At 40.0% G+C, this 40,457-nt stretch carries 37 protein-coding genes (1 of these 37 running past the window's edge); 21 read left to right on the top strand and 16 right to left on the bottom strand.

The window, feature by feature from the left end:
- The 3 genes in view from HMPREF9009_RS17015 to HMPREF9009_RS17025 are tightly spaced (at most 27 nt apart) and all read left to right on the top strand, a layout consistent with a single transcriptional unit that may run on beyond the window.
- Positions 1-186 carry the final stretch of an ABC transporter ATP-binding protein gene (locus HMPREF9009_RS17015; RefSeq protein WP_049702811.1) on the top strand. 489 nt of this gene lie to the left of the window's left edge, so only the last 186 of its 675 coding nucleotides appear in the window; the start codon falls outside the window, past its left edge; its stop codon occupies positions 184-186.
- A 27-nt stretch (positions 187-213) separates the two neighbouring features.
- Positions 214-2,559, top strand: a complete 2,346-nt coding sequence (locus tag HMPREF9009_RS17020) for an ABC transporter permease (RefSeq protein WP_008022400.1) — start codon at positions 214-216, stop codon at positions 2,557-2,559.
- A 15-nt stretch (positions 2,560-2,574) separates the two neighbouring features.
- The gene (locus HMPREF9009_RS17025; RefSeq protein WP_049702812.1) at positions 2,575-4,896 is read left to right on the top strand and encodes an ABC transporter permease; all 2,322 of its coding nucleotides are present in this window, start codon (positions 2,575-2,577) and stop codon (positions 4,894-4,896) included.
- A gap of 81 nt (positions 4,897-4,977) precedes the next feature.
- Here HMPREF9009_RS17025 and spt read toward each other — a convergent pair whose 3' ends face one another.
- Positions 4,978-6,162 (bottom strand): serine palmitoyltransferase, encoded by a 1,185-nt coding sequence (gene spt / locus HMPREF9009_RS17030; RefSeq protein WP_004312889.1) that lies wholly within the window; start codon positions 6,160-6,162, stop codon positions 4,978-4,980.
- A 219-nt stretch (positions 6,163-6,381) separates the two neighbouring features.
- On the opposite strand from spt, the gene HMPREF9009_RS17035 reads away from it, so the two are divergent.
- The 3 genes from HMPREF9009_RS17035 to HMPREF9009_RS17045 all read left to right on the top strand — a co-directional run bounded on the left by HMPREF9009_RS17035 (position 6,382) and on the right by HMPREF9009_RS17045 (position 9,665).
- Positions 6,382-7,407, top strand: a complete 1,026-nt coding sequence (locus HMPREF9009_RS17035; protein WP_004312888.1) for a diacylglycerol/lipid kinase family protein — start codon at positions 6,382-6,384, stop codon at positions 7,405-7,407.
- Between the two features lie 108 nt (positions 7,408-7,515).
- A complete protein-coding gene (gene aspS / locus HMPREF9009_RS17040) occupies positions 7,516-9,279 on the top strand; it encodes an aspartate--tRNA ligase (RefSeq protein WP_049702813.1) in 1,764 nt (587 codons plus the stop codon).
- Positions 9,276-9,665, top strand: a complete 390-nt coding sequence (locus HMPREF9009_RS17045) for a GtrA family protein (RefSeq protein WP_004312886.1) — start codon at positions 9,276-9,278, stop codon at positions 9,663-9,665. Before aspS ends, HMPREF9009_RS17045 begins: the two co-directional genes overlap by 4 nt.
- A 297-nt stretch (positions 9,666-9,962) precedes the next feature.
- On the opposite strand, the gene HMPREF9009_RS17050 is transcribed toward HMPREF9009_RS17045, so the two are convergent.
- The 9 genes from HMPREF9009_RS17050 to HMPREF9009_RS17095 all read right to left on the bottom strand — a co-directional run bounded on the left by HMPREF9009_RS17050 (position 9,963) and on the right by HMPREF9009_RS17095 (position 17,511).
- On the bottom strand, positions 9,963-10,847 hold the full coding sequence (locus HMPREF9009_RS17050; RefSeq protein ID WP_015531126.1) for a carbon-nitrogen hydrolase: 885 nt from the start codon (positions 10,845-10,847) through the stop codon (positions 9,963-9,965).
- Positions 10,848-10,876: 29 nt separating this feature from the next.
- On the bottom strand, positions 10,877-11,992 hold the full coding sequence (locus HMPREF9009_RS17055) for an agmatine deiminase family protein (RefSeq protein ID WP_049702814.1): 1,116 nt from the start codon (positions 11,990-11,992) through the stop codon (positions 10,877-10,879).
- 87 nt (positions 11,993-12,079) lie between these two features.
- Entirely contained in the window at positions 12,080-12,622 is a 543-nt protein-coding gene (locus tag HMPREF9009_RS17060; protein ID WP_008022389.1) for a ferredoxin domain-containing protein, read from the bottom strand.
- Positions 12,623-12,854: 232 nt separating this feature from the next.
- Positions 12,855-13,607 (bottom strand): restriction endonuclease, encoded by a 753-nt coding sequence (locus tag HMPREF9009_RS17065; RefSeq protein ID WP_004312882.1) that lies wholly within the window; start codon positions 13,605-13,607, stop codon positions 12,855-12,857.
- Between the two features lie 135 nt (positions 13,608-13,742).
- Complete coding sequence (locus HMPREF9009_RS17070; RefSeq protein ID WP_049702815.1) at positions 13,743-14,408, bottom strand: hypothetical protein; 666 nt, start codon at positions 14,406-14,408, stop codon at positions 13,743-13,745.
- Between the two features lie 33 nt (positions 14,409-14,441).
- Complete coding sequence (locus HMPREF9009_RS17075) at positions 14,442-15,293, bottom strand: hypothetical protein (protein WP_004312880.1); 852 nt, start codon at positions 15,291-15,293, stop codon at positions 14,442-14,444.
- Positions 15,294-15,794: 501 nt separating this feature from the next.
- Complete coding sequence (locus tag HMPREF9009_RS26020) at positions 15,795-15,968, bottom strand: hypothetical protein (protein ID WP_008022387.1); 174 nt, start codon at positions 15,966-15,968, stop codon at positions 15,795-15,797.
- A gap of 369 nt (positions 15,969-16,337) precedes the next feature.
- Positions 16,338-16,577 (bottom strand): hypothetical protein, encoded by a 240-nt coding sequence (locus tag HMPREF9009_RS17090; protein ID WP_008022386.1) that lies wholly within the window; start codon positions 16,575-16,577, stop codon positions 16,338-16,340.
- A gap of 22 nt (positions 16,578-16,599) precedes the next feature.
- On the bottom strand, positions 16,600-17,511 hold the full coding sequence (locus HMPREF9009_RS17095) for a helix-turn-helix transcriptional regulator (RefSeq protein WP_008022385.1): 912 nt from the start codon (positions 17,509-17,511) through the stop codon (positions 16,600-16,602).
- Positions 17,512-17,666: 155 nt separating this feature from the next.
- Here HMPREF9009_RS17095 and HMPREF9009_RS17100 point away from each other — a divergent pair, with 155 nt between their 5' ends.
- Genes HMPREF9009_RS17100 through HMPREF9009_RS17110 form a run of 3 tightly spaced genes read left to right on the top strand, consistent with a single transcriptional unit; the run spans position 17,667 to position 19,408 of the window.
- Positions 17,667-18,287 (top strand): ABC transporter ATP-binding protein, encoded by a 621-nt coding sequence (locus tag HMPREF9009_RS17100; RefSeq protein ID WP_004312876.1) that lies wholly within the window; start codon positions 17,667-17,669, stop codon positions 18,285-18,287.
- A 51-nt stretch (positions 18,288-18,338) separates the two neighbouring features.
- Positions 18,339-19,133 (top strand): ABC transporter permease, encoded by a 795-nt coding sequence (locus HMPREF9009_RS17105; RefSeq protein WP_009041047.1) that lies wholly within the window; start codon positions 18,339-18,341, stop codon positions 19,131-19,133.
- Positions 19,130-19,408, top strand: coding sequence for a hypothetical protein (locus HMPREF9009_RS17110; protein ID WP_049702816.1), 279 nt, complete (start codon positions 19,130-19,132; stop codon positions 19,406-19,408). The genes HMPREF9009_RS17105 and HMPREF9009_RS17110 overlap by 4 nt, the downstream gene beginning before the upstream one ends.
- A 53-nt stretch (positions 19,409-19,461) precedes the next feature.
- On the opposite strand, the gene HMPREF9009_RS17115 is transcribed toward HMPREF9009_RS17110, so the two are convergent.
- The gene (locus HMPREF9009_RS17115) at positions 19,462-19,875 is read right to left on the bottom strand and encodes a DUF4891 domain-containing protein (protein ID WP_049702817.1); all 414 of its coding nucleotides are present in this window, start codon (positions 19,873-19,875) and stop codon (positions 19,462-19,464) included.
- A gap of 232 nt (positions 19,876-20,107) precedes the next feature.
- A complete protein-coding gene (locus HMPREF9009_RS17120) occupies positions 20,108-20,611 on the bottom strand; it encodes an RNA polymerase sigma factor (protein ID WP_004312907.1) in 504 nt (167 codons plus the stop codon).
- A gap of 280 nt (positions 20,612-20,891) precedes the next feature.
- On the opposite strand from HMPREF9009_RS17120, the gene HMPREF9009_RS17125 reads away from it, so the two are divergent.
- The 5 genes from HMPREF9009_RS17125 to HMPREF9009_RS17145 all read left to right on the top strand — a co-directional run bounded on the left by HMPREF9009_RS17125 (position 20,892) and on the right by HMPREF9009_RS17145 (position 28,901).
- Entirely contained in the window at positions 20,892-21,986 is a 1,095-nt protein-coding gene (locus tag HMPREF9009_RS17125; protein WP_049702818.1) for a Nif3-like dinuclear metal center hexameric protein, read from the top strand.
- Between the two features lie 5 nt (positions 21,987-21,991).
- Entirely contained in the window at positions 21,992-22,822 is an 831-nt protein-coding gene (locus HMPREF9009_RS17130) for a zinc ribbon domain-containing protein (protein ID WP_004312909.1), read from the top strand.
- A 220-nt stretch (positions 22,823-23,042) separates the two neighbouring features.
- Positions 23,043-24,440 (top strand): efflux transporter outer membrane subunit, encoded by a 1,398-nt coding sequence (locus HMPREF9009_RS17135; protein WP_049702819.1) that lies wholly within the window; start codon positions 23,043-23,045, stop codon positions 24,438-24,440.
- A gap of 34 nt (positions 24,441-24,474) precedes the next feature.
- Positions 24,475-25,608 (top strand): efflux RND transporter periplasmic adaptor subunit, encoded by a 1,134-nt coding sequence (locus HMPREF9009_RS17140; RefSeq protein WP_049702820.1) that lies wholly within the window; start codon positions 24,475-24,477, stop codon positions 25,606-25,608.
- 140 nt (positions 25,609-25,748) lie between these two features.
- A complete protein-coding gene (locus HMPREF9009_RS17145; RefSeq protein WP_049702821.1) occupies positions 25,749-28,901 on the top strand; it encodes an efflux RND transporter permease subunit in 3,153 nt (1,050 codons plus the stop codon).
- 169 nt (positions 28,902-29,070) lie between these two features.
- Here the strand turns inward: HMPREF9009_RS17145 and HMPREF9009_RS17150 are convergent, their stop codons facing one another.
- A complete protein-coding gene (locus HMPREF9009_RS17150) occupies positions 29,071-29,520 on the bottom strand; it encodes a type I restriction enzyme HsdR N-terminal domain-containing protein (RefSeq protein ID WP_008022371.1) in 450 nt (149 codons plus the stop codon).
- A 63-nt stretch (positions 29,521-29,583) separates the two neighbouring features.
- Here HMPREF9009_RS17150 and HMPREF9009_RS17155 point away from each other — a divergent pair, with 63 nt between their 5' ends.
- The 5 genes from HMPREF9009_RS17155 to HMPREF9009_RS17175 all read left to right on the top strand — a co-directional run bounded on the left by HMPREF9009_RS17155 (position 29,584) and on the right by HMPREF9009_RS17175 (position 34,840).
- Complete coding sequence (locus tag HMPREF9009_RS17155; protein WP_004312914.1) at positions 29,584-30,360, top strand: AMP nucleosidase; 777 nt, start codon at positions 29,584-29,586, stop codon at positions 30,358-30,360.
- Positions 30,361-30,384: 24 nt separating this feature from the next.
- On the top strand, positions 30,385-31,404 hold the full coding sequence (gene holA, locus HMPREF9009_RS17160; RefSeq protein WP_004312915.1) for a DNA polymerase III subunit delta: 1,020 nt from the start codon (positions 30,385-30,387) through the stop codon (positions 31,402-31,404).
- A gap of 1,213 nt (positions 31,405-32,617) precedes the next feature.
- A complete protein-coding gene (locus tag HMPREF9009_RS17165) occupies positions 32,618-33,088 on the top strand; it encodes a helix-turn-helix domain-containing protein (RefSeq protein ID WP_049702822.1) in 471 nt (156 codons plus the stop codon).
- A 76-nt stretch (positions 33,089-33,164) separates the two neighbouring features.
- Positions 33,165-33,941, top strand: a complete 777-nt coding sequence (locus HMPREF9009_RS17170; RefSeq protein ID WP_049702823.1) for a dihydroorotate dehydrogenase electron transfer subunit — start codon at positions 33,165-33,167, stop codon at positions 33,939-33,941.
- The gene (locus HMPREF9009_RS17175) at positions 33,929-34,840 is read left to right on the top strand and encodes a dihydroorotate dehydrogenase (RefSeq protein ID WP_049702824.1); all 912 of its coding nucleotides are present in this window, start codon (positions 33,929-33,931) and stop codon (positions 34,838-34,840) included. The genes HMPREF9009_RS17170 and HMPREF9009_RS17175 overlap by 13 nt, the downstream gene beginning before the upstream one ends.
- Before the next feature lie 216 nt (positions 34,841-35,056).
- Here the strand turns inward: HMPREF9009_RS17175 and trmD are convergent, their stop codons facing one another.
- Positions 35,057-35,734, bottom strand: a complete 678-nt coding sequence (gene trmD, locus HMPREF9009_RS17180; protein ID WP_004312919.1) for a tRNA (guanosine(37)-N1)-methyltransferase TrmD — start codon at positions 35,732-35,734, stop codon at positions 35,057-35,059.
- Between the two features lie 75 nt (positions 35,735-35,809).
- On the opposite strand from trmD, the gene ligA reads away from it, so the two are divergent.
- Positions 35,810-37,810 carry an NAD-dependent DNA ligase LigA gene (ligA, locus tag HMPREF9009_RS17185; RefSeq protein WP_049702825.1) on the top strand — a complete coding sequence of 667 codons (2,001 nt, stop codon included), beginning with the start codon at positions 35,810-35,812 and terminating at the stop codon, positions 37,808-37,810.
- A gap of 59 nt (positions 37,811-37,869) precedes the next feature.
- Positions 37,870-38,763, top strand: a complete 894-nt coding sequence (gene dapA / locus HMPREF9009_RS17190; RefSeq protein WP_004312921.1) for a 4-hydroxy-tetrahydrodipicolinate synthase — start codon at positions 37,870-37,872, stop codon at positions 38,761-38,763.
- Between the two features lie 371 nt (positions 38,764-39,134).
- Here dapA and HMPREF9009_RS17195 read toward each other — a convergent pair whose 3' ends face one another.
- Both HMPREF9009_RS17195 and HMPREF9009_RS17200 read right to left on the bottom strand, forming a co-directional pair.
- Positions 39,135-40,070: an ISAon1 family transposase gene (locus HMPREF9009_RS17195; RefSeq protein ID WP_049702826.1), complete on the bottom strand. Its 936-nt coding sequence runs from the start codon at positions 40,068-40,070 to the stop codon at positions 39,135-39,137.
- Between the two features lie 40 nt (positions 40,071-40,110).
- Positions 40,111-40,457, bottom strand: a 347-nt coding sequence (locus HMPREF9009_RS17200) for an ISAon1 family transposase N-terminal region protein (RefSeq protein ID WP_032851717.1), incomplete at its 5' end; no start/stop codon positions are given.

The raw sequence follows: 40,457 nt of genomic DNA on the forward strand, positions 1-40,457 counted from the left end.
CTGGCTGATGAACCGACCGGTAATCTGGACTCCAAAAACGGTAAAGAAGTGATGGGACTGTTGAGCGAACTGAATAATGAGGGAACCACCATCGTCATGGTGACCCATTCACAACATGATGCCGGTTATGCCGACCGTATCATAAACCTGTTTGACGGACAGGTGGTGACTGAAGTTAGTATGTAAACACAAGCTATCAATAAAGAATATATCATGATAAAACACTATCTGAAAGTAGCCTTTCGCAATCTGATGAAATACAAGACACAAAGCCTTGTCAGTATCATTGGACTGGCAGTCGGCTTCACCTGTTTTGCGCTATCGGTATTATGGATTCGTTATGAGATGACTTATGATACTTTCCATAAAGGGGCTGAACGTATTTATATGGTACGTGCACATTATACTGATATTCCGGAACATATATCCAATTCAACTCCTTACCCTTTGGCAGCCTATCTTCAGGAAAAAATGCCGGAAATAGAAGCAAAGGCTACTACTTCTATACATCAGAATGTGAAAATCCGCATGGAAAATGATGAGTATGAAGTAGTAATGGCTGCGGCAGATTCTGCTTTTATGAACTTCTTTCATATACAGTTACTGAAAGGAACTGTCAACTTCTTGAAAGAAAATAATCCTGAAATTGCAGTAACGGAAGAGTTTGCTAAAAAGCTTTTTGGTAGTGAGGATGATGCTTTGGGAAAAGAAATGGAGGTAAACGGACGTTCCCGTCAAATAGGGGCAATTGTGAGTGGATGGTCCCGCCATTCCAATATTCCGTATAGTGTATTAGTCGCAGCCAGGCACAGTCCTCGATGGAAAAGTGGTCCTGAACAATTATTTATTCGTGTTCGTGCAGGGATGGATATGGATACATTCTGGAAAAAAATAAGTACCATGGATCTTTCAGATATTCAAAAAGAGAGTGAACTTTCGGATCTTCTGATAACCCGGATTTCAGCTTTGCGTTATTCTGATTATGTTTCCAAAATCGATGTTGTCATTTCCTTCAGCTATATTTTCTATTTTTCCTTAGCTGGTGGATTAGTTATCATCTGTTCACTATTCAATTACCTGACTCTTTATATCAGCCGGCTTTATATGCGCAGTCATGAAATGGCACTTCGTAAAGTGAATGGTGCCAGTAATAACGCTTTGTCCGTTCAATTTGCCATTGAACTGTTGATGATTTTGTGCATAGCTTTGGCGGGTGGATTATTGATGATAGAGATAAGCATGCCTTATTTCTTGAATTTCACTCAAATAGAAGCTGATTCGTATTATGGGGAAATCATTCTATATCTTCTGATTGTAATCATTCTGTCTTTCCTGTTTGCACAAATACCATTGTCTTACTTTCGTCGCCGGACATTGCAGGAAGCAATAAAAGGAAAGGGGGGATCTGCGAGACCTTACTTGTTTCGTAAGACAGGCATTGTGATACAGTTAATAGTCAGCCTTGTTTTTATCTTTTGCACAGTAATGATTATGAAGCAACTTTACTTCCTGAAGAATACTGATTTAGGTATGGAGCGTCATAATATAGGTAACGTTGCCTTATGGAATGGAGACATCAAACAATGGGAAGAGAAAATAAAAGCTTTACCCATGGTAACAGAAACGTTGCCTCCCTCATATTTCCCGATTATTCCTACAGGTCCGATGATGTATATCGAAATAAATAATTGGGATGATCTTCTCAAAATATCGGAGGAATCTCTCACTATCGGTATGATGCCTGCCAAAGAAGATTTTTTTGAATTTTACGGCTTGAAGTTATTGGAAGGTGAGTTTATATCAGATAAGAATCAAGGGAATGATGTCGTGATAGATGAAAATACATGCCGGAGATTTGGTTGGAAACAGGCCTTGGGAAAAAGTTTCTATTATGAGTGGAACGGTCAGCGTAGTGCCTATAAAGTTGTCGGAGTGGTAAAGAACTTTAGTTATCGCTCTCCTACAAGTAAACCGGGGCTTATTGCATTTCAACATCCCAAGGCACAGGAGTATCTGCTGAATCGAGCCAGTATCCTTTTTAAATTTAGAGAAGGTGCCTGGAATGAATGCCGTGAAGCAATAGAGAAACTGTATAAAGACGAATTTCCAAATGCTTATATGCGATTGTTTAATGAAGAAAAGGAATATGATAAGTATCTCCGCTCCGAAGATGCATTGATGAAATTATTGAGTATCGTATCATTGACATGTGTTATCATCTCCATATTCGGAGTCTTTTCATTGGTTACTTTATCGTGTGAACAACGTCAAAAGGAAATTGCTATACGTAAAGTGAACGGAGCACAGGTCTGTCATATCCTGCGTATGTTTTTCCAAGAGTATTTGTTGTTGATGACCATATCTGCCGTTGTTGCATTTCCGATAGGATATGTGGTGATGAGTCATTGGATCGAGAGTTATGTAAGACGGACAACAATGGATGGTTGGATATATATAAGTATTTTTGTTGTCGTAGCAGTCATCATTTTACTTTGTATCATTGGACGAGTGTGGAAAGCGGCGCGACAGAATCCGGCAGAAGTAATCAAAAACGAATAATAAAATAACAATATCATGATAAAACACTATCTAAAAGTAGCCTTTCGCAATCTGATGAAGTATAAGCCACAAAGTTTTGTTAGTATTATCGGATTAGCAGTTGGCTTTACTTGTTTTGCGCTATCGGTATTATGGATTCATTATGAAATGACTTATGATAATTTTCATGAAGGAGCTGATCGCATTTATTTGGCAGGCAGTAGCTTTCATCTTTATGGAGACGGATTTACCTATAATTCATCTAGTTTTTTAGCTGATTATTTGGCAAAGAATTGTCCGGAGATAGAGAAAGTATGTCGCATTTATTATGATTGGGATGAAAAAAAAATTAAGAATGAGGATGCCGAGTTTGTGGTACGACGTATAGAGGTAGATTCAAACTTTATTTCAATGTTCAATATTAAAGTATTGGATGGAGATAACCATCTACAGCTAAAAAAGGATGAAATTGCTATAACAGAAAATATGGCAAAGCGAATATTTGGGAAAGAATCTCCGATAGGTAAACACTTGATTTTAGAGGAAAGTAACGAAGAAAAAATAATCGTTGCAGTTGTAAAGTCATGGGAAGGACACTCTTTGTTTTCATTTGATATATTATTGCCATTTCATGATACAAACCCCAATTGGGGGAACCAACGATGCCAAACGCTTTTTCGTATTTATCCCAACTGTGATATAGAAGCATTGAAACAGAGGTTGTCAGAATATGAAGTACAACAAGATGGCCATAAATATCCAAATTCTACGCTTATTGCTCCATTATCCACACTGCGGAGTAGTCATCCGAGGGAAGATGTGAATGTGAAGTTGAATCATATTTGTCTTTTTGTATGTATTAGCGGTTTGGTTATAATTTGTGGAATATGTAATTATTTAACAATGTTGATAACTCGTATCCGGATGCGTAAACGTGAGTTAGCGTTGAGGAAAGTCAATGGTTCATCAAATGGTGGGTTACTCACTTTACTTCTTACAGAACTTGTCTTATTACTAATTTTATCTTCAGGAATAGGGTTGGTATTGATAGAGCTTATCCTACCCACTTTTAAACGTTTGTCACAAATTGATGAGGGTACTTCATTTTTTTATATTGAAGTATTTGTTTATATACTATCATTGATTGCCGTGACAGTTGGTTTTGCATCTCTGCTTATACGATACATCAGCAGGCGAACTCTACTTAGTAATATAAACAAGAAATCCAATCTTCATCTCTCCGGCTGGTTTTATAAGAGTAGCATTTTATTTCAGCTGTTTATCGGTATAGGCTTTGTTTTTTGTACTCTGGTAATGATGATGCAACTTCATTTTTTACTAAATACTAGAGAACTTGGAATAGAACGGCATAATGTAGGAGCAGTTGTTTATTGCTCTGAAAATATCCCTTTCAAAGAAATTGTAAGTCAGATACCAGAGGTATCAGAATGTTTGAATGGTTTTCATACACCTATTCCTAAGATGTTTTATTCAATATATAGGGTAAAGGAATGGGATGGAAAGGTCGCTGATAGTGAACAATATATTGAATTGGAAGATGAAACGATTAATCAGGACTATGCCGATTTCTTTGGAGTAGAGGTGTTGAATGGAAGTATGCTGGATGAAAAGGATGGAAAAGATATGGTTGTTATAAATGAAGCTGCTATGAAAGCTTTCGGATGGACACAACCGATTGGAAAGAAAATGGGAAAATTAGGAAAGCAATGTATAGTGAAAGGTGTTATTAAAAATATTTCATATAATGCTCCAATACATCCGGTAGCTCCTGCTATGTTTCATTTACCAGATAGTAGAGACAGAGGAGGTATTATATTCAAAGTGAAAGAGGGAACTTGGAATATTGTTTCTGAAAAGATAAAAGCGGAAGTGAATAAAGTTAATCCAAATGCAGAATTGATGTTGTCTAATATTGAAAAAGTTTACGACGCTTACATGAAATCAGAGAGAACATTGTGCAAACTGTTGAGTGTGGTTTCTGCTATTTGTATATTAATTGCGGTATTTGGTATATTCTCGTTAGTGACTTTATCCTGTCAGCAACGTCGTAAAGAAATAGCTATACGCAAGGTAAATGGAGCAAATATAGGAATAATCTTGAATCTATTCTTTAAAGAATATTTATTTTTACTTGTACTTTCATCGTTCTTTGCTTTTCCGCTAGGATATGCTATGATGAAGCATTGGCTTGAAAATTATATAAAGCAAACACCGATGGAATGGTGGTTATATGCAGTTATATTTATAGGAATGGGCCTTGTCATTTTCTTAAGCATCATCTGGCGCGTGTGGAAAGCCGCCCAGCAAAATCCAGCAGAAGTACTCAAGAGTGAATAAGATAAAATAAAAGTCTGGCACATTGATTTGTGTCAGACTTCATTTTATTCACCCAATAATGAGTGATATATTTCTCGTAGATTATAAAAGATCCAATGCTTTAAATGCCTTAACTAGCTTTTCTACAGCACGGTCTATTTGATCTTTTGTATGAGTAGCCATTAATGCTACGCGCACCAAAGTGTCTTGCGGTGCACATGCCGGCGGAATAACCGGATTGATGAATACACCTTCATCAAAAGCTAATTTGGTAACCATAAACGTTTTTTCCGTGTCGCGTACGTAAAGAGGGATGATAGGTGATTCTGTTGCACCGATTTCAAAGCCAGCTTCACGGAAACGTTTCAATGCATAGTTGGTAGCTTCCCACAATGCTTCAAGTCTTTCCGGTTCATTTTGGATGATGTGGAGAGCTTCGAGAGCAGATGCAGTAGCAGCCGGAGTGTTGGATGCACTGAAAATATAAGTGCGTGCGTTGTGACGTAACCAGTTGATGATAGAAGAATCAGCAGCGATAAATCCGCCGATAGAAGCCAGTGACTTGCTGAAAGTACCCATAATCAAATCAACCTCGTGAGTCAGACCGAAATGGTCGCAGACGCCACGTCCTTGTTTTCCGAATACGCCCAAGCCGTGAGCTTCGTCTACCATGATAGTAGCGTTGTATTTATGTTTCAAGCGTACGATTTCGGGCAAGTTTGCCAAGTCGCCTTCCATAGAGAACACACCGTCCACTATGATTAGTTTCACTGAATCCGGATTGCACTTTTGAAGTTGCTTTTCCAGATCCGCCATATCGTTATGCTTATATTTTAATTGTTGAGAGAAGGAGAGACGACGGCCATCTACGATAGATGCGTGGTCGCGGTCATCGCAAATGATATAATCATTGCGGTCTGTCAAAGCAGGAATAACTCCGGAATTCACCGTAAAACCGGTTGAGAAGCAGAGTGCTTCGTCTTTGCCTACAAAGGCAGCCAGTTCTTTTTCCAACTGAACGTGCAGGTCAAGCGTACCATTCAAGAAGCGCGAGCCTGCGCAACCGGAACCATATTTATGCATGGCGTTGATACCTGCTTCAATCACTCTTTCATCTCCCGTAAGGCCAGTGTATGCATTGGAACCGAACATCAACACTTCGTGTCCGCCCATTTCTACCTCTGTACCCTGCTTTCCTTCTATCTCACGGAAATATGGGTAAACGCCCTGTGCCATAAACTTTTGTGGCAGGTCGTACTTAGCTAACTTCTCTTGTAATAATCCCATGAATTATAATTTTTATACTCATACTCAGATCGTTCGCTGACGATCTTACATCCTTTTATCTTAACAAGTGTTTAAAAACAGGGGGCAAAGATAACAAAATTTGCTTTTATCTGTTCTTTTTAAGAGAAAAAAGTTGCTCTCGTATGATTAGAAACCTCTAATAGATTAAAATTTAAGATATTTATATTACTTTTGTCGTCTACAATCGACAAGAATAGCATGAACGAAAGAATGAAAAAAATAAAATTCGTCGTCAATCCTATTTCGGGAACACAAAGTAAAGAATTGATTCTTAACTTGCTGGACGAAAAAATAGACAAGGCGAGATACTCTTGGGAAGTAGTGTATACGGAAAGAGCCGGTCATGCAGTAGAAATAGCTGCCAAAGCTGCCGAAGAGAAAACAGATATAGTAGTGGCTATCGGTGGGGACGGAACGATCAATGAAATAGCTCGTTCGTTGGTGCATACTGATACCGCACTGGGAATTATTCCCTGCGGATCGGGCAATGGACTGGCGAGGCATCTGCATATACCGATGGAACCGAAGAGAGCATTGGAAGTGCTGAACGAAGGTTGCATGGATGTGATAGATTATGGTAAGATCAACGGTACAGATTTTTTCTGCACTTGCGGAGTGGGATTCGACGCGTTTGTCAGTCTGAAGTTTGCGCATGCCGGTAAACGGGGGCTATTGACTTATCTGGAGAAAACCCTGCAGGAAAGTCTTAAATATGAGCCGGAAACGTATGAACTGGAAACGGAAAACGGAGTCTCCAAGTATAAAGCCTTCCTGATTGCCTGCGGAAACGCGTCGCAATATGGAAACAATGCTTATATCGCACCACAAGCCACTCTGACAGATGGTTTGCTGGATGTGACCATTCTCGAACCGTTCACCGTATTGGACGTTCCTTCATTGGCCTTTCAATTATTCAATAAAACAATCGATCAGAATAGCCGTATCAAGACTTTCCGCTGCAAACAGTTGTGCATCCGCCGGACTACTCCGGGCGTCGTGCATTTTGATGGTGACCCCATGGAAACGGATGCCAATGTAAATATTCAACTGATTCAAAGAGGATTGCGCGTGGTAGTGCCACGAGCATCGGAAAAGGACGCAGCCAATGTGCTCCAAAGAGCGCAGGAATATATGAATGGCATCAAATTGATGAATGAAGCCATCGTCGACAATATAACAGATAGAAACAAGAAAATATTGAAAAAGCTGACAAAGAAAGTCTGATAAAATAACGGATTACTGACACCGAATTACAAATTATTGCGTACTTTTGCGCAGTTTTGGTTCGATCAAAATAAAAACGCGAGTGATAATCGTTTAAATAAAAAATATATGTTTAGAACGCACACATGTGGAGAACTTAGAATCTCTGATGTAAACAAGCAAGTCACGCTGTCCGGATGGGTACAGCGCAGCCGTAAGATGGGAGGGATGACTTTCATTGACCTTCGCGACCGTTACGGAATTACCCAATTGGTTTTTAATGAAGAAATTAATGCTGAACTCTGTGAACGTGCTAATAAATTGGGACGTGAGTTCGTCATTCAAGTGACAGGAACGGTTAATGAACGTTTCAGCAAGAATGCAAACATTCCTACCGGAGACATTGAAATCATTGTTTCCGAACTGAACGTACTAAATACTGCCATGACTCCTCCGTTCACTATCGAAGATAACACGGATGGGGGGGATGATATCCGCATGAAATACCGTTATCTGGATTTACGCCGTAACGCTGTACGTTCCAATTTGGAACTGCGTCATAAAATGACAATTGAAGTTCGCAAATATCTGGATAGTCTGGGTTTCATCGAAGTGGAAACGCCCGTTTTGATCGGTTCTACTCCTGAAGGCGCACGCGACTTCGTGGTGCCGTCACGTATGAATCCGGGACAGTTCTACGCACTTCCGCAGTCTCCGCAGACCTTAAAACAGTTGTTGATGGTTTCCGGTTTCGACCGTTATTTCCAGATTGCGAAATGTTTCCGCGACGAGGACTTACGTGCCGATCGTCAGCCGGAATTTACACAGATCGACTGTGAAATGAGTTTCGTTGAGCAAGAAGATATTATCACTACTTTCGAAGGAATGGCTAAACATTTGTTTAAGACTCTTCGTGGTGTGGAACTGAATGAACCATTCCAACGTATGTCTTGGGCGGACGCCATGAAATATTATGGTAGCGATAAACCGGATTTGCGTTTCGGCATGAAATTCGTGGAACTGATGGATATCATGAAAGGTCACGGATTCTCTGTATTCGATAATGCGGCTTATGTGGGTGGTATCTGTGCCGAAGGTGCTGCGACTTATACCCGTAAGCAACTGGATGCATTGACCGAATTTGTAAAGAAACCGCAGATTGGTGCGAAAGGAATGGTTTATGCCCGTGTGGAAGCCGACGGAACGGTGAAATCGAGTGTAGATAAATTCTATACGCAGGAGGTGCTCCAGCAAATGAAAGAAGCATTCGGAGCTAAACCGGGTGATTTGATTCTGATTCTGTCTGGCGACGATGTAATGAAAACACGTAAACAACTTTGCGAGCTTCGTCTGGAAATGGGTGCTCAACTGGGATTGCGTGATAAGAATAAGTTTGTTTGTCTTTGGGTGATTGACTTCCCGATGTTCGAATGGAGCGAGGAGGAAGGCCGCCTGATGGCTATGCATCATCCGTTTACTCATCCGAAAGAGGAAGATATTCCGATGTTGGACACTGATCCGGCAGCTGTACGTGCAGATGCATACGATATGGTAATCAACGGTGTGGAAGTTGGCGGCGGATCTATCCGTATCCACGATGCGAAATTGCAGGCGAAGATGTTCGAGATTCTTGGATTCACTCCGGAGAAGGCAGAGGCACAGTTTGGCTTCCTGATGAATGCCTTTAAGTATGGTGCGCCTCCTCACGGTGGTTTGGCATACGGACTCGACCGTTGGGTGTCTTTGTTTGCAGGATTGGATTCTATACGCGACTGTATTGCGTTCCCGAAAAATAATTCCGGACGTGATGTAATGTTGGACGCACCCTCTGCAATCGACCAGAGCCAGCTTGATGAACTGAATTTGATCATAGATTTGAAAGAGGGCGAGTGAAAGAATCTGTACGCATATTCCGTTTTATAGTCATCGGTACAATGAACGCTTTGATTATGGCGTTGGTTGTATGGTTAATGATGAAAGAAATGTCATTTGACGGCGACTATATGGTGGCTAATATAACAGCGTATCTGATAGCTCAAATCCATAACTTTCTCTGGTGCAAATACTGGATATTTCCCGTAGAAAATAAAAAAAATAGTATCTGGAAACAGATACTGCTCTTTTGTTCTGCTTTTGCCGTGGCTTACACCGCACAGTTTTTATTTCTTATCTTATTGGTAGAAGGACTGGACATGAATGAATATCTGGCTCAATTTCTGGGATTGTTTATTTATGGAGGAGCTAATTTCCTAGCCAACAAGAAAATAACTTTTCAATGAAATAGTTATTAAATATAATATATAGAAAGGGCACAGAGTTTTAAATTTAGATTTAGACTTTGTGCCCTTCTTATTTCCTTATTGTAGCAGGGACATTTCCCACATAATAAATATAATAGGGACTGTCTGACAAGTCCCTCATTAATAATTTCACCCACGCTATAACTATCTGTAGCGTGGGTGATTTTCAATATTTAGAATTCGTTAGGCAGTTCCTTTTTGGTGTTGTGATATTTATAAATATCCTCTCTTATTTATTGGGGAGTGAACTTTATTAGAGAATTTCAGCATTAAACTTTAATCGAGGAAGCGTTTGGTAAGCCCTTCGTATTCGTCAATCCGGCGATCACGGAGGAAAGGCCACCAGCGGCGGACGTTTTCCGAGCGTTCCATATCTATTTCCACTACCATGTTTTCCGGATGATCGTTTCCGGCTTGTGCCAGGAATTCTCCTTGCGGTCCTGCTACGAAACTGTTTCCCCAAAATAGGATGCCGTTTGTCTGTCCGGAAGGATCGGGCTCGTGTCCTACACGGTTGACGGAGATAACAGGAAGACCATTGGCGACGGCATGAGCACGCTGCGAAATAATCCAGGCGTTGAGTTGGCGGGCTTTTTCGTCGTCCGTGTCACTGCTTTCCCAGCCGATGGCAGTAGGATAAATTAAAAGTTCCGCACCTTTCAGTGCCATCAGGCGGGCAGCTTCCGGATACCATTGATCCCAGCATACCAGTACGCCCAGCTTTCCTAAAGAGGTTTGAATAGGTTCAAAACCGATGTCTCCGGGAGTGAAATAGAATTTTTCGTAGTAAGCCGGATCATCGGGAATATGCATTTTCCGGTATTTACCCGCAATGCTTCCGTCGCGGTCGAACACAACAGCGGTGTTATGATATAGTCCGGGGGCACGTTTCTCAAAAAGAGAGGTGACAAGGACTACTTTATTGGCGGCTGCCAACTCGGAATAAAAGCCTGTGGATGGTCCGGGAATGGGTTCGGCGAGATCAAACAGGTTGGTGTTTTCTGTCTGGCAGAAATAAAGTGAGTTGTGTAACTCTTGAAGCACAATCAGTTGCGCACCGTGAGCAGCGCAAGCCTCGATACTCTTTGCGAGGTTCATCAGGTTGACCCGAATATCTGCGGTATTGGATTGTTGGATGATTCCGACTTTTATCTTTTTCATGATGAATAATTTCTTAGTTGATTCATTTGTTATTTTATAACTCCCAATGGGTATTGCATGGTGACACAATGCAGGGAACCGTGTTGCTTAATCAAGGCACGGCAGTCTATTCCGATTATTTGATGGTCTGGGAATGCTTGTTGTAACACTTCTCTTGCTTTTTGGTCATTCGCTGGCTGATGGTATGTCGGGTAGAGAATAACTTCGTTCATAATCAGGAAGTTGGCGTAAGTTGCGGGCAGGCGTTCGCCGTCTTCTTCGATCTTGTTCGCCATCGGTAAGGCTAACAGGCGATAGGGTTCTCCTGCTAGGGTGCGGAATGTTTTCAGCTGTTCCTCCATTGCGAGTAATGCTTGGTAGTGTTCGTCTTCTTTGTCGTCGCATTTTACGTAAGCAATGGTGTCGGTAGAACAGAAACGTGCCAAAGTGTCGATGTGGCTGTCAGTGTCGTCGCCGGCAAGATAGCCGTGGTCTAACCAAAGAACCTTTTGCAGGTGGAAGGTTGATTTCAGGTATTCTTCTATCTCTACCTGGTTCAGTCGCCCGTTCCGCTGGGGAGAAAGCAGACATTCGGAGGTAGTGAGCAGTGTGCCCATTCCGTCGCTTTCGATGGAGCCTCCTTCGAGAACGAAATCAAGGCGGTCTATATACTGGCCTTTCAAGGCTCCGGCTTCTACCGCTTGTTTGGTGATTTGATTATCCAGTTCGGAAGCAAATTTCAGTCCCCAGCCGTTGAATGTAAAGTCGAGCAGGGAAGGGGTGCCGGTGTCTATCATGGTGATGGCTCCGTGGTCGCGTGCCCATGTGTCATTGGTGGCACATTCCAGAAAGCGGACGTTGTTCATGTTGACGGTAGCGGCTATCTGTTTTTTCACTTCTTCCGGTTCGGGGGTGACAATCAATAGTAACTCTCGCTTCGCTATTTCCCGGGCTATGTTTATAAAACACTCTTGCACTTCTGCCAGCATGTATGCCCAGTCTGTACCGGCGTGTGGCCATGTCAACTGTATACCACTCTGCATATGCCATTCGGCGGGCAAATGAGGAACTCTCATTTCTACCTGCACGGTCATGTTTTTGCCGAAATTCAGCTGCAAATCTTTCTCCGAGCCACTTGGGCTGGGAAGTCCAACCATGATTCCCATTAGACTATTATCTATTTAGTTATTTATAAAATCAGTTTATTGTCTGCGTCAGTCGTCAGTGTGCCTGTTACGCATCATTACGCATTATTATGAATTCGCTTCCTGCTTTGGCTTCCGGTCAAAGAACGGATTCTTGGAGGATGCACTTACAGGGATGGCCATTACCATCTTGCAGTCTTTCAGCCAGTTCAGACGTTGTGCTGCTAGTCCGGCAGAGAACATCACACGTGTGTCTACACGCAAATCGGCTGCCGTAGCGCAGGCGGAACCTATGGCGATACCTACATCTATGCTGTTCAATGCGCAGGGAACTCCTTCTGTACGTCCGTCGCAGGTGGTGAAGCCGCAATGACCGCAGTTTAAGCCTTGTGTCTGCTCGCGTGTTCCTATCAATACAACACATTCGGCACTTAAGATGTTGTCGGCATCACGAAGGAAAAATTTCATTCCGTGTTCTTCTACCATAGCTATCATAGTGTCCGACAGTTGTTTAATCTCTTCATCCGTGATTAGGGCCACTTCGATAATATCGATTCCTTTTCCTTTCGGAGCAGTACGCGCAGCCGTCATCATCTGGCGGGCTACTTGTAATACATGCTCATGACGGGCATCTCTTTCGTTCAGTATCATAACTTTTCTTGAATTAATTAGTGAGGCAAAGATAAATCAAAATTGGAAAACTTTACATTAAACGATGAAAGAAAAAAGGGAAAATCGCTTCTTTACACTTTCGTAGTTTACACTTTCACTGTCCGTAACCTTCGCATCGAATATCTCATTTTATCAAAGAGGAAACAGGCTGAGTGCTTACGCTTAAAGTTCATTTTTCAAGGTATGATACTGTCATTTTTGAAAGTAAAACTTATTCTTTCAACTTAAAAGTAAGTCTTAAGGGGTTTTCATCCAACTTAAAGAATGGTACTTGTGACAAGATTAATACAATACCGGAAGAAGCTCGTTTTACGCAATTCTGGTTGATATAATCCCGAGTGATTTCTCCTTTTTTTAATAGTATTTTAATGGCATTTTTGAAATGTTCTATTTCAATTTTACCTGGGTTTCCTTGTGAGGTTATTCTTGTTATTCCTGCCCAATCTACGTTTGTGATTATATTTTCTTTTCCTCGGTTATTATACAAAGTTTTCCCTTTGAGTGGCATAATGTATGTTTCCCAAATGGAATCGAACGTGTATTCCTCATTGGTAAAAAAAATGTTTGAGCTCTTAGATTCTATATCTTGTACTTTTTTGGGGGAGGCTGATGAATAAAGGGTACCTTCTGCTGTTTTGGTTGTTTTGTCAGGATAATCAATTATTTGCAAATCTATTTGTAGACGGTTGGCTACTTCTATAGCATCAGGCATGATTTCTCCATTGGTAACTAAAATAGCTTTATTGCATCCAAAATAATCTTTTGCACCATGTAACTCCATTATCATGCTTCTATTTACTTTTCTAGAGTTTCCGTACATTTTTACTTGAATCGCTATCTTTTCCCTTCCTTTTGTGGCAAAAATATCAATTCCATAATCTCCGCTTTGTGGAGTTAATTCAGTGGTATATCCTTGTTTATTGAATAATTCTCGGATATACTCTTCATATTCTCTTGGTTTCATATAAATAAAATTAGTTTAATGATGAAAGTTATGTTTTCGTTCTTCTATGTGATGTGTCATGTAGTTCTCCAATTCTTTACGTAGCATAAGTGTTAAGGAAATGTTTAACGAACTATTGATTGAATAGAAATAAATCTAATTTCTTTTTCTCATAAATTTTTGAGCAAAATAGATAATTTCAAGAGGTGTCAATCGGTAAATAATTTTATTATCATTTTCTAATACCCAGTTTTGAGTATCAGATTGAAATTTCCATTCCAACTTTAATATATCCTTACCTAAGTTTTCAGCTAATAGTTGCTTTGTCTTATCAAGCACTAGCATTGTCGTCATTTGGCGTATTGCCATAGGTCTAACATAGTCCTTGATTTCCAATACCTTTCCTTTATTATCAAGAACGAATGTAATTTCACCTGATTCTACTTTTAAACCTGTACGTTTGGATTTTATATTATGAACCAATGATACAGCTATAAATGCATCAGGGGCTTCTGATATTTCAAAATATTGGTCAAACACTCCTCTGCTATCAAGAAGTTTTATACAACCGCGAAGTGTTTCTGTTTTTTGCTCCTCCATTTTCAATTTTATGGGATAACGTGCGTCTTGCACAATTAAGATCCATTCAATAGGTTCATGAATGAGAGTATCCGATAATGATACTGCATTGAAAAACTCCTTGATACAGTTTTTTGACCATTCAACTAATTGATGTTGTTCCGTTTGAGAACTTTCCGTATTTTGTCCTAAAACATTTGTTGTAAAACATAAAAGCAGGAATAAAAAAATATACTTTCTCATAAACAATAATATTAAAGCATGACAAATTCTATATCAATAAAAATTGGTAAATAATAGCTTGTACTGTTCCTCTGCACTTTTACTAATAGAGAAATATCCGTAGGAAACTTCTTTAACTTTTCCTTTGGGAGATATTATGAATACGCTGTGCTTTGTTTGCTTATATCCATCTCTTCCTTCTATTATATATTTATGCTCAATACATAATGCTGCGTGTATCCAGTTAGGATGAAAATCAGCAACTTGTTTAATAGAAGAAAATGTAAAATCCAACGCATCAAAGACTTTTCGTTCTAAAGTTAATTTTGTATATAGTGTCCATTCTATAGGAATATATTTTTGTGAGTTATTCAGATTTTCTGAAATATGTTTTCTTACTATATCCTCTCCCCATATTATAAGCTCCTCGTTATTACTATTTCTTAATGGACCTTGTATCATACCTGTAATTTGTTCTATCCCTGTATAATCTTCTCCATCAATACGATTGACAAAATTTGTAATATTCCCTTTTTTGTCAAATTCAATATGTTTACAATAATGAGATTCACAACCTTTTTTATTGATTATTTTGAATGTATGTGAAAGGCGCAATGTATTCCATTCAACGGAAGGTATATGAAAAGTGCTATACGTAGTTGTATGACCTAAATCATCAGTATAACCACTTCCTTCCCATTTTAATGCTATATATTCTTCATTATTGTACAAATTGTTTTTAATATATTCTTTTGTTTTTGCCTTAATCCAGTTTGTCTTTTGTTCTTCACTTGCATTGGGATTGAATTCAGGGAGATAATCTTTCTGAAAAGAAACACCCCAGATGATTAGTAATCCTATTATAACTATGATACTAAATAAAATGAACTTATCAGAATTATTCATGAGAATGAATATGTTTAGATAATAGAATAAAGTATTGCTGTAAATATGATTCCGACTAATGTACCTATCAAAGCAGATTTTGTTTTTCCTTCATGGCGATTCCATGAAGTAAAGCACAAAATCAGACCAATCAGTGGTATTAAGAAGCTGACGAACAGATAACTTAGACTAATTTCGTTATTATTAGATGGGATGTTATTTTGTGAACAACCACAGAATGGACAGTTTGAAGCACTATCTGATATTTGCTTCCCGCAATCTTTACAATAAATTAAGGACATATTTTTACAATTGAGAGTTGTGGAATTTTGTGAATAATTTAGTGTAGGCTCATTACTTTTATCATAAGTAATAAGCTCCTTATAACATTTGGGACATTTGAATATAACGTCCGGTTTAGAAGGAGCTTCTATCACATTCTTACAAAAGGGACATTCAACCATTGAAGAATCAATCTTTTTTATTTCATTATTGTTTTCCATATAATCAAAGTTTATATTATTAAACATCTATTCCTATAAAATTTAAAAACGCAAATATCCAACATAACATGAATAAACAGAATAGCACTGTTAGAATTAAAAAGTCTTCATCATGTTTTTTTACACCAATTTTTCGAGAAAGAAGAATTCTAACTCCAATTTCAGGTTTGGGAATTGCCGAAATTTTTTCCATAAACATCCTATTTATAATATCATTTCGACTCCCTAAAATGAGGTTATACATAAAAAAGAAAGTGTGGAGTCGTCTGTTTATCTATCGGGAGGTTCTGGTAAACCTAAGGAACAAATAAACAATACCCCACACTTGTATAGATATGCGCATAGGAACACATACGAAAATACAAGTGATGAGTGTTATTGTTATCCCTGTTCCTTTTGAAATTTACCAGATTTCCCGAATAAGGATAAAAGCAAAACACTTTCATCTAATAAAATGTAATGTCATGTAATTGCTTATGATGACAGTGCAAATATAGATATATTTTGCAATATAACACTCTAGGGTATTGTTTTTTTTAGGTTTAAGTATAGTCTTCGTTTCTTATTCTATCAAATCTATCTCATCATCCATTTCTCCATTCTCATCGTCATATAAATAAGATTCAGGTATATAGTCAGACAAAAACAGTTTTTCATTCTGTATTTCATCTTCAATCTCTTCTGCAAAATCAATGTTTACGTCAATATCATCGCAGCAGGCGTAGTTGTCGCGATACTGTTGATTACGTTTCATTTCTTGCTGAAAAAAACTGCTACCAAATAATGCTTTAAATAGATTCATAGTTTTAATGTTAAACGTTATGTTATAAATGTCTTTTTATTGCTTCCTCATAAATTTTCCGTATCCGTTCCCGAAGATGTAACGGCTCAATTACTGTAAGTGAACTACTACGTGAGAGCAATGCCATTACAAAATCATTAGTAATACGAAGGCGTAATCTGATTCGAAATTCCATCTCATTGTCCATAATGATTTCTTGTGAATGATGCAAAGGAATCGATTTCAAGAAACTGCCATCTAATGCACTATAGCTTAGTTCAATATTTTCTACTGGAATATCTGTCTGATTCCAGATGCCGTAGCTGTCTTTAAATAAGTTGTTTGCATCAATATTCATATTCCTTTTGAAGGTTTCCTCATAAAGGATTTGGAGATTGCGGATACAGTCTATATTGAAAGTTTTTAATATGTTGTTGTCATAGGCGAGGAGATACCATCTTTGCTGGTCTTCTTTCAGATAATAAGGTAAGACTTTCTTTTTGCGTACTTTGTCTCCTTCACGTACATAAATATAACTGAATTCTACCGGGTGAAAGAATTTAATGGCTTTTATCAATGCCGGAAGACATTCACTGTCGTTTGGTCGATGATGTTCGGCAAGAACATAGGTGTGTAGGTTGGAAGTTTTGTCCAAAGCATTCAATAGGTCGAAGTTTAGCAGAAGCCGTTCGTACTGCTCCTTTTTCAAATCGTCTTCCTCATTGATATAATAACCGTTTTGTTTCTTATCAAAACAGATGCGGATACCAAATAGATCTTCTATATCTTTGAAGTCTCGCTGCAAAGTTCTTATGTCTACAGGTGTTCCATCTCGTTCTTCCATGCGATGTGTCACGTAGTTCTCCAATTCTTTACGTGGCACATACTGTTGCGGTCCTTTTAATTTATTGATAATGACCAGCATTCGTTGCATTCCTTCCCGTTTCTTGCCCATATTTGGTATTAATTTTAATTATCAAGAGCAAAGATAATGTCACGTGACGACAAAACATGTCGTTCTAAGAAAATTTCTAAGAAAACAAAGGGATTTTGATACGTATGCCCTTGTTTTTTTATACTTTTGGTGAAATTTTCAAAAGGTACGATTAAATGCTACATATTGAGAACATTTGTATTGCTTTTGGGACAGAGGTTCTTGTTTCCGGTTTTAATATGAAATTGGAAAGGGGAGAAACTGCCTGTATTGTAGGACAATCTGGTTGTGGAAAGACTTCGTTACTGAATGCGATAATGGGTTTTGTTCCGTTGAAAGAAGGGATAATCAGGATAGGAGGAATGGTACTGGATAAATCGACTATTGATACAGTCAGGCGGCAGATTGCATGGATTCCCCAGGAATTGGCATTGCCTTTCGAATGGGTGAAAGAGATGGTAGCTCTCCCGTTCGGACTGAAAGTGAACCGTTCTGTCCCTTTTTCGGAAGAAAGGCTTTTTGCCTGTTTTGATGAATTGGGACTGGAACATGAATTATATACCAAGAGAGTGAATGAAGTGTCGGGCGGTCAGCGTCAACGCATCATGCTCGCCGTAGCCGCTATGCTCAATAAACCTCTGATTATTATAGACGAACCTACTTCTGCTTTGGATGCCGATTCGACCGGTAGGGTCTTGTCTTTCTTCCGGCGACAGGCGGAAAGGGGAACAGCAGTGCTGGCCGTATCGCATGATAAGGATTTTGCTTCGGGTTGTCATTATTTAATAGAGTTGTAACGATTGGAGAGAACTCTAATACGAATCGGATAGAATTGTTAAGAATACACTGTGGGAACGATTGATATATCATATTATAATCTTTTTATAGGCTTGCTTCTGCTTGCCATCCCGTTCTTTTATCTTTGGAAGTTTAAAACGGGACTACTGAAACCTGCCCTGATTGGTACAGTACGGATGATTATCCAACTGTTCTTTATCGGCATGTATCTGAAATATCTCTTTTTATGGAACAATCCCTGGATTAACTTCCTTTGGGTGATAATTATGATATTCGTAGCCGGACAGACAGCACTGGTGCGTACCCAGTTGAAACATCGTATCTTATTAATCCCTATTACGGTAGGATTTCTTTGTAGTGTTGTACTGGTAGGCTTGTACTTTATCGGTGTTGTTCTTCAATTGGACAATATATTTAGCGCCCAATACTTTATTCCGATATTCGGTATCCTGATGGGTAATATGCTTTCGAGCAATGTGATAGCTTTGAATACGTATTATAGCGGATTGAAACGTGAGCAACAGTTGTATCGTTATTTATTAGGGAACGGAGCAACAAGGCAGGAAGCACAGGCTCCATTTATCCGACAGGCCATTATTAAATCCTTCAGTCCGCTGATTGCGAACATTTCCGTGATGGGATTGGTTGCTCTTCCCGGCACAATGATCGGACAAATCTTGGGAGGAAGCAGTCCGAATGTTGCCATCAAGTATCAGATGATGATTATGGTGATTACTTTTACGGCATCTATGCTGTCGCTGATGATAACTATTTCATTGGCTTCACGCCGATCTTTTGACGCATACGGGAAATTATTAGAGGTAACCAAAGAACCCAGAAAATGACAGTTACCGATCAGATATTCCGTAAAGTGGCTGAAACTTCTATTCCGCATTTTTTTATAACAGTGGAGTTTTCGGCATCCGGTACTGAAATGCCGGAACACATCGAATCGTTCCTGTGGGAAAAGCACAAAGCAATTCTTCGTGGAGCCAGCGGGCGTAAATTTATCTATAAAGAAGGAGAGTGGCGGCTTATTTTTACTTTCTTTCCTACCGACAGGGTGGTAGACGAACGGTATGCGCTGAAAAACAAGGTACAGATGAAAAGCAAAAACTAGACGCTAAGACAACGGGTTATCTTTGCTTTTAGCTCCGGTTGTGAGCACATTGATTACTTGCCTTTCAACATTCCCCATAAGCAGCGAAGTTGCACGAATTGTTCTCCGGGTTGCACATATCCGCTTTCAAACATCTTTTCCGACACTTTAAATTTGGAAAGATGATGGCGTATGTACGTCTCTACAGCCGGGGATTGTTTTTTGACGAATGACATCAAATCGACCTTTCCATCTTCACGAATGAGAACATGGGCTTTGATGGTACGAAAGCCGTACTCTTTGCAGTGTTTGGTTTCTGCTTTATCAATCCAGAAGATAGCAGTAGCTTTGACCGTATCTGCCGTGCAATCTTCGGCATTGTCAATTTCTGTAGACTCGGTTACAGCCGTTTCCGTATTATCACTCTTTTTGAGTTGACAGGAGGTCGTCACAACTATCAGCAACAGTAGAGTCAGAATTGTTTTCATCGTATTTATTATTTAGTGGAAGTAAAAATACAGATTTTCAATAAATAACGGAAGTTTTACGCAGAATTTTATAATTAGTTTTTATTCCGGCACTGATTTTTATCCATATTTGTCCGATGAAAACAGGCAAAAGGCAAAAAGAATATACACTCTCTTTGCCTTTTGCCTATTGATAAAACTGAAAAATGAAATCAATTGTTTAATCTGAAACTGATGTAGATATAGTTAGGGTTTAGCGGAAGTCTTTCAGTTCTTCCTGTAATTTCTGGCGCGTGAAGAAGATACGGCTCTTTACAGTGCCCAACGGAAGATTCAGTTTTTCTGCAATTTCGCGGTATTTGAATCCGGAAACGTGCATGGCGAACGGAACTCTGTATTCTTTCGGAAGAGCATTGACTACGCGGTGCATCTCTTTCAGGTCGTATGTCTTTTCCGTACTTTCAAACCCTGCATCTTGCGGTAAATTAAGATGGTAGAGATTGTCCGTATGGTCAATAAATGTCTGGTCACGAACTACCTTGCGATAGTTATTGATAAAGATGTTGCGCATGATGGTATACATCCATCCTTTGAAATTTGTATCAGGTGTATATTTTTCTTCGTTATCTAATGCTTTTAATGAGGTTTCCTGCAGCAAATCGTTTGCTTCTTCGCGGTCTGTTGTCAGTTTGTATGCGAAACGTAGTAGTTCTTCCTGAACGCCTACCAAGTCTTTTCTGAAGCTTAAACTTTTCATATGTGTTGTTTTTAAAATGTGAGTATTCGTTGTTAAAATTTTGATGTTGCAAGTTTAAGGTATTTTGTCGATCCCGCTGGGGGAGAATCCGACGGAATTTAGGGGAATTTCTATCATCGGATAGTTTTTAGGTCTTATTTGATAGTTTTCGGGTGGTGTTTGATATCTTTTACGGTGGTCTCAAGAAAACGGATAACGATAAATTCTCTAAAAAACGACCGTTTAGTATGATTATTCCTTTTTTATTTATTATATTTGCAACCAAATTTTCTACCAAATAATGAAAATTAAGCAAATAGTAAGCGCCCTTGAACGATTCGCGCCTCTGCCATTGCAAGACGGCTTTGATAATGCCGGCCTGCAAATCGGATTGACAGAAGCGGAAGCAACAGGGGCTTTGTTGTGTCTTGACGTTACTGAAGCTGTGTTAGATGAAGCGATCGCGTTGGGTTACAATCTCGTCATATCTCATCATCCGCTGATTTTTAAAGGGTATAAATCCATTACGGGCAAGGATTATGTGGAACGCTGTATATTGAAAGCAATAAAGAATGATATTGTGATTTATTCGGCGCATACCAATCTGGATAATGCACAAGGTGGAGTCAATTATAAGATAGCCGAAAAAATCGGATTGAAGAATTTGAAAGTGCTTGAGCCGAAAGAGAATAACTTGGTTAAGTTGGTGACGTTTGTCCCTTACGCACAAGCTGACGCGGTACGCGAAGCACTGTTTGCTGCCGGATGCGGAAATATAGGCGACTATGATTCATGCAGTTATAATCTGAAAGGAGAGGGAACTTTCCGGGCAAAAGAGGGAACGCATCCTTTCTGTGGAACAATTGGAGAACTGCACCACGAAGAGGAGGTGAGGATTGAAACGATTCTTCCTTCCTTTAAAAAGGCGGAAACCATCAAGGCTTTATTGGCTGCCCATCCATATGAGGAACCGGCATTCGACATTTATCCGTTATTGAACGACTGGCTGCAGGCGGGATCGGGAATTGTCGGTGAATTGGATGAATCGGAGACAGAGCTCGAATTTTTGAAACGCATCAAAAAGACATTCGAAGTGGGATGTTTGCGTCACAACAAGCTGAAGGGAAGAGAGATACAGAGGGTGGCATTGTGCGGCGGTGCAGGTGCATTTTTGCTTCCACAGGCAATCCGGTCGGGAGCGGATGTTTTTATTACCGGCGAAATTAAATATCATGATTATTTCGGTCATGAAGAAGATATTCTGATGGCAGAGATTGGTCATTACGAAAGCGAACAATATACAAAAGAAATTTTTTATTCCATAATCCGGGATTTATTTCCTAATTTTGCACTCCAATTGAGTAAAATAAATACGAATCCCATAAAATATTTATAAGTAAAATGGCTAGAGAAGCAAAAAAAGATCCGAATGAGTTGACGGTAGAACAGAAACTGAAGACACTGTTCCAACTGCAAACGATGTTGTCTAAGATTGATGAAATCAAGACATTGAGAGGTGAACTTCCGTTGGAAGTGCAAGACCTTGAAGATGAAATTGCCGGTTTGAGTACCCGTATCGACAAGATCAAAGCTGAAGTGGATGAACTGAAATCTGCTATTGCCGGCAAGAGAGTAGAAATTGAAACAGCAAAGGCTTCAGTAGAAAAATATAAGTCACAACAAGACAATGTTCGCAACAACCGTGAATATGACTTCTTGACGAAGGAAATCGAATTCCAGACATTGGAGATCGAACTTTGCGAAAAGAGAATCAAAGAATATTCTGCTGATAAAGAAGAAAAAGAGGCTGAAGTGACCAAGAACGATCAGATTCTTAACGAAAGAATGAAAGACCTGGAGCAGAAAAAGAGCGAACTGGATGAAATTATCTCTGAAACCAAACAGGAAGAAGAGAAATTGAGAGACAAAGCTAAAGACTTGGAAACTAAGATTGAACCACGTCTGTTGCAGTCTTTCAAACGTATCCGCAAGAACTCTCGTAACGGATTGGGTATTGTGTATGTGCAACGTGACGCATGTGGTGGTTGCTTTAACAAGATTCCGCCCCAGAGACAGCTGGATATCCGCTCTCGTAAGAAAGTAATCGTTTGCGAATACTGCGGACGTATTATGATTGACCCGGAATTGGCTGGTGTACAAATCGAACACAAGGTGGAAGAAGCTCCGGCAACTACTACCAAAAGAGCTATCAGAAGAAAAACTGCTGAATAAAGAAAGCAGTGAAGTAGTAAGTAAAGTTACTATTTTGAGATATAAAGTAAGCCCTGCAGCAATGTGGGGCTTTTTTTGTTTTAGTAAGTGCCCGTATAAAGGGGAATCGAATACTTCAAAATAATATTGCGTCGCGTGGGAGTTTTACTCCAATTTTACTCCGGTAAACAAACTTACCCTTTAGTTGTTATCTTTTCATTTCATAAAAACCTGAACTGATATGAGTATACGAGTGTGGGGCACATCGCTCCTTATGTTTCTTTCAACTGTAACTGCGGTTGGACAGACTGCAAACCGTTATTTGAAAGCTCCGCTCCCTAACGATTGGGAAGAGAGCGGGGAAGTGTTTCAACAGATACTTCCGGTGGATGACCATTGGTGGAAGTCATTTCAAGACGCCAAACTGGACTCTTTGATAGCTCTGGCAGTAGATCGTAATTATTCCGTTGCGATGGCAATTAACCGTATAGCCGCCGCTCGTGCCAATCTTTGGATAGAACGTAGTAATTTCTTTCCTTCCATCGGACTGAATGCAGGGTGGACTCGTCAGGAAACAAGTGGAAATACCAGTTCGCTACCTCAAACAACGGATCATTATTATGATGCTTCGTTGAGTATGAGTTGGGAGTTGGATATCTTTGGCAGTATCCGCAAGCGGGTAAAAGCACAGAAAGAGAATTTTGCCGCCAGTAAGGAAGAGTACACAGGTGTTATGGTTTCGTTGGCTGCGGAGGTAGCCTCGGCCTATATCAATCTAAGGGAATTGCAACAAGAACTTGAAGTGGTGAAGAAAAACAGTGCTTCGCAGGAGGAAGTTTTGAAAATCACGGAAGTACGCTATAATACCGGACTTGTTGCCAAGCTCGATGTGGCACAGGCTAAGTCTGTGTTGTATAATACGAAAGCCTCCATTCCTCAACTGGAAGCGGGTATCAATCAGTATATAACGACATTGGCCGTTTTATTGGGAATGTATCCGCAGGACATTCGTCCGGTTCTCGAATCCGGCGGAACACTGCCCGATTACATGGAACCGATCGGAGTGGGGCTACCTGTCGATTTGTTATTGAGACGGCCTGATGTACGAGGTGCGGAATTGAGCGTGAATGCACAAGCGGCATTGCTCGGAGCCTCGAAAGCGGATTGGTTGCCGAAAGTTTTCTTGAAAGGATCATTTGGGTATGCCGCCCGTGATTTGAAGGATCTCACCAAAAGTAAAAGTATGACTTATGAAATCGCTCCGTCATTGAGCTGGACTATTTTCAACGGAGGACAGTTGGTGAACGCAACCCGACTGGCAAAAGCGCAACTGGATGAAGCGATTAATCAGTTTAACCAGACGGTTTTGACTGCCGTACAGGAGACTGACAACGCTATGAATGGCTACCGGAATTCAATCAAACAGATTGTCGCCCTGCGGGAAGTGCGTAATCAAGGGATTGAGACATTGAAACTTTCACTGGAATTGTACAAGCAGGGACTCTCGCCTTTCCAAAACGTACTCGATGCGCAACGTTCTCTGTTATCTTACGAGAATCAGCTGGTACAGGCACAAGGGAGTTCACTTTTGCAACTGATAGCCCTCTACAAGGCTTTGGGAGGCGGTTGGAGAGAATAAAAAAATCAATCAAAAAATATATAACCTAACAGATATGAAAAAACTGATGTATATCTTTCTTGCACTGCCTATATTGACAGGTTGTAAGGAGAAGAAAAGTACAGGAGCGATGGGAGGTATGCCAACTCCGGAAATTAGCGTGACCAAACCCATAGTGGAGGATATTACTTTGACGAAAGATTACCCGGGCTATCTGACAACTGAAAAAACGGTGAATCTTGTGGCACGAGTGAACGGAACCTTGCAGTCTACCTCGTATGTCCCCGGCGGACGGGTGAAACAAGGACAATTGTTGTTTATCATTGAACCTACCTTATATAAAGACAAGGTGGAGCAGGCAGAAGCAGAGCTGAAAACCGCCCAGGCTCAACTGGAATATGCCCGTAATAATTATAGTCGTATGAAAGAGGCTGTAAAGAGTGATGCTGTCAGTCAGATACAGGTACTTCAGGCGGAATCGTCTGTGGCAGAAGGGGTTGCAGCTGTCAGCAATGCGGAAGCTGCTTTGAGCACCGCCCGTACAAACTTGGGATATTGTTATGTTCGTGCGCCGTTTGATGGCACTATCAGTAAGGCGACGGTAGATGTAGGAAGTTATGTAGGCGGCTCGTTGCAGCCGGTTACATTGGCTACTATTTATAAGGATAATCAGATGTATGCTTACTTCAATGTAGCTGATAATCAATGGTTGACGATGGCTATGGATAACCAACAATTACCTGCCAATCTTCCGCAGAAAATAATGGTTCAACTGGGAAAGGAGGGAACTGAAACTTATCCGGCTGCCCTCGACTATCTTTCACCCAATGTAGATTTGAATACAGGAACGCTGACGGTTCGTGCCAATTTTGATAATCCGAAAGGGATATTGAAGAGTGGGTTGTATGTAAGCATTACTTTACCTTATGGAGAAGCTAAAAATGCGGTGTTGGTGAAGGAAGGTTCTATCGGGACCGATCAGTTGGGCAAATATTTATATGTTGTAAATGATTCGAATATAGTTCATTACCGGCATATTGAAATAGGGCAGTTGGTCGACGGCACTTTACGGCAGATAGTGGGAGGACTTTCTCCGCAAGAACAGTATGTCACAGAGGCTTTGATGAAAGTCAGAGACGGAATGAAGATAAAGCCTCTCCCTGATTCTCTCCCCAAGAGAGGAAAGTAAAGTCCTTTGCTAACTGATTGATTAACAAATGAAATCAATAAAGGTGATGTACTTAAAACCGATTAATTAACAAAAGTAACTTTCTTGCTCCTTCTCTTTGGGAGAAGGCTGTGGAGAGGCTGCTTTTAAACCTATATATTATGTTTTCTAAGTTTTTTATCAACCGACCGATATTTGCTACTGTCCTTGCCCTGCTTATTGTAGTAGCCGGTCTGGTCACACTCAATATATTGCCTGTGGCGCAATTTCCGGAGATCACGCCGCCAACGGTGCAGGTCTCTGCCGTTTATCCCGGGGCAAATGCTGAAACTGTTGCCCAAACAGTGGGTATTCCTATCGAACAGCAGGTGAATGGTGTAGATGGTATGCTTTATATGTCTTCCAATTCTTCCTCTTCGGGAGCGTATTCTCTGACCATTACATTCGCTGTCGGTACGGACATCGATATGGCAACTGTGCAGGTACAAAACAGGGTAAGTATCGCGCAATCATCACTGCCGGAACCGGTAGTAGTGCAAGGAGTCACTGTGCAGAAACAGTCTTCGAACATTGTGATGTTCCTGACAATGACTTCGCAGGATTCTGTATACAACAGCCTGTATCTGACTAATTATGCCAAACTGAATTTAGTAGACCAGCTGACACGTGTGCCCGGAGTGGGTGCTGTGAATGTTATGGGAGCGGGGGACTATTCGATGCGCATCTGGCTCGATCCGGAGGCTATGCGTATACGGAATATTTCACCGCAACAGGTTTATCAGTCCATCCAGTCGCAGAATGTGGAAGTATCTGCCGGATATATCGGTCAACCTATCGGGCAGGATAATAATAATGCTTTTCAGTATACATTGAATGTCCAGGGGCGATTGAAATCTCCAGAACAGTTCGGCGATATTATTATCCGCCGCGAACAGAACGGAGCGATGCTTCGCCTGAAGGATATTGCACGCATCGACTTGGGTTCTGCGTCATATAGCGTAGTGTCACGATTGAATGGAAAACCTACGGCTGCCATTGCTATTTATCAGCAACCGGGTTCCAATTCGCTGGATGTATCCAAAGGAGTGAAGGCTAAAATGGAGGAATTGGCGGCAAGTTTCCCGAAAGGAGTTTCGTATAATGTCACTTTGGATACGACCGATGTGATCCATGCTTCTATTGATGAAGTGATGGTCACATTCTTTGAAACGACTTTGCTGGTGATTCTCGTTATTTTCCTGTTCTTGCAGAATTGGAGGGCTGTGATTATTCCTTGTATTACCATCCCGGTATCGTTGATTGGTACATTTGCCGTGATGGCGGCATTTGGTTTCTCTATCAATACACTGACGTTGTTCGGGCTGATTCTGGCAGTTGCCATTGTGGTGGATGACGCGATAGTGGTGGTGGAGAATGCTTCGAGGTTACTGGAAACCGGGCAGTACTCCCCCCGCGAAGCGGTAACGAAAGCGATGGGAGAGATTACAGGCCCGATTGTCGGGGTAGTGCTTGTATTGCTGGCTGTGTTTATTCCAACGATGATGATTAGTGGAATTTCAGGGCAGTTGTATAAGCAGTTTGCATTGACCATTGCCGCTTCTACCGTGTTGAGCGGTTTCAATTCGTTGACGTTGACTCCTGCGCTCTGTGCGTTGTTTCTTGAAAAGAGCAAACCTTCTAACTTCTTTATATACAAAGGTTTCAATAAAGCATACGACAAGACGCAAGGAGTGTATGACAAGATTGTCAAATGGTTGCTTCAGCGTCCCGGAATGGCTCTTGTTTCCTACGGTGCCTTGACTGTTATTGCTGTATTGCTCTTTATGCATTGGCCGTCTACTTTCATTCCGGACGAGGATGACGGATATTTTATTGCTGTTGTTCAACTTCCGCCTGCAGCCAGCCTTGAACGTACGCAGGCAGTGGGAGATAAGGTTAATGCAATTCTGGATTCTTATCCGGAAGTGAAGAATTATATTGGCATTTCCGGCTTCTCGATAATGGGTGGCGGCGAGCAGAGCAACTCGGCAACTTATTTTGTGGTACTGAAAAACTGGGATGAAAGGAAAGGGAAGGAGCATACGGCTGCTGCCGTAGTCAACCGTTTTAATGGTGAAGCGTATATGACTATTCAGGCTGCGGAAGTATTTGCGATGGTTCCTCCGGCTATTCCGGGACTGGGTGCTTCCGGCGGTTTGCAACTTCAGTTGGAAGACCGGCGTAACCTGGGACCGACGGAAATGCAACAAGCTATCAATGCGTTGCTTGCTTCTTATCATTCTAAGCCAGCTTTAGGATCTGTGTCCAGTCAGTATCAGGCAAATGTTCCGCAGTATTTCTTGAATATTGATCGTGATAAAGTGCAGTTTATGGGGATTGCCTTGAATGATGTTTTCTCTACATTGGGCTATTATATGGGAGCGGCTTATGTGAATGATTTTGTTGAATTCGGCCGTATCTATCAAGTGAAGATTGAGGCACGGGATCAGGCACAGCGCGTGATTGATGATGTCTTGAAACTAAGTGTGCCGAATGCGGCAGGAGAGATGGTACCTTTTTCTTCTTTCACCAAAGTGGAGGAACAGTTAGGACAGGATCAAATAAACCGTTATAATATGTACTCGACTGCTTCTCTGACTTGTAATGTTGCTCCGGGAAGTAGCACCGGGCAGGCCATACAGGAAGTGGAAGCATTATTTAAGGAACAGCTGGGAGATGAGTTTGGATATGAATGGACTTCTGTGGCTTATCAGGAAACACAGGCAGGAAATACAACTACCATTGTACTCGTGATGGCTCTAATTGTTGCTTTCCTGGTACTTGCTGCACAGTATGAGAGTTGGACCAGCCCGGTGGCAGCCGTTATCGGATTGCCGGTTGCATTATTGGGTGCTATGATTGGCTGTCTGATTATGGGAACTCCGGTCAGTATTTATACGCAAATCGGTATCATTCTGCTTGTTGCGCTTTCGGCAAAGAATGGTATTTTGATTGTGGAATTTGCCCGTGATTTCCGTGCCGAAGGTAATTCGATTCGGGAAGCTGCTTTTGAAGCGGGACATGTCCGCTTGCGTCCGATCTTGATGACATCTTTTGCTTTTGTACTAGGAGTGATGCCGTTGTTGTTCGCTACCGGCGCAGGTGCGCAAAGTCGTATAGCATTGGGGGCCGCTGTTGTGTTTGGTATGGCTATGAATACTTTATTGGCTACCATTTATATTCCTAATTTTTACGAATTGATGCAGAAATTGCAAGAGCGGTTCAGTAAAAAGAAAGCAGATGATGGTAGTGGGAAAGATGCTGCAACGCAGTAGTAAAAAGCTGTTTGAAGACTGTCTGAAAGGGTAGTTGGTATAGTGACGCTATCTGTTCGGGATAGCGTCACCATAGTAGGCAAATAGCGTCACTATCCCCTCAGGATAGTGACGCTATTTTATTCTTGTCGGCAAGGCTGTTTTTTAAAGGCGAATACAGCAGATTATTTTATAAAGAATGGTAATCAGGAATATCCTGGAGGAACGTATAACTCTGATGTTCATAATCCATACGGCAGCAATAATGTTGCATTCCGTTGCTGACAATCAGGTAATCTACTTTCAGTACCATATTATACCGGGTGATCTGGTCGAAAACGGCCTGTGTTATTTCAATGTGTGGTGCTTTATATTCTACAATCATCCGGGCTGATAAATCCCTCCGGTAAAGTACTGTATCGCATCGTTTGGTAGTACCGTTCAACTTCACCATTACTTCATTGGCAAGAAGGGTAGTCGGATATCCTTTGTGTGCAATAAGAAAGTGAACAAAGTGTTGCCGTACCCATTCTTCAGGGGTAAGGGCGACATATCGTTTACGAATAACGTCGAAAATTACATTTTTTCCGTTTCGTACGTTTATTTTAGTGTCGAATACTGGTAGGTTTAACGATAACATTTATTATTTTTGTAAGTTAAATAATGGTTCCCATTATTGGGAGCACAAATTTAATAGATAATTATGAAAACAAAAGAAGAAATCGTAGCTAATTGGCTGCCGCGTTACACAAAACGTAACCTGGAGGATTTTGGAGAGTATATTCTGTTGACTAACTTCAACAAGTACGTTGAGATTTTCGCAAATCAGTTTAATGTTCCTATTTTAGGAAGGGACGCAAATATGATTTCTGCTTCTGCCGAAGGTATCACAATGATTAACTTCGGTATGGGAAGTCCCAACGCTGCTATCATCATGGACTTGCTGGGTGCTATTCGCCCCAAAGCATGTTTATTCCTCGGAAAATGTGGTGGTATCGACAAGAAAAACCAGCTTGGTGACTTGATTCTTCCTATTGCGGCTATCCGTGGGGAGGGAACTTCCAATGATTATTTTCCTCCCGAGGTTCCTGCGTTGCCTGCATTTATGTTGCAGCGTGCCGTTTCTTCATCCATTCGTGACAAAGGCCGCGACTATTGGACCGGTACTGTATATACCACTAACCGTCGTATTTGGGAACATGATGATGCGTTCAAAGAATATCTGACAAAGACACGGGCTATGGCAGTCGATATGGAAACTGCAACTCTGTTTAGTTGTGGCTTTGCCAATCATATTCCTACCGGTGCATTATTATTGGTATCCGATCAGCCAATGACTCCCGATGGAGTGAAAACGGATAAAAGCGATAATTTGGTGACCAGAAATTATGTAGAAGAGCATGTTGAAATTGGCATTGCTTCTCTGCGTATGATTATTGATGAAAAGAAAACTGTTAAACACTTGAAATTCGACTGGTAATCCGGTCTTTCTGAAAAAATATATATGGCAAAACAAGAATTGACCTGTGATGACATCCTCAAGGAATTGAGAGCAAAGCAGTATCGCCCTGTCTATTACCTGATGGGAGAAGAGTCGTATTATATCGACTTGATTGCAGATTACATAACGGATAATGTGTTGAGTGAAACGGAAAAAGAATTCAACCTGACTGTTGTGTATGGTGCTGACGTGGATGTGGCAACGATTATAAATGCCGCAAAGCGTTATCCCATGATGTCAGAACATCAAGTAGTAGTCGTTAAGGAAGCACAGGCCGTGCGTAATATGGAGGAGTTGTCATATTATCTTCAAAAGCCTTTACTTTCCACTATCTTAGTGATATGCCATAAGCATGGAACTTTGGATCGTAGAAAGAAGTTAGCTGCCGAGGTGGAAAAAACGGGTGTATTGTTTGAGTCTAAAAAAATCAAAGATGCGCAACTTCCCGGTTTTATCGCTTCATATATGAAACGAAAAGGGGTTGATATGGAACCGAAGGCAACTTCTATGCTTGCTGATTTTGTAGGCTCGGATTTAAGTCGTCTGACCGGAGAACTTGAAAAGCTGATTATCACTTTACCTGCCGGACAAAAACGTGTTACTCCTGAACAGATAGAAAAGAATATCGGCATAAGCAAAGACTATAATAACTTTGAATTGCGCAGTGCTTTAGTGGAAAAGGATATATTGAAAGCGAACAAAATAATAAAATATTTTGAGGAAAATCCGAAAACAAATCCAATCCAAATGACGCTGTCTCTATTATTTAGCTTTTACTCCAACTTGATGTTGACTTATTATGCGCCGGATAAATCAGAGCAAGGAATTGCAAACATGCTAGGATTAAGAACTCCATGGCAGGCTCGGGATTATATGGCGGCAATGAGAAAATATAGTGGAGTAAAGACGATGCAAATTGTTGGAGAAATACGATATGCTGATGCAAAATCTAAAGGAGTCCAAAACAGTTCTATGACAGATGGAGATATTCTTCGCGAGCTGGTGTTTAAAATTTTGCATTAACTCGAATTAAGAATTACATATATCATCAGACATATACTTTTACCATAGATAGAAATGGGGAGTATATGTCTTTTTTATATTCCCGCAATTATACTTATCTCAAAAAGACTCCTCACTATTTTCTGTGATTATTTTTACAAATAAATTTAGTTATTTCATCGTTTTATAGAGTTACTGTTTGGCTAATCACACAAACAGTTTTTTTTAATTTTATATTGCCCTATCTTTTCAGAAAATACATTTTCATTAAATCTAAAGCTTGAATTTTTTAACGAGAAAAGTTTACTGATCCTTGAGTTTTATCAAAAAAGCATTTTAGATTTTGATGCTACCATTTTATAGTGAGAATGGAGATTTTCTCTTTTTCTAAAGTTGCCCATTAATGTCATTTTGATAGTTCAGACTATATTTGATTGTTGCAACATGACTTTTTTCTAGTTTAATAGAAATATAGATTCACTTTATTGGACTTAATTTCTTGTATATCATTTATTTATGCGAAAAATAAGCCTTCTAGAATCGAAAAAAAATAAATATCTGGAGATTGGTACAGAAATATCGCAAGGATTTGCTTTTTAGAGAAAATTGTAAAGGATGATTAGATAAAAATAGCAGTATACATTGGTAAAGCATGAGTTGATTCCTTCTTTTTATTGCTTTTGCAACTATCAATATTTACTTTTGTATATTTGATCTGTTACCAATGTATAAAGTATTGATGTGAATAAGATATAAATGTGATAAAGAGTAGGTATTCACAATGATATATTTATGAAATCACAATACTAATATTACATATACAAATGTGGTTATATTGCTATTAACAAATAATTTTATACTGTTTATTTACGTGTGAGTCAGTGTGTTATATATTATTTTATCAATTCGTACTATAAAAGCTTCGTTTAGGTGGTATGTATATTTGTGAATAGCCGCGTTTGGTTTATAATTTACTTCATTATGTATCTATATGTCTGTACTTTATATGCAATTGCTCAATTAAAGATATATGCCTATATTTACTATTTTTATTTGAATTACAAACGTAATATTCGAGTTGTATAATGCAGTATACTTTTGTAATACTGATATTTTTATATTTGTGATTTGTTTTTGTGAATCTAAATATTTACCTTTGTATTATCAATGATGTAATACGTATTTTTGTGAATCAGGTGCATAACACATACAATTGTACTAAAAAGAAGGTAGTATGGAAATAAAAGACAGAATCAGAATGATAATGGAGAGAGAAAAAGTTCCTCCTAAAGTTTTTGCTAAAACAATCGGAGTACAACAATCTACTCTCTCTCATATTTTAAATGGCCGGAATAAACCCAGTTTAGAGGTTGTTATGAAGGTTCATCAAAAGTATGACTATGTAAATCTTGAATGGTTGCTTTATGGAAAGGGTGAAATGATGGTATCTGAAGAAGAGACATCTTTTTCTTCTTCTAATAGCGATTATCTGCCTTCTTTATTTGACGAGAATCTCATAAATTCGTCCAAAGAGCCGGCTATTCCGGAAAATCGCAAGGAAATGCCATTAAGAAACGCTGAAAATGCCACTAAAGAGATTGTAAAACAAGAGATTAGGTATATAGAAAAGCCTGCCAGGAAAATCACAGAAATAAGAATATTTTTTGATGATAATACCTATGAGACGTTTAGGCCTGAAAAATAAAGAGTAAAATCGGTGGTTTGAGCAATTTCCTGTATCTTTGCACCCGGAATACGAATTTATACTTTTATATCCATACATGAAGAAATTTATTTTAGATCTGACAGTGACCGAGAATATCAGATTGAATGCAAACTATGTATTGCTAAAATTGACGTCTCAGTCATTACTGCCCGAAATGTTACCTGGGCAGTTTGCAGAAATCCGGGTGGACGGTTCGCCTACTACATTCTTGCGTCGTCCTATTTCTATTAATTTTGTAGATAAACAGCGAAATGAGGTCTGGTTTCTGATCCAGCTGGTTGGTGATGGAACAAGACGTCTGGCAGAGGCTAATTCTGGTGATACAATTAATGTGGTGCTTCCGCTGGGAAATGCATACACAATGCCTCAAGAGGCTTCTGATAAGCTCTTATTAGTTGGTGGAGGTGTCGGAACAGCTCCCATGTTGTATTTAGGTGAACAATTGGCTAAAAAAGGCCACAAACCTACGTTCTTGTTAGGTGCCCGTAGCGACAAAGATTTGTTGCAGCTGGAAGAGTTTGCCAAATATGGAGAGGTGTATACTACTACGGAGGATGGTAGCCATGGCGAAAAAGGATACGTAACTCAACATTCTATATTAAATAAGATACGATTTGAGCAGATTTACACTTGTGGTCCTAAACCAATGATGGTGGCTGTGGCAAAATATGCCAAAAGTAATCAGATAGAATGTGAAGTTTCTTTGGAAAATACAATGGCTTGTGGTATCGGAGCATGCTTGTGCTGTGTGGAAAATACGACAGAAGGTCACTTGTGTGTATGTAAAGAAGGTCCTGTTTTTAATATAAATAAACTACTATGGCAGATTTGAGTGTAAACATTGGTGAATTACAAATGAAGAACCCGGTAATGACGGCATCCGGTACATTTGGATATGGTGAAGAGTTCTCTGATTTTATTGATATAACGCGAATAGGTGGTATTATTGTAAAAGGGACGACTCTTCACAAACGTGAAGGGAATCCTTATCCGCGTATGGCAGAGACTCCTTCTGGGATGTTAAACGCTGTAGGACTGCAAAATAAGGGTGTTGACTACTTCGTAGAGCATATATATCCCCGTATAAAAGACATTCAAACGAATATGATTGTAAACGTTTCGGGGTCTGCTATCGAAGATTATGTGAAAACGGCTGAAATCATTAATGAACTTGACAAAATTCCTGCTATAGAACTAAACATCTCTTGCCCCAATGTGAAGCAAGGAGGTATGGCTTTTGGTGTGTCAGCAAAAGGGGCATCAGAAGTAGTGAAAGCAGTGCGTTCTGCTTACAAAAAGACACTTATCGTAAAACTCTCCCCAAACGTTACGGATATCACCGAAATAGCTCGCGCGGCAGAAGAAAGTGGTGCAGATAGCGTGTCATTAATCAATACATTGCTGGGTATGGCGATTGATGCGGAACGTAAACGCCCTATTTTATCAACGATAACAGGAGGAATGTCGGGAGCGGCCGTAAAACCTATCGCATTGCGTATGGTATGGCAAGTTGCTAAGGCGGTAAATATTCCTGTCATTGGTTTAGGGGGTATTATGGACTGGAGAGATGCTGTCGAATTCATGCTTGCAGGTGCGACAGCTATCCAGATTGGTACGGCAAATTTCATAGATCCCGCTGTTACTGTTAAAGTGGAAGATGGTATAAATAATTACTTGGAAAGACACGGATGTAAGTCTGTAAAGGAAATTATTGGTGCGCTTGAGGTGTAATTGAAAACACACAATAACCATTCGCACTAAGTCTGCGAGAAAAATGCTATTTTTCTTTTGAATAAAGGAAGAATAAATGAGTTGAAAACAGCAGATGAAAAATAAATTAGTGTTTGAAGATATTAGCTATCAGCAAGATCTTTAAACTGAAGGCAAAATAAAAACGACGGTGAGGATTTACATAATCTTCACCGTCGTTTTTATTTACACTCTATTTTATTCTCCCAATAAGTCGGGACGAAGTTTTCTGGTACGTTCCAAGGATTGTTGCAGTTCCCATTCTTTGATTTTTGCTTCATGGCCGGATAAGAGAATATCGGGAACTTTCCATCCTTTATAATCCGCAGGTCGTGTATATACAGGTGCTGCCAGCAAATTATCCTGGAAAGAATCGGAAAGAGCAGACTGTTCATCAGAAATGACTCCAGGGATGATACGTACGATAGCGTCCGCCATCACCGCTGCTGCCAGTTCTCCTCCTGTTAATACGTAATCTCCGATGCTGATTTCTTTAGTAATCAGGTGTTCGCGGATGCGGTAATCGATACCTTTGAAATGTCCGCAAAGAATAATGAGATTCTGTGCCAACGAGAGGCTGTTGGCCATCGGCTGGTTGAACTGTTCTCCGTCAGGGGTCGTGAAAATAACTTCATCGTAGTCGCGTTCTGCCTTCAGAGCATTGATGCAACGCTCAATGGGTTCTATTTTCATAACCATTCCGGCAAACCCTCCAAAAGGATAATCATCGACACGGCGATATTTATCTTCGGTATAATCACGCAGATTGTGAATATGTATCTCTGCAAGTCCTTTATCTTGAGCTCGTTTCATGATAGAACAATTGAAGAATCCTTCAATCATTTCGGGTAAAACTGTTATAATATCAATACGCATAATCTTTTAATTTTTCGCAAAAGTACAAATATTCAAAGATAAACATGTATTTTTGCCTTAAACAATCGAAGAAATATGGATATAAAGGAAAAAATAGAGGAATTGCGTGCCGAACTTCACCGGCATAATTATAATTATTATGTGTTGAATGCTCCTGAAATCTCGGATAAAGAGTTTGACGACAAGATGCGTGAACTTCAGGATTTGGAACAGGCACATCCGGAATATAAAGATGAAAATTCGCCTACGATGCGTGTAGGTAGCGATTTTAACAAGAATTTCACGCAAGTGGCTCATAAATATCCTATGTTGTCACTGGCAAATACATATTCGGAAGCGGAAGTGACGGACTTCTATGATCGTGTCCGTAAGGCATTGAATGAGGATTTCGAGATTTGTTGTGAAATGAAATATGACGGTACTTCTATTTCGCTGACTTATGAAGATGGAAAGTTGGTTCGTGCCGTCACCCGTGGGGATGGAGAAAAGGGGGATGATGTGACGGATAATGTGAAAACGATCCGTTCTATTCCGCTTGTATTGCATGGTGATAATTATCCTGCTTCTTTTGAGATACGTGGAGAAATTCTTATGCCATGGGAAGTGTTTGAAGAGTTGAATCGAGAGAAAGAAGCGCGTGAAGAGCCGCTTTTTGCCAATCCGAGAAATGCGGCTTCCGGTACATTGAAGTTGCAGAATTCTTCTATTGTGGCTTCCCGCAAACTGGATGCTTATTTGTATTATTTGCTGGGTGATAACCTGCCTTGTGACGGACATTATGAAAATCTTCAGGAAGCGGCAAAATGGGGCTTTAAAATCTCTGATTTGACGCGTAAGTGCCAGACATTAGAGGAGGTTTTTGAATTTATCAATTATTGGGATGTAGAGCGTAAAAATCTGCCGGTTGCCACAGATGGGATTGTTTTAAAGGTGAATAGTTTGAGGCAGCAGAAGAATTTGGGCTTTACGGCTAAATCTCCTCGATGGGCTATTGCTTATAAATTCCAGGCAGAACGTGCGTTGACCCGTTTGAATAAGGTGACTTATCAGGTAGGAAGAACCGGAGCTGTTACACCAGTAGCTAATCTGGATCCTGTGCAGCTTTCAGGGACGGTTGTAAAACGTGCGTCCTTGCATAATGCGGATATTATCGAGGGGCTTGATTTGCATATTGGAGACATGGTTTATGTAGAAAAAGGCGGTGAAATTATTCCTAAGATTACAGGGGTTGATAAAGATGCACGTAGTTTTATGCTTGGTGAGAAGGTTCGGTTCATCGTTAATTGTCCCGAATGTGGCAGTAAACTAGTCAGATATGAAGGAGAAGCTGCTCATTATTGCCCGAATGAAACAGCGTGTCCTCCTCAAATCAAAGGCAAAATAGAGCATTTTATTAGTCGAAAGGCTATGAATATTGATGGATTAGGGCCGGAAACGGTGGATATGTTCTATCGTTTGGGATTAATTGAAAATACGGCCGACTTGTATAAACTTACAGTTGATGATATAAAAGGTTTGGATCGTATGGGTGAAAAATCGGCAGAGAATATCGTAACGGGAATTGCGCAAAGTAAAACAGTTCCTTTCGAGCGTGTAATCTTTGCTTTAGGAATCCGCTTTGTTGGTGAGACTGTGGCTAAAAAGATTGCGAAGTCGTTTGAGAATATCGATGATTTACAGCAGGCAGATCTTGAAAAATTGGTAAGTATCGATGAAATCGGAGAAAAAATAGCTCAAAGTATACTTGCTTATTTTGCTAATGAGTCTAATCGTGAGTTGGTTAACAGGCTAAAGGAGGCTGGATTGCAACTTTATCGCACAGAGGAAGATTTGAGTGGATACACTGATAAGTTGGCAGGGCAGTCTATTGTTATCAGCGGTGTGTTTATCCATCACTCGCGTGACGAATATAAGGAACTTATCGAGAAAAACGGAGGAAAAAATGTTGGAAGCATTTCCGCGAAAACGAGTTTTATACTGGCTGGAGATAATATGGGACCTGCAAAGCTCGAAAAAGCAAAAAAACTTGGAATAACCATATTAAGCGAAGACGAATTTCTGAAACTTATATCGTAAGATAAGAAAAATATTCGTACTTTTGCGGCTAAATAAATTAGAGATTATAATTAAAACTCATGATACAGACTAAATTGAAAGGAATGGGGGTAGCACTGATTACTCCTTTCAAAGAGGATGAGAGCGTTGACTATGACGCGTTGATGCGTATGGTGGACTATCTATTGCAGAATAATGCGGATTTCTTGTGTGTGCTGGGAACTACAGCTGAAACACCGACTCTGACCGAGGAAGAAAAGAAAACTATAAAAAAGATGGTAATTGACCGCGTCAACGGAAGAATTCCTATTCTGTTGGGTGTAGGTGGTAATAATACTCGCGCTATTGTAGAAACATTGAAAAACGATGATTTTACAGGGGTTGATGCGATATTGTCTGTGGTGCCGTATTATAATAAGCCTTCTCAAGAAGGTATTTATCAGCATTATAAAGCGATTGCGGAAGCTACGGAGCTCCCCATCGTATTGTATAATGTTCCGGGACGTACGGGAGTAAATATGACTGCTGAAACTACGTTACGGATTGCCCGTGATTTCAATAACGTAGTTGCTATTAAAGAAGCATCCGGCAATATCACGCAAATGGATGATATTATTAAAAATAAACCGGAAAACTTTAATGTAATCTCTGGAGATGATGGTATTACCTTTCCTCTCATAACATTAGGTGCTGTTGGTGTGATTTCGGTGATTGGTAATGCTTTTCCTCGTGAATTTAGTCGCATGACACGTTTGGCGCTTCAAGGAGACTTTGCCAATGCGTTGACTATTCATCATCGATTTACGGAATTATTTAACCTGTTATTTGTCGATGGAAATCCGGCAGGCGTAAAATCAATGTTAAATGCGATGGGGATGATTGAAAATAAGCTTCGTTTGCCGCTGGTTCCTACTCGTATTACTACATTTGAGGCAATACGTAAGGTTTTGAATGAATTAAATATTAAATGCTGAAAAAAGATGGACTCTTGACTAGTTCATAATAAACATCGAAGTGTTTAAAATAAATATCCCAATGATTAAATTCAATCATTGGGATATTTATTTTAAATCAGCCTATGATTTTTTTATTTTTATTCTCTCCTTCATCTTTCTTCTGAATAGCCTATGAATAAGGAATTTAGAGATGAAGGAGCTTCTTAAAAGCTGTTGTTTGTTGTGGTGGATTATATTTTGCGTTATCCTCTAAGCTTGCGTAGATGATATAGGTTGTTTTTGTTCTGTAAAGCGGCGCTTTAGACATAGAAAAGCATAGCTTTAGCCTATCGAAAGCTCTGCTTTGGCTCAGTTGTAATTCTTGGGGGATTAAGTTTAGTCAATTCCCTTCATACATATACCTTTGCTAGCCTAAAAAGGAAGAAGCTCATATCCACTACTCCTCTAAATGATGCCCTATATGCTTTGATTTTAGCATTAAATGCTTCCGCTGCTGCATTTGTACTCCTGTTCACAAAGAAGTTCAAAATCCTTTCATAATGATTCTCAATAGAGTTTGCTACTGTTGTGAATGTATCGTATCCATATTCTTCAATCTTATTATACCATAGTGCCAGCTTTGCTCTTGCTACATCCTTGTCATAGTTTGTGGAAAAGATCTTTCCCAACTCCAATGAGTAGTAATATACGTGCTTAATATCTTCAAACTGCTTGAAAAGTAATTCTGCCCTGATTTTCTGGCTCTTGGTCCATTTATCAGGTGATTTAAATAATAAATATCTGCTTCTGGCTAATAATTGCCTGAGTGTATCTCCGTTTTCGAGTTCTTCTGCTTTATGTACTTCCCCCTTCTCTTTTGCCGCTTTCATAGCTTTATTCTCCTCTTTTATCACTTGCCATCTATATGTAATGCGCAACTCTTGTACAGCTTCGTATACAAGTTTTTGTACATGAAACCTATCAATCACCTGCATGGCACGTGGAAAGCACGTTTTGGCAATCTTTTGCATGCTCCCGGCCATATCCAGTGTAATTTCTTTGACCTGATTACGCAGCTCCTGTGGCATCTTTGTAAGTACCGCAATGATATCATCGGTTTTAGTGCCCTGAATTACAGCTATAATAGAACCTTTCCTACCTCGCTTATCTCTATTTATTAAGATGGTATAAAGATCTCCCTTACTTAAAGCCGTTTCGTCAATACATAGGTGATAACCCATATTCTTTGGATAAAGGATATACTCTTGGGCATGTGCTCTCTGATCCCAATTCTGGAAGTCACTCAGGTGGTCTTTATATTGGCTTTGAAGCTGTTTGCCATCCATACAGTAATGCTCAGCTACACTTTGGCAGCTAACGGCGTGATTATCTAAGTAATTCTTTTAAAAAAGCACCGAACTCAGCGGTTATGCGAGTACCGGTGGCTACCAAACTCCAGTCACGACTATATGTCTGCCCAGTGGATGGATCTTCCCAGCGACGACGCTTGATACGTAAATAAACGGCTTTACCACGGATAGGGAAGTCCTGAACTTCAATCTCAGGGAGGAAACCTTTTGAGTGAAGATGGAGATCAGAGTACTCAGCAGGAATAGTGGCTTTCTCCTCTAAATAAAGAATAAAGCAAGTATCCTGAGAAACATGATTGACTAGGGTAAAGTAATCAAGGATTCCTGAAGGCAAGAACAAGCTTAAAGAAGCAACAGGATCAA

The sequence above is a fragment of the Bacteroides sp. 3_1_13 genome (genome assembly GCF_001185845.1).
Taxonomy (GTDB): Bacteria; Bacteroidota; Bacteroidia; order Bacteroidales; family Bacteroidaceae; genus Bacteroides; species Bacteroides xylanisolvens.

Coding starts and splice junctions, on each gene's coding strand:
- HMPREF9009_RS17020 (WP_008022400.1), top strand. CDS start 214: ATGATAAAACACTATCTGAAAGTAGCCTTTCGCAATCTGATGAAATAC.
- HMPREF9009_RS17025 (WP_049702812.1), top strand. CDS start 2,575: ATGATAAAACACTATCTAAAAGTAGCCTTTCGCAATCTGATGAAGTAT.
- spt (WP_004312889.1), bottom strand. CDS start 6,162: ATGGGATTATTACAAGAGAAGTTAGCTAAGTACGACCTGCCACAAAAG.
- HMPREF9009_RS17035 (WP_004312888.1), top strand. CDS start 6,382: ATGAACGAAAGAATGAAAAAAATAAAATTCGTCGTCAATCCTATTTCG.
- aspS (WP_049702813.1), top strand. CDS start 7,516: ATGTTTAGAACGCACACATGTGGAGAACTTAGAATCTCTGATGTAAAC.
- HMPREF9009_RS17050 (WP_015531126.1), bottom strand. CDS start 10,847: ATGAAAAAGATAAAAGTCGGAATCATCCAACAATCCAATACCGCAGAT.
- HMPREF9009_RS17055 (WP_049702814.1), bottom strand. CDS start 11,992: ATGGGAATCATGGTTGGACTTCCCAGCCCAAGTGGCTCGGAGAAAGAT.
- HMPREF9009_RS17060 (WP_008022389.1), bottom strand. CDS start 12,622: ATGATACTGAACGAAAGAGATGCCCGTCATGAGCATGTATTACAAGTA.
- HMPREF9009_RS17065 (WP_004312882.1), bottom strand. CDS start 13,607: ATGAAACCAAGAGAATATGAAGAGTATATCCGAGAATTATTCAATAAA.
- HMPREF9009_RS17070 (WP_049702815.1), bottom strand. CDS start 14,408: ATGAGAAAGTATATTTTTTTATTCCTGCTTTTATGTTTTACAACAAAT.
- HMPREF9009_RS17075 (WP_004312880.1), bottom strand. CDS start 15,293: ATGAATAATTCTGATAAGTTCATTTTATTTAGTATCATAGTTATAATA.
- HMPREF9009_RS26020 (WP_008022387.1), bottom strand. CDS start 15,968: ATGGAAAAAATTTCGGCAATTCCCAAACCTGAAATTGGAGTTAGAATT.
- HMPREF9009_RS17090 (WP_008022386.1), bottom strand. CDS start 16,577: ATGAATCTATTTAAAGCATTATTTGGTAGCAGTTTTTTTCAGCAAGAA.
- HMPREF9009_RS17095 (WP_008022385.1), bottom strand. CDS start 17,511: ATGGGCAAGAAACGGGAAGGAATGCAACGAATGCTGGTCATTATCAAT.
- HMPREF9009_RS17100 (WP_004312876.1), top strand. CDS start 17,667: ATGCTACATATTGAGAACATTTGTATTGCTTTTGGGACAGAGGTTCTT.
- HMPREF9009_RS17110 (WP_049702816.1), top strand. CDS start 19,130: ATGACAGTTACCGATCAGATATTCCGTAAAGTGGCTGAAACTTCTATT.
- HMPREF9009_RS17115 (WP_049702817.1), bottom strand. CDS start 19,875: ATGAAAACAATTCTGACTCTACTGTTGCTGATAGTTGTGACGACCTCC.
- HMPREF9009_RS17120 (WP_004312907.1), bottom strand. CDS start 20,611: ATGAAAAGTTTAAGCTTCAGAAAAGACTTGGTAGGCGTTCAGGAAGAA.
- HMPREF9009_RS17125 (WP_049702818.1), top strand. CDS start 20,892: ATGAAAATTAAGCAAATAGTAAGCGCCCTTGAACGATTCGCGCCTCTG.
- HMPREF9009_RS17130 (WP_004312909.1), top strand. CDS start 21,992: ATGGCTAGAGAAGCAAAAAAAGATCCGAATGAGTTGACGGTAGAACAG.
- HMPREF9009_RS17135 (WP_049702819.1), top strand. CDS start 23,043: ATGAGTATACGAGTGTGGGGCACATCGCTCCTTATGTTTCTTTCAACT.
- HMPREF9009_RS17140 (WP_049702820.1), top strand. CDS start 24,475: ATGAAAAAACTGATGTATATCTTTCTTGCACTGCCTATATTGACAGGT.
- HMPREF9009_RS17145 (WP_049702821.1), top strand. CDS start 25,749: ATGTTTTCTAAGTTTTTTATCAACCGACCGATATTTGCTACTGTCCTT.
- HMPREF9009_RS17150 (WP_008022371.1), bottom strand. CDS start 29,520: ATGTTATCGTTAAACCTACCAGTATTCGACACTAAAATAAACGTACGA.
- HMPREF9009_RS17155 (WP_004312914.1), top strand. CDS start 29,584: ATGAAAACAAAAGAAGAAATCGTAGCTAATTGGCTGCCGCGTTACACA.
- holA (WP_004312915.1), top strand. CDS start 30,385: ATGGCAAAACAAGAATTGACCTGTGATGACATCCTCAAGGAATTGAGA.
- HMPREF9009_RS17165 (WP_049702822.1), top strand. CDS start 32,618: ATGGAAATAAAAGACAGAATCAGAATGATAATGGAGAGAGAAAAAGTT.
- HMPREF9009_RS17170 (WP_049702823.1), top strand. CDS start 33,165: ATGAAGAAATTTATTTTAGATCTGACAGTGACCGAGAATATCAGATTG.
- HMPREF9009_RS17175 (WP_049702824.1), top strand. CDS start 33,929: ATGGCAGATTTGAGTGTAAACATTGGTGAATTACAAATGAAGAACCCG.
- trmD (WP_004312919.1), bottom strand. CDS start 35,734: ATGCGTATTGATATTATAACAGTTTTACCCGAAATGATTGAAGGATTC.
- ligA (WP_049702825.1), top strand. CDS start 35,810: ATGGATATAAAGGAAAAAATAGAGGAATTGCGTGCCGAACTTCACCGG.
- dapA (WP_004312921.1), top strand. CDS start 37,870: ATGATACAGACTAAATTGAAAGGAATGGGGGTAGCACTGATTACTCCT.
- HMPREF9009_RS17195 (WP_049702826.1), bottom strand. CDS start 40,070: ATGGATGGCAAACAGCTTCAAAGCCAATATAAAGACCACCTGAGTGAC.